Raw genomic sequence first — 48,461 nt, forward strand, 5'->3', positions numbered from 1 at the left:
AGGTGACGACCAAGATGGCCGTGACTGTGCCCGCCGCCCGGTTTTGAAGGATGAGCCTTGCCGCCTGTGGCGTGAACTCGACCGGGGAGCTGTGTCCCGCGGTGAACGTCAGGGCGGGTGGGCGGCAGACGCGGTGGCAGATCTGTGTCTCGAAGCTGAAGTATTCGGTGCCGTCCCGGTGCGTGCCGCCCGTAACGTCGACCGACAGGGACAGGGGAGTCCGCGCTGTTATGGGCATATGACATGACGCGCATTCAGTGGCGGCGGCCGCGGCGGCGGCCGCGTACGTCGTCGTGGACCGCCCCTTGAAGGACTCCAGACCCGGGTCCCATTCGACGTTGCTTGTGCCTACCATCTCCCCAACCTAATAGTAAGCAAGCTGATAATCAATGAAGTCCCCAGTCGAATTGGGCTGACTATCCAATTGCTTTCGGCTGCTGCCTGAACGTCTCGGCAGCCAACGAGGCGTCCACGCCGTGATGAACACCTCACGGAGGTTGTCCGCCGGGCCCGTTGTGCAAGGGGGGAATGCGTTCCGGGCCCGGCGATCTGAAGCTGCGGTTCGCGGCTACCTGTGCTTCAGCGACAAGACCAGAATGCTGTCCGCACGTTGTGAAATGCGGGGTCCACCTGAGAGGCGAAGTTCGTTCTTACCCCCTGTTTGAGGGGTGGCCTCAAGGTGTTCCCAAGTTCGTCATTCGCCTGAGGGTCAGGACGCGATGGCGGTCTGGAGTGTCCTCGGCCACAGGGGGCGAAATGCGACGTCAGGGGCGCCCGTGAGGGCTTTCTGCAGGCGCGGAAGGTGGACTTCAATGTCCCGCGCAACCGCTTTGGCAGTCGCCCAGTCAGCCAGTGCCAGGGCCAGGGCCAGCTCAAGTTCACTGCAGAGCTGGTTCATTCTCAGCGCTCCCACCGGCCAGGACTTCGTCTTCAAGTTCAGGGAGGCATCCAGCGCCAGATCCCCGTCCCGGGCGCCCACCGCGCGCACGATCGGTTCAACGAACCGGGGGAGGAGGGCCATGTAATCAGCGGCGAATGATTCCGCCACCTCCAGTGAGGCTTGGCTCACGAGTTTCTGGAGGTGCTGCAAATCCAGCGTCGGCTTCGCTCCCTCACCCACTTGATTCCCCCTCCGCACAGTACAACTCCCTCCCCCACCGGGTTGCACCACGCCCCCGCGTGGTCCGTGACATGCCGACTGCTGTAAATCCGATGGCCTGCTTCCTTGCAGGCTATGGCCAGAATGCATGCCCGGCATCAAGGATGGCGCAACAAACGCGCAGGACGGCATCAGGAAAATGGCGCGCCCGTGTCGTCGGGGCCCACGTCTTCCCGAGCAGCCTCTCTGAAGCTGGCAATGCCGTCGAATAGCTTCAGGGGCCGGATGATCATCGCGCTGCTCCCTTGGGAATTGCAGGTGCTGTCCGCACCGCGGCCGTTTCACCCCCCTAACTGCGGGGTTGGTAGTGGTCAGGGGGCGTCAGCAGCGCATTGAGGTCATCAGTGTGAGACTGGGGCCTAGCTTTGTCGATGAAGTCAGTTCGCATGGCTGGGTGCTTGAACCAGGCCCGCACCCACGTCCGAGGGGTCTGTGCCATTCCTGAGAGGCTTGAATGTTCCGGAAGCGATGAGTTTGGCCTGCAGGAGTACCGGACTCAGTGGTCCCTGCGCTAGAAGGCGTTCCGCCCACAGCGCGGCCACGCCGGCCACATGCGGGGTCGCCATGCTGGTTCCGCTGATCGTTTTGGTGCCGCCGTTGAGCCAGGCACTGAAAACGCCAACGCCGGGACCGGCCACAGTCGCCATCGTATTGGAGAACGGTGCCACGGTGAGGCCGCCGCCGCCGTCGGCCAAAGCAGCAACGGACGTGATCCCGTAAGCAGCGGCCGGCGGAGCAACGTTTATCTCGTAGGCGGGGTTGCCGGTGCGTTTGCTTTCGTTGCCTGCGGCTGCGATGACGATTGTGGTCTGGGCGACGGAGGCGCGGGCGTTGAGAAGGTTGGCCAGCTGTTCGAAGAGCCTGACGTTGGCGCGGTAGCCTTCCAGTGCGATTGAGGTGGCGGCCGGAATGGAAAGACCATTCACGTTGACCAATTCGTCTACCCAGCCGGGGAAGTCCATGCCCAGTGACATGGAGATGACGTGGGCGCCGTTGTCGGCGGCCCAGAGCATTGCCGTGGCAAGAGTGTCGCTGCTGCCGCCGTTGGGGCCTCCGAGGACCCTGCCGATGAGGGCTTTCTGGACGCCGCGGGCGACGCCGATGCGCTGACCGTTGAGGTCACGGCCGAAGATCGTTCCCGCGCAGTGCGTGCCGTGGCCGTTGTCGTCTTCGGCGCTGCCGGCACCTGTGAAGTCTCTGGTGACGAGGTTGACGCCGGCAAAGGCGGGATGATCGGCGTCGATACCGGTGTCCAGGACCGCAACGGTCACCCCGGCGCCCGTGAAGGGGGAGGTGTCTGCGCCCACTGCTTGGACGCCCCATGTTGCGGCAGCGGCCGGAGCAGCATCGGCGTCAAGTGGTTCTATGAGTTTCATGGGCATGGCAGGGGCGAAGCCGAGGACCGTGGGATCGCTCTGCAGGGCATTGATCGTTGAGCTTGAGGGGTTGCCGTCCGTCTCAACTGTCATTCCCACAGCCCGTTCCGCGATGTTCTCGGGAGAGGTTTCGAGGCCCCGGGCTCCGGGTCCGTCGAAGGGGTCGCGGGTTGCCCGCAGGGCGGGAGCGCGTAAAACGAGGATTTTCTGGTTGATCAGTTCGGGCATCGTGTTTCCTTGGTGATAAGGGCGGCCTGGTTTTGGCGCAGCCGTGGGGTGTCATTTGTTTCCGGGGCCGGCTAAGCAGCCGGACTACGAACGGGAGTACTCGCGGCAGATCATTTGCAATGACCGGCTGAGGTTCCGCACGGCGAGTGTGGCCACCAGCATCCGGCAGCCACACTCGAGGATCCGGTTGCCGGCAGGATTACTTCAGCATCCACTCGTCGGTGGTGTAGTCCTGCCGTCCATCCGCCGGAGTGAAATCGGTATGGACCCAGACGCGGAGGTATGTGCGGCCGTAGTACTGGTAGGGCCTGACCCACACGCTTTTGGTTGCCCAGCTGTACTTGTACGTGGCACTCTCCCACCCGCCCTTCTCGGCGTACGTCCGCCGGTTCCCCCAATCGCAGTCGGTCGGATGGCACTTGCCGAACACCCGGATCGTGCCCGCGGGATAGACGCAATGGCCACTCGTGTCGCACAGGGCCTGATCCGCGCAGCCCCAGTCGAGGACTACCTTGGTGACGGATCTGGTGTTGGGGTCGATGTTCTTCCAGGTTCCGGTCGCGGGACTGGAGCCGCTACACAGGGCGTGGGCTGGCGCCGCCGTGAGCGTGCTCCCGACAAATACGAAAGCGAAAGCAGCAAGCATCACGGCGATCAGGGCGGCTGTGGCAGACCGGCCAGTCCGTTGCCGCAAGGTGTTCATGAACATAGGAAAGTCTCCTGGTACGGGCGGGTGATGTGACCGGCTGATGCACGAACCCGTCGTCCCGGATCGGATGCCCTCAACCGTCACTCCCCATATTCGCCGCGGGCCGGGCCGAGGCGCTTCCGTGCCAGCACGGTTTCTTCTGCGCAGTCATCCACCGGCCGGCACCGGTGTCCAGGACGGGGGCCTGGGGCAGGGCCAAAGGTTGAGCCGTCCGGGTCAGGGAGGTTCCGGGCTTTGTCCGGGGTCGATGGCGCCAGTGATCAGCCTTCAGCCCAGGCGTGCCACACCGAACCGTGATCCTTCCTCTTCGGGGAAGACAACGACGGCGAGTGGACGGGTTGGACTGTCCATCCGGGCTTTGAGGATGTCGACGGCGACCAGGGCGCAGGCGACGCCGAGCGGGGCCGTCGAACGCGCCGCCTCCAGGCACCGAGTCGAGGGGGCTCGCCGTGACCAGTCGGACATCAGACCGGTGACCGTGGCGGTCAATACGGCCCGGGGAGTGGCTTCGGTGCGGGGGTCAGGCGTGCACCCCCACAGCCGCCGGACCTGCCTGGAAAGCGAGCCGGAACTGGTCCGGGACGGTTCCTGCGCCGGTTGCCAGGTCGGCGGCGAGCTGCCCGATCAGGGGTGCGAACTTGGCGCCATGTCCCGAGCAGGGGGAGAGGATGGTGATGCCGTCCAAGCGGTCGAGGATGAAGTCCTCGGTGGGAGTGTTGGTGAAGAGGCAGGTGGTCTCGGCGTACGGTTCCGGGACCAGTCCCGGGAAATACTGTTCGACGTATTCGATGACGCGACGGCGGTTGTCCGGGCTGATGTGTCCGTCCTGGTCCGCTGCTGAGGGCAGGATCTTTCCGCCGTTGTACTGGGCAATCTTCTGGCCCCGGAAGCCGGCGTCGCGGCCGCCGGGCAGGCCATAGGCCTGCCAGCCTTCGCGTTTGTGGATGAACGTCGGCCATGGAGAAGTCCCGGAGTCCGTGCCGTCGGCGTAGGGGAAGTGGTAGGCCTGCTCCTGCCGGACCTCGATCGGGGGGACCGAGGCCAGAAAGGATGAGGGCAGTGCCAGAGATCCCAGCAGCTGGGGAAGCCAGCCGCCGACGGCAACGATGACGTTGGCCGCCTGCAGCGACCGGCCGTCCTCCGAGGTCAGCAGGTAGCCGCCGTTGGAGGCTGTAATGGACGCGACGGCCCAGTTGGTGTGAAGCGCTGCGCTGTGGGTTACGGCCTGGTCGACCATGGCGGCGACGGATTCGTGGGCGTCGATCACGCCGGCGTCCGGGTGCCACAGCACCTGGGTGTCGAAGGCGATCTGCGGCCACCGGCCGTGGGCTTCCTCGGCGCTGAGGAGTTCGTGATCAATGCCGCGGGCCTGCAGGACGGCGGCGAGGCGTTCAGGCTGGCGGATGGCGCCGTAGTCCACGGCGCCGGCCGGGGTAATGAGCCGTTTGCCGCTGAGGCGGGCCAGTTCGTCCCATCCGGTTTTCGCTTCCTGGACGAGGCCGGTGTAGAACTCGTCGGGGTAGGCGTACCGGAAGATCCGCGCGGAGCCGTGGGAGCTGCCCGCATCGTTTGCGGGGGTTGAACGCTCGAGCAGGGCAACGTCGTGGCCGCGTGCGGCGAGATGCCAGGCGGTGGCAGCCCCTGACAGCCCTGCGCCGACGATGGCGTATTCGGCCGATTCCATGGATGGCTCCTAAGACGGGATGGTAGGGACAACATCTGCTGCTTTGTTAGGTCCAGTTAGTCATTTCCCGTCACCGCTCGTCCAATATTATTTGAGTAGTAAATATTAGCCTCAACCGAAAGAATCTGGATGGAACTTCGACAGCTCAGGTACTTCCTCGTGGTGGCGGACGAGCTCCACTTCGGCCGTGCCGCGGAACGCCTGCACATCACCCAGCCGCCGCTGACCGTTGCCGTGAAGAGGCTGGAGCACGAGCTGGGCGTCCCGCTGTTCGACCGGACAACGCGCCGGGTGACGCTGACACCCGCCGGGACGGCCTTTCGGGAAAAAGTCGGGGCGGCCCTTGGCGAACTTGATGAGGCGGCCGGCGATGTTGCCGATGTTGCCGCGGGCAAGAGCGGAAAGATCAGGGTGGGGTTCGTCAGTTCGGCCAGCTACACCACGGTTCCCGAAGCCATCCGGTCCTTCCGCGGGCAGCGCCCACGGGTGGACCTGGTGCTGGCTCCGCTCACGAGCGGCGAGCAGATTGAGCAGCTGCTGGATGGTGAGCTCGATCTGGGTCTCGTGCGGGATCCAGGCCCGGTTCCCGGGCTCAGGCTCGAGCTGCTCAGCACGGAGGACCTGGTGGTCGTGCTCCCTGAGACACACCCCCTGGCTGCCATGGACGAAGTTGAGCCGGAACTGCTGGAGGGGGAGCCCATGATCCTGTTTCCGTACCGCCTGATGCCGGGGTTCGTCTCCCGCGTCCTTCGGCTGTTTGACCAGCTGCCCACTCCGCCCATCGTTGCTCAGCAGGCCATTCACCAGGAAACCGTGCTTGGCCTCGTGGCGGCCGGCCTCGGAGTCTCGGTCCTGCCACAATCAGTGGAGCGCTTCCACATGCCGGGAATCACCACCCGGCCATTTGCCGGACGGCCGCAAACCGAACTCCACGTTGCCCGCGGCCCGGGCAGTTCTCCCGCCGTGGAGGATTTCATCTCATGTCTCAGAGGAGAGAATCCGGGATGACTCTTGTGTGATCGGAGATCTGCACGTTCGTCTCGGTCAAGCACTGAACCAGGAGCAACTGCTTGAAGCAGCTGCTGCCAATGGCTTGAAGGCGCTTCACGGGATGATTGATCAATCACTCTTAGGCGCTGTCGACTGCATTAGGGGACGGCTCACCAACAATGAGGTGTAGAAATCGTCCCAAATGAGGCGTTTATCCTCGGACCGGATTCTGAAGCGAGTGCGCAAATTGCGGGAATCGGACCTTATTAAAGTATCCGCCATGCCGGGATGGCTTGGTCCCGTTTTTTGCTTTTGAGTTATCAAGCTCATCTCGAAGCAGTTTACTGAGTCCCGCGGGTTGTTACTCAGGGGTTTTACTATTTAATCCTTTTGCTCCCAGGGAGGGCCAGTGAAAAAACGCTTAACACCCGGCGCTATTGCGTTCACATCGCGCATCTCCCTGCGCGCCGATACCCGGACGTTCACAGCTCCGATAAAAGCTTTCGGAAGTTTGATCATGATGTAACGATAAATCAATGCCCGTTGCCAAAAGTTCGGGTTTGACCAGTTCGTTATTCCTTGATGCAGCCGATTCTCTGTGCCAGAATGAGCATGGTTTCGCTTGTCCCAAACACGGCGGTCTTCGTGGAATTGAGGCTATTCGTCTGGCCGCGACCGATCCATCACCGGCACAGCCAGTACGCCCCCGGAAGCCGGGGGCGGCAGGGTTGTAGGGAGGCAGCTCGGCACTCACCGGCAGCAACGCCGCTGCTGGTGAACCTTGAATAGGCGCATCAGAAATCGGTACCGGCAATGTAGCCTCTACCGATATCGATGGGGGCTGAGGATATGACCGGTTGGCTTGTCCGCTGGAGTCTTAAGTTTCGTTTGATCGTTTTGGCCGTTGCGGCCGGCATTCTGGGGTTCGGGCTAACCAGCCTGCCCTCCATGCCAATGGATAATCTTCCTGAATTTTCTCCACCACATGTGGAAATTCAAACCGAGGCGTTGGGCCTGTCTGCCGTTGAAGTCGAGCAGCTCATCACCTCTCCTATGGAGGCAGACCTGCTGAACGGGGTGGCCTGGCTCGATGAAATCCGTTCTGTCTCCGTTCCTGGCCTGTCATCCATTGAGATGGTTTTTGAGCCTGGAACGGACGTTTTGCGTGCACGGCAACTGGTGGCCGAGCGCCTGACGCAGGCGTTCGCCCTCCCGCAGGTCTCATCACCGCCGGTGCTCATGCAGCCGCTCTCCTCGACTAGCCGGGTCATGATGGTCGAAATGACCTCCGAGGAGGTTTCGCCAATTGACATGTCGGTGCTTGCCCGCTGGGACATCAAGCCCGCACTCATGGGCGTTCCCGGGGTAGCCAACGTCTCGATCTTCGGCCAGCGCGAACAGCAGCTGCAGGTCCAGGTCGACCCGGCAAAGCTCCGGGCGCAGGACGTGACACTGAACCAGGTGGTGGAGACGGCCGGCAACGCTGTCTGGGTGTCACCGCTGAGCTTCCTCGAGGCGTCCACCCCGGGCACCGGTGGGTTCCTGGAGTCAGCGAACCAGCGGATCGGCATCCAACACGTTCTCCCCATCCGTACTCCCGAGGATCTTGGCAAGGTCAGCATTGAGGGGAGCACGAACAAGTCCCTGACGTTGTCCGATGTCACGACCTTGGTGGAGGACCACCAGCCGCTGATCGGTGATGCGGTGACCGGAAAGCATCCCGGCCTGCTTCTGGTGATCGAGAAGTTCCCCGACGCCAACGTCGCTGCGGTAACAGCAGGCGTTGAAGAAATTCTGGATGGCCTGCGTCCGGGCTTGTTTGGGATCACGCTCGACTCGACTGTCTTCCGTCCGGCGTCGTTCCTCGAGACTGCCGCGAATGGTCTTGGTGTGGCGTTGCTCGTGAGCCTGCTGGTCGTGACGGCGGCTGTCGGGTTGGCCTTCCGGTCCTGGCGGTATGCGCTGCTGGCACTTGTCGCCCTGTCCGTGGCCGCAATGGGTGCGGCCCTGGTCCTGCAGTTTCAGGGAGCGGTGCTGAACACGATGGCATTCGCCGGGCTCACGTTGGCGCTCATCGTTGTGGTCGGCGACATCATCCTGGACCTGCACAGCTTCCGGAAGGACGCCGCGAATGAAGGGCTGTCCCGGGAGGCTCTGCTTGCCCACGGGCTACAGCGTTCGCGTGTTCCCGTCCTGTTCGCAGGCCTCGTGGCGCTGCTTGCGCTTGCTCCTGCGCTGTTTGTGCCAGGTGTGGACGGGGCATTCCTGAAGCCGCTGGTGCTGAGCTATCTGCTGGCCACCGCGGTGGCGATGCTGGTGGCCCTGACCGTGACGCCTGCTTTGGGAAGCCTGCTGCTGCGCGGCCGGCAGCGGCCGCAAGCGAAGCCGTCCTTCTTCCACAAGCTGGGAGAGCGCTACCGCAGGTCAACCTCATCCTTCACCAAGGGCGCCGCCGTACTGGTCGCATCCGTCGCAGCTGCGCTGGCGATAGTGGCCGTGGCGCTGGTGCCGGGGCTGACGAGGGAACTGCCGATCGTGAGCGCCGTTCCTGACCGCACCCTCCTCGTTGAGTTGGAGTCGTCCGGCGGAACAGGGTCGGACGTCATGAACCGGCTCATGACCAAAGCGGGGGAGGAGCTGACACAAGTTGAAGGTGTAGCACGCGTCGGCGGCCACGTAGGGCGGGCCATTACCTCCGACCTGTCCTCGGATGTGAACTCCGGGGAACTCTGGATCACGATGGAAGACAGCGCCAATATTGCGGCGGTCCGGGCCGAGGCCCAGTCGATCGTGCAGGGTTACCCGGGAGTGACGGCCAAGGTCACTACCTATCCTGAACAGCAGGTCGCTGCGGCCATCGCCATCGATGACCAGCAGTTCAGGGTGCGCGTGTACGGCATCGAACTGCCGATCCTGCAGGAGAAGGCCAACGAGATCCGTGACATCCTGTCGCACACGGCTGGCGTAGTTAACCCAGCGGTGGAGGCCACGCCTTCCCAGCCGGTTGCCGAAATTGAAGTGGACCTCGCTAAGGCACAGCAGGAAGGCGTCAAACCTGGTGACGTGCGGCGTGCCGCCGCCACTGTCCTTCAGGGCATCGAAGTCGGATACCTGTTCGAGCAGCAGAAAGTGTTCCAGGTCGTCGTCAAGGGCACGCCCGAGACGCGTCACAGCATGACATATGTCCAGAACCTGCTGATTGACAAGCCGGGAGGCGGACAGATCCGGCTCAGCGATGTTGCGGATGTCAGGTTGAGCCCAAACCAGACGGTGATCACCCACGACGACACCTCCAGGAGGATCGACGTTGTCGCTGACATCGAAGGCCGGAGCCTCGGTGACGTGACCGCAGATATACAAAAAGCGATCCAGAGCATGCAGTTCCCGGTTGAATATCACGCCGAGATCCCGAAGAAGTTCGGCGAGCAACAGGCGGCCGGGGACCTGATGATCTGGCTGGCGGCTGCGGCGGCGGCAGGCATCCTGGTGCTGCTGCTGACTGTCCTCGGCAGCTGGCGGCTTGCCGCGCTGGTATTTGTTCTGTTGCCTGTGGCGTTGCTGGGCGGTGTTATTGCAGCCTGGCTGTGCGGCGGCTTCGGTTCCCTGTATGTGCTTGTAGCACTGGCAGCGGTGCTCGCCGTCGCAGTCCGTGACGCAGTCATGCTGATGGGTACCTATCAGTCCCTGCAGGCCCAGGATCCGACGGCGGCGCCGGCGGAGCTGATGAAGGGGGCGGTAACGGAGCGGCTGCGGCCGACGGTGCTGACCGCCATCATCACCGCCCTGGCGCTTGTGCCGCTGGTGCTGCTGGGTGGGCCCGTCGCGACGGCCATGCTGCTGCCGTTGGCGCTCATTCTATGGGGCGGCCTGGTTACGTCCGCCCTGCTGACCCTATTTATCCTGCCGATCCTCTTCCTGCGTTTTGGTCCCGCTGCCAACACGGACTGGGGGAGCTCATTGGTGATCAACAACGGACCGGTTCTGGCAGAGAGGTCGGAATTGTCATGAAAAACAATCGAGGGTTTGGGGGCCGGCGTTCTGTTCTCGTGCTGGCCTGCGCAGTGTCAATGGGGCTCGGTGGCTGTGCGGCAGTGAAATCTGCGTCTGCGCCTGTCGGCGATGCTCCGGCCAGCATCGAGAAGGCGGGCTCCGATTTGAACAGGATCACGCTGACAGACAAAGCCGTGGAAAGGCTGGCGCTTACCACCGAGAAAGTGGCCAATGGCAAAGACGGTCTGGAAATTCCATACGCCTCTTTGGTTTACGACGGTGCCGGCAAGACCTGGGTCTACACCGCTCCGGAGCCACGGACCTTTATCCGGGCCGCGGTGACGGTGGACAAGATCACCAGCGATAAGGTGCAGCTCAGCTCCGGTCCGAAAGCCGGAACCGAGGTAGTCACCGTGGGTGCTGCGGAACTCTTCGGCACGGAATTCGGCACGAAGGGTCACTGACATGCGCCGAATTGTCGGATTCAGCCTGAAATTCCGCGCTTTGGTGGTGGCCCTTGCGGTGGCAATGATGGCGTTCGGCGGCGTCCAGCTCAGCACAGCCTCAGTAGACGTCTTTCCCGAGTTCGCGCCGCCGAAGGTAGAGATCCAGACCATCGCCATTGGCCTCACCGCAGCCGAGGTGGAGCAGTTGGTAAGCGTTCCGCTTGAAGACGCCCTCAACGGCGTCGAGGGGCTGGCCGAGATCCGCTCCAAATCGGTGGAGCAGTTGTCCTCGATCGTGCTGATTTTTGCCCCGGGGGCAGACCTGCTCAAGGCCCGCCAGCTGGTCTCGGAGCGCATCGCCAACGTCACTCCGTCACTGCCCACCTGGGCGTCACCACCAATGATGCTGCAACCGCTGTCCTCCACCAGCCGGGTTATGAAAATTGGCCTGACATCGGAAGAACGTTCGCTCATCGAAATGTCGATGATCTCCTACTGGAAGATCCGGCAGCACCTGCTGCGGGTTCCCGGTGTGGCCAACATCGCCATTTGGGGTGAGCGCCTGCAGATGCTTCAGGTGCAGGCAGTCCCGGAGAAGCTGAAGGCCCAGAACGTCAGCCTGAACCAGGTCATGGATGTCACCGCCAACGCTCTGGACGCGGGCCTGCTGCAGTATACTCCCGGCGCCGTTATTGGCACCGGCGGCCACATCGAGACGCCTAACCAGCGTCTGAGCATCCAGCATGTGCTGCCAATCGCCACTCCGAAGGATCTTGCGGAGGTAGTCATCGAGGAACGGAACGGGAAACCGCTCCGGCTGGGCGATGTTGCGAATGTGGTCGAAGACCACCAGCCGCTCATTGGTGACGCCGTTATCAATCAGGGCCCTGGGCTGATGCTCATTGTGGAGAAACTTCCGTGGGGCAACACCCTTGAAGTCACCAGGGGCGTGGAGGCAGCGCTGGAGCAGATGAAGCCGGGACTCAGCGGCATCACCATTGATACGGAGATCTTCCGGCCGGCGACCTTTATTGAGGAGTCCCTCGATAATCTCAGCCGGGCGCTGCTACTTGGCTGCATCCTGGTGGTGCTGGTGCTGGGCGCGTTCCTCTTCCAGTGGCGCACGGCGCTGATCAGCCTCATTGCCATCCCGCTCTCGCTGGTGACGGCGGCGTCCGTCCTGTATCTGACCGGCACGGCGGTGAACACCATGGTCCTGGCCGGGCTGGTTATTGCCGTCGGGGTGGTTGTGGATGATGCGATTATCGATATTGAAAACATCATCCGAAGACTCCGGCAGCACCGGGCGGAGGGCGGTACCCGTTCCACCGCCTCGGTGGTGCTGGAGGCCTCCCTGGAGGTCCGCGGCCCGATCGTCTACGCCACGTTGATCATCATCACCGCGGCCGTGCCGATCTTCTTCCTCCAAGGACTGACGGGTGCTTTCTTCAGACCGCTGGCCATCTCCTACACCCTCGCGGTGCTGGCATCGATGGTCGTGGCCCTGACAGTGACCCCGGCCCTGGCGCTGATTTTCATGCGCAAGGTTCCGCTCAAGGAACAGGAGCCGCCACTGGTACGGGTGCTCAAGCGCGGCTACCACAAGGTCCTGAGCAAGATCATCCGTCGTCCTGCGGCAGGGTATGCGACCTTCGGGGCCATGGCAGCCATCGGTGCCATCACGGCACCGCTGCTGGGGCAGTCACTGCTGCCGGACTTCAAGGAACGCGATTTCCTGATGCACTGGCTGACCCAGCCGGGAACCTCGGTCCAGGAGGAATACCGAATCAGCCAGAGAGCCTGCACGGAGCTCATGACCATTCCCGGGGTCCGGAACTGCGGTGCCCACATCGGGCAGGCATTCAACGCCGACGAAGTGGTGGGTGTGTATTTCGGTGAGAACTGGATCAGCATCGACCCGGCCGTGGACTATGACAAGACACTGGCCAAAGTCCATGAAGTGGTCGAGGGCTATCCCGGCATCGTCCGCGACGTGCAGACGTACCTGAAGGAAAGAATCCGCGAGGTTCTGACCGGCGCCAGCAACGCCGTCGTCGTCCGGCTGTACGGAGATGACCTGGCGCTTCTGCGCTCAAAGGCCGCCGAAATCCAGGCTATCTTTGACGGGACCGAGGGGGCCATCGACGTCCACACGGAGCTGCAAAAGGACATCCCGCAGCTCAACATCGAGGTCGATCTGGAAAAGGCCCAACAATACGGGCTCAAGCCGGGTGATGTGCGGCGGGCTGCGGCCTGGCTGGTCGCCGGTGAGGAAGCCGGAGACGTCTACCGGGGCGGCAAGGCCTACGATGTCCAGGTCTGGAGCCCGGTAGGAATCCGGTCCGACGTGACCAGCATCAGGAACCTGCCCATTGATACGCCCAGTGGCGAGAAAATCCCGCTGTCCGCCGTCGCAAGCGTCGAGGTGAAACCCACACCGAACGTCATTGAACGTGACGCACACTCGCGGCGGATCGACATCGAGGCCAACGTGACAGAAGGATCCCTGGCGACAGTGGTCGCGGCCATGGAGGAAGGCCTGAAGAACGTGGAGATGCCGGCGGGGTTCCGTACCGAGATTCTGGGTGAATTCAAGGAACGCCAAGAGGCAACCAGCACGCTGCTGACCCTGTCGGTAGTGGCGCTAGCGGTGATTTACCTGCTCCTGCAGGTGGCCTTCGCGAGCTGGCGGCTGGCCACGCTGGTCATCCTCACCCTGCCAATCGCCCTCGTCGGCGGCGTGTTTGCCGCCTGGCTCGGAGGCGGTGTGCTGTCATTGGGCTCGATCGTTGGCTTCCTGACAGTCATGGGCATCGCAGCAAGGAACGGCATTCTGCTCATCAACCACTGCCAGCACCTGGAGAAATATGAGGGCATGAAGTTCGGCCCCGAACTGGTGCTGCGAGGGGCTGGCGAGCGGCTTTCACCGATCCTGATGACCACCCTCGCCACCGGGCTTGCCCTGGTTCCGCTCGTGGTCCTGGGCGAAATCCCCGGCCACGAGATCGAGCATCCCATGGCGACCGTCATTCTCGGCGGGCTGGTGACATCCACGCTGCTCAACCTCTTCGTGGTGCCATCCCTCTACCTGAGGTTTGCCAAGACGCGCAAGCAGCGGGATGAGGCGCCGCCCCGGGAACCGGAGCTCGCGAACGCCTGAGTGAACTAACTCCATTCAGAGCTGGACCATCCGCCGCCCACACCCTGTTCGGGGAACGTGGGCGGCGGTGTGTTCCCGGGACTGCAGCAGGGGGAAACGGTGGGACTTACCGTTGCCCCTGCTGCTCTTCGCCGTGCTCACCCTGGAAGGCCCTAACGGCTGCGCTCACCGTGGGGTAGAAATGGTCCGGAGAAAAGCGGGCCCCCATGCCGTACCGGAGCAGCCGGTCTTTGACCGGCCCCTTGAGTTCGGCAAACACCAGGTCCACGCCATGCCGGTCGAGCCACTCATCCAACTGCACCAACTCGTCCAGCGCGGTCGTGTCGATTCCCGTCACGGGTTCTGCCGCAAGCACCACGCGTTTGGTGCCGTCCGCGGCCTGGTCAAGTTCGTCGCGCACAAAGGACCCAAGCAAGGCTCCGTTACCGAAGAACAGCGGTGCGTCGAAGCGCAGGATCAGCAGGCCGGGGATCCGTTCACCCTCCGGATGGCGGCTCACATCGTGGTACCCCGGTATACCCGGCACATCCACCAGTTCGGCACGGTACGGGTCCCAGGCCCGCCGCAGGAAGTCCAGGATGGCCAGGCCAATGGCGACGGCGATGCCGGGAAGGACCCCCAGTACGGTGACTCCCAGGAACGCTGCGAGCATCACCAGCGATTCGCTGCGGCTCATGCCGATGAGCCGCAGCACGCCGGCCGGATCGGCGATTACTGCAGCCGCGGCGATGACAATGGCTGCAAGGGTCGTGGCCGGGAGGAACTCCGTGACGCCGGGCGGAAGGAGCATGAAACCGAGCACCAGCAGTGCGCCTACTCCTCCCGTGAGCTGGGTTCTCGCACCGGACTGTACTGCCACGGGAGTCCGGGACGTGCTGGCCGAGACGGGGAAGCCACCCAGCAGCCCGGTCGCAGCGTTAGCCGCACCGAGGGCTGCCATTTCATGGTTTCCGGAAACCCTTCCGTCCTCGGCCGCCGCCAGGGACTGCGACAGGGTTCCAGTGTCAACGAACACGATGAGGGCAATCGCGGCGGCGGCAGGCAGCAGTGCCACAACGTCCGCCCAGCCGATCCCAGCCAGGGCCGGTGCGGGGAGCCCCTGCGGCAGGGCGCCTGTGACCTTCAATCGCTCGTGGAGCCCCAGCAGGGCCACCGCGATGCAGGCCACCACGACCGCGACCAGCACGCCGGGAACCTTCCATTTCAGCCAGCGGGGAACCAGGATGAGCACCAGCGACAGCAGGCCGAGCAGCAGGGCCGTCATGTTGGTCTCGCCGGCAAGCACCTTTGGTGCGGCGGCAAAGAGTTTTTCCCAGGGCGTGCCGTCCTCCACGGAGATTCCCAACAGGGTGGGAATCTGGGACACGGCCACCAGCAGCGCAATGCCGTTGAGATATCCGAGCCTGATGGGCTTCGACAACAGCCCGGTGACGATGCCCAGACGCAGCACTGCCCCAAGGAGCAGAATGCCGCCAATCAGTACGGCCAGCAGCCCTGCCAGGGCTACGGATTTTCGGTCGTCATCCGCGGCCAGGGGAACCAGGGCCGCCACGATCATGGGTGCGAGAGCGGAGTCCGGCCCCAGCACCAGCACGCGCGACGGCCCGACTGCTGCATAGACAAGCAGGGGCACCACCGTTGCATAGAGTCCCGTGACCGGCGGGAGGCCGGCGGCCTGGGCATATGCCATCCCCGCGGGAACAAGGATCGCGAACAGCGCAACGCCTGCCACCAAGTCGTGGCGCAGCCACTCGGTCCTGTAGCCGCGCAGGGCCGGCGGGACCCACCAGGCGGGAGCCATACCGGAGCGGCGCATAGTCAGATCATGGCCGATTCTCCCACTTCACGCCATGGGCCTCCGCGGCAGAACGAGGTGCGTCCTCGGCGCATTGGGCAGGACCGCTTTCCCCTCTGGTCGGCTCTGCCTGGAGGAGGCTGACCGCCACCTTCCCCGCAACGAGTGTGCCCAGCCGCGCGGCGGTGTTCAGGTCCAGGCTGCCCGTGCCATTGAAGGTGAGGTTGTCGCCGCCGATCACCAGCAGCGAGCCGTTCCGGGCGACGTCCAGCCAGGTTGCATCCTCCCGATCGGCCAGGTCGAGCTGTTCGCGGTACATTGTTGCCTCGCCAGCATGAAGAGTCAGCAGTCCCTCGGCGGTCACCACGCCGTGGAAATCGTCAGCGGTCTGGCCGGAGTCGCGCAGTATTTCGCCGACGTCCGCGCTCATGGCCAACTGAAAGCCCTGGGAAAGGAGGGCAGTAACCAGTGCGGAGGTCAGGTCCCCGCCGGGTTCCCGGAAGGAAAGCATGGGCAGGTAAGTGAAGACAAGAGCGGCTGTGGGGGTGCGGACCGCCCGGTCCTCGAGGACGAGCCGGGCCGCGCGGGGCGTGAATTCGACAGGTGCGGTGTGTCCCGGAGTGAAGGTCAGGGAGGGCTCCCGGCACGCGCGGTGGCAGATCTCCGCGTCGAAGGCGAAGTATTCAATGCCGTCCTCATCTGTGCCGCCGGTAACGTCGACCGCCAAGGACAGTGGGGCCTGTGCTGAAACGGGCTTTCGGCAGGACGCACATGCCGTGGCGGCCGCCGCTGCGGCGGACACGTAGGCCGTGGTGTCCGGCCCCTTGTAGGCCGCCAGTCCCGGGTCCCATTCAACGTTGCTGGTCGTCGGCATGCACTCAACCTATTAGTAAGCAAACTGATAATCAATGAAGTCCGGAGCCGAATTGAGTTGACTTTGCGGGTGCTTTCTGCCGGTACGGCCGCACGTGGGGAGCGGCGCGGCAGGAAAGCGGACGACGGCGGGAGGTCCCGCCGTCGTCCGTTTCCGTTTGGTAAACCTTCCGCCCTAAGCCCCGGAAGCGACGCGCGGCAGGCCGTCCAAGGACGGCAGCGCCGTTCCGGTGACCGGCTGCAGGGCGGTCACCGTGGCGTATCCTGCCGCCAATAGGGCGGCGTCGCTATCAGGGTCAGGCTTCTCGGCCGTATCAGCGATGGCCAGCCGCACGTGCTGCTGCCCCCGTTCCGCCAGGGTGGTCTGCACGATGCCGAACCGTGTCAGCGTGGCCGTCCGGTACTCGGGCAGTCCGGCGCTGTTCGGGACATTCAGGTTCAGCACGCATCCCGGCTCCTGTTCCATCAGGAACGGCAGTAGCCCGGTGGCCAGCTGCGCGGCGGTGTCCCAATGGATCGTGTCCGGGTTGAGGCCGGTGTCCAGGGAGACCGCCATACCGCGGCCGTCGTTGACGCCGGCTGTCAGCGCCGCGCCGACTGTGCCGGAGTGCAGGATTGCCCGGCCCACGTTCGCCCCGCGGTTCACGCCGGACAGGACCAGGTCCGGCGGGGTGCCGAAGGCGCCGTGGGTGGCGATCATCGTGATGAACGCCGGTGCGCCGTGGACGGCGAAGGCCTTCACCCCGTCCAGTTCCTCCAGCTCGCGCTCTTCCACCGAAATCCTGCCGTCCTCTTCCACCGCGGTGATCGACGAGCTGCTGCCGCTGGCTTCCGAGGCCGGGGCCGCCACCACAACATCCAGTCCCGCCCTGACGGCGGCGGCGGCCAAAGCGTGCAGGCCTGGGGAGGCGATGCCGTCGTCGTTGGTAATGAGGACGCGAATACGTTGGTTCATGGTGTCCTGACCTTCCGTGCCAGCTCGTCCGGGCTCACCTGCTGCGCCGGTTCCGCTGAACGGGTGTCCAGTGGAACAATCTTGACCAGCTTGGCCACCTCGTGGATGACCGAGGACTCACCCGAACCCAGCCCGTGGCGCGTGACGTTGTGGGCCCCGGCTGCCGTGCCCAGGACAACGGCGTCGTGAAGGGTGCCGCCATCAGCCAGAACTGCGGCCACCCCGGCGGTGAGGGAGTCACCGGCGCCGCTGGTTTCCACCGTTTCGAACTGGGGGACGTGGATTTCGCTGATTTCCCCGTCGCTCAGGAGGAGGGATGGTTCGTGCGCCCGGGTGACGATGACGGCTTCCGCACCCTCCTTGTTGAGGGTATGCATGGCCTCAACAAGGAGGCCCGTTTCCGACGCTTCGGCGCGGCCGCTGTCCACGACTTCAGAGTCGGACATCTTGACCAGCGACGGTTTGCCCTCCAGGACGCCGTTCAGCCGCTCGCCGGCCAGATCCACGACAACAGTGCACCCGGCGGTGCGCAGGTCGGCGGTCAGCCTGCGGTACATGTCCGGCGGCACTGAATCCTCCCGGCCGGTGCCGCTGAGGATCACCGTCCCCGCTTTCATCCCGGCCTGCAGCGTCAGCCCGTACAGTTCGTCCAGTTCATGGCGTGTGAGCCGGTGGCCGGGCGACTCCGCCACCACGTCGCGTTCACCGCGGCGGCGGTCGTGCAGGTAGGCGCCGCTGCTGCCTTCGCCGGACACCGGCAACAGCTTTACGCCTTCGTCATCGATCAGGTGCTGCAGGACGCTTCCGGTTTCGCCGGAAAAGACCGCGCACATCGTCACCTCGGCTCCGAGCACCTTCAGCATGCGGGCCTGCCAAACGCCCTGGCCCCCGGCGTGGAGGTGGATGTCTGCGGTGCCTGCAACGTCCTCAACGGTGACGGTCAGGACGGGTGACGGGGCGAAAATCACTACGGAACCCATGCTTCCCCCGCCCTCTTCGGCTTTACAACTGGAATCGTGGCCATGGTTACCTCTTCCCACCGGAATCCTCCGGCCGTCGTTTCGGACAGGTCACCCCAATATACTAAGCACACTTAGCATGCGCCTCGTTGACGGGAAAGGGTGGAGTGCCCGACGGCGGCGCGCTGCGGGCGGCGCAGACCCTAAAGCCGTGCTCGCTGCTGCCTCGCTCGCTCTGGCGGCAGTTCCTGTCACCGTGGCCGGCCCTGCCCAAGCCGCCGTCCCGTCGATTTTTGCTTGCAGCGTCACGCCGTTGAAACCCACCTTCGCCGGCTTCAGCTCGAGTGGCCAGAAGCTTACGGATTACCCCGTGAGGGTCTATTGCACGAAGGCTCGGTCCCTGACAGTCCAGCACAGGATCTGGGAGGTGGACGTACCCGGACCTAATCAGCTCATCCGGGATTCCTATAAAAGCTTCTTCTTAGGCGCAGGCCAAGCCGTGACCCTTCACAATGTCCGCCCTCCCATTAACACAGAATGGGGCTCTGAAGAGGTCTTTCACCAGGCCCGCCACCTGGAAGGTCCCTCATCGATACTTCCGCTTTGGAGCGGCTGGAAATCCACGTCAATCTTCATAATGCCTTGAGGGCCCGGCTCTGAAGCCGCAAGGCGGAGCCCACGCATAACCTGGTCCTACTCGGCGATGTCCTCCGCCCACAAGTCCGGGTTGTTGTCCTGGAAGGTGCGCATCATGTCCACGCACCGCTGGTCATCCAGGACCACCACCTCAACGCCGCGTGATCGCAGAAGTTCGAACTCGCCGTCGAACGTGCGTGCTTCACCGACCACCACGCGGGGAATCTTGAACTGGATGATGGTTCCGGTGCACATGGCACACGGGGCGAGGGTGGTGTAGAGCGTGGTGTCCCGGTAGGTCTTTTGCCGGCCGGCCGCGCGAAGTGCGGACATTTCCCCGTGCGCAATGGGGTCGCCGTTTTGAACTCGTTCGTTGTGTCCGCTCGCCATGACCTCGCCGCCACGGGCTAGAGCGGCTCCGATAGGGATACCGCCTTCGTTGAAGCTCTTCTGGGCGGCTTTGAAGGCGGCTTCGAAAGCGAGGTCATGCGCTGCATGTAGCGCCGGGTTGGCGGTGGACGGCGGTTCGTAGGTCATGCGGTATTCTCGCATGCCACAAACCTCGGGGACGTGCGTTTCCATGCTGTGCCCGGCGATTAGCGCAAAGGTCCGGTCACGCCTTGCCGCGCGGCAGTACCAGCATGTAGCCGGCCGGCATATTGCTGCTCCAGCGCCGCGGCTCACGGACGACGAGCTGCGTGGCCAACTGCTCGGGGGTGAGCAGGGCGTTGGGCGCGGGCGACGGTCCCCAGCGCTGATCGCCGTAGGGATAGAGCGGATCCTGCACGCGGATGCCGGTGACCGAGAACTTCGGGAACTTGGCGGGATCGCCGAGCGACTGGAAGCCGCTCATCACCCACACGTGGCGGCCACGCCACATGACCAGCCCCACCGGCCGGCCGGTGTCGGCGATGGCACGCGCAGCAGTCCGCAGCGCTTCCTCATAGTCGGCGATGCTGACCACGGTATACGGCCCCATTCCGACCTCGTTCAGCACCTTCGCCCATCCCAGGGGGTTGGCACCGTTGAACGAGTTGAACGACCGTGCCCGTGCCATCTCCCACAGCTCGCCCTGCTGAACACGATCGGCCCACTTCCCGGTCCCCGTATCGTCGATGAGGTTGTGCATGATTTGGATGCTCGCCGCCACGCACCACTCAAACGTGTACTGCGGAACGAAGTCCCCCTCCTGGTACAGGTTCAGGGCGAACGCCTTGGGCGCCGGGGCCGGCTTTGGCGCCGGGGGCGGCTTTGGCGCCGGGGGCGGCGTTGCAGCCGATGTCGGAGTGGGGGAGGCTGTCCGGTGCGGAGCGGGGACATTGTCGCGTGCAGCTGCCGGGGCGGAGGAGCTCTGGGCCGGTCGATCGGTGGCGACCTCATCCAGTCTCGTGGCGGGTACGCAACCCGAGATGAGGGTCGCCAGGCTGACGAACCAGGCCAGAAGACGGAGCTGGACACCCATCATGACCGGTCCAGTTTATCGTGATGTGCTGGGAATGCGTCGAGCAGGGGAGTGCCCGCACGAGCTTCGTCTGCAGGGCGGTATTGTGTCGCTGACGACAGTGGAAGAGAAGAGTGTGACCGTATGAAAGAACGCCGGGAAACAGGGACAGCAGGGCTCGACGACTTCTCCCAGGGAGTGGCTGCCTTAAGCTCATGGATCGATCAGGGAAACGTTGGCAGGCATCCCGAAGCCGCGACCTGGGCGCGGCTTTCGAAAATTACGGAAGAGGCGGGCGAAGTTGTCGCTGCCTATATCGGCGCGACGGGGCAGAACCCCCGGAAAGGCGTCACGCATACGGCCAGCGATGTTGAGGAGGAGCTGCTGGATGTTGCGCTCACGGCGCTGGCGGCGCTCGAACATCTTCGTGGTCACGACGCACGCTCCGGAGCGATGCTGGCCGACAAGCTCTCCAGAACCCTGGAACGCGCAGGTCTCCGTTTATGACGGACTGGGCCGGTTGGGCCTATCTGTTCAGCCCGAAGAGTGATCCTGCTGGCAGGTGGATCCAGCCCTCCTCACGGGCTGCAAGATCCTGATCGGGGCCAGGAAACAGGGTTGCCCGACGGGCCGCAGCGCGGGCTGTCAGGGATGCGATAACCGAGTCGAGCAGATCATCCGAGCCGGTCAGCTGGTCGCGGTAGGCCTCAAAGTCCAGCCAGGGCGCCGCGGCGGCGAGCTGGCCAAGAATGCCTGCCCGGACTACGGATTCCGGCGTACCGCGCCCCTTGTACCTCCGGGCAGAAATGCCCCAAATCCGGAGCGACGCTGCGGGGTAGACCTCGACAAGACGCCCCGCCCCGTCCCGGCGTTGAACGCCCCAGACGCGGGCGATCTTGGCCTGAATGACTGCGCAGCGCATGGCCGGATGCGCCAGCCGGTCGGCCGAGACGCTCAGCGGGATCATGCCCGTTTGCTGCGTGACAAACCGGTCGGTGGCCCGGTAGGCAAGCTCCCGGCGTCCGGCCAACCCGTCATGACGAAGCACCGCATCCGGATCCTCCCGGAAATGACCCAGCAGGAATGAAAGGAAGGGCCGGGGCCAGCCAAGAGGGCAGTCGATCCCGGTAACGTCTGATGCTCCGAAAAGCTCGACGACGGGTTCGTCACCTACGCCGAGCGCCAAGTGGACAAGCCGGGCCTGCCCGTCACGCCATTCAATGACGGCAGCAGCAGTTCTCTTTGGATCAGCAGCCAGGTCAATGCCCAGGGTCTTCACGCTGCTACTCTAACCACGCCTGAAAAGGACGGGGCTGGGCGCGGCCCAGTCATAGGCGGCGAGGACCCGGCTGCGGTTAGGTCAGAATGCTGCTACGAGGGCGTCAAAGCGGGCAGCAACGAGCTCTTCGCTGTTGCGCGGCGTGAAGAGCGCGGGTTCGCTGCTCTCTTTCGCCTCGGCGTCGGTCATCCGCTTCCCGTCCGGCGTCTCGTACGGTTCCTTATCCAGGTACACCAGACGGTGCAGGCCGGTCATGTTGAACTCTTCAATGCAGGAAGAGCAGATGGGCAAGTCCCGGATGTGGGCGTGGTTAGGATTCGTCCAGCAGACGTCGCAGTAGAGTGTTTCTTTAAGCATTTCGGTTCCTAACTGACGATTGATGACCGGATCTCACGTTCACCACACTGGTCAAGGGAAGCGCCTGGACATCCGGGCGCCGCGACGGAATCCGTACTGAACTGCAGGTTGTGACCTCAGGTACCGGGTGACAGGTGCGCCGCGGCCGTTCAGTATGGCCATCGCTGGGTTGAACTCCTCTCTTCAATTTTGCCAGCCGTCCATGCTAAAGACGGCATGGGGGACCTGTGAGATTCGCCATGAGGCGATCACCCCGGGAACGAGTATGAGCCCCGTCCTTTGGGGGACGGGGCTCATACTCGTTTATGCGTTGGTGGTGCCGCTGACTAACTGATTGGTGTGGGCGGCTGCTCGCCACGGAGCACGGCGAGTGTGTTGTCGGCGGCGAGCACAGCCATAGCCGTGCGCGTCTCGACGGTGGCCGAACCGAGGTGCGGCACCAGTGTCACGTTCTCAAGGTCCAGCAGGTCAGGGTGGACCTGCGGTTCCTTTTCGAAGACGTCGAGCCCGGCACCGGCAATAACGCCGTCGCGCAGCGCGGCAGCGAGTGCCGCTTCGTCGACGATCGGTCCTCGTGCGGTGTTGACGAGGTAGGTCGAGCTCTTCATCGCAGCGAGCTGCTCCGCGCCGATCAGGTGGTGCGTGTTCGGGCCGTAGGGGCAGTGCAGCGAAACGACGTCGGAGACGGTCAGCAGCTCGTCAAGGTCGACCCGGCGGGCGCCCAGTTCCGCGGCGATCGCGGGGTCGATCTCGCTGCGGGACTGGTAGACAATCTCCATGCCGAAGGCCTTGGCGCGGCGTGCCGTGGCCTGGCCGATGCCGCCCATGCCGACGACGCCGAGGGTCTTGCCCTGCAGGCTGGAGCCGAGCAGGAAGAACATGCCCCACTTCCAGGGCTGGCCGGCGCGGATGAGCCGTTCGCCCTCACCCAGCCGGCGGGTTGCCATGAGGATGAGCCCGAACGCGATGTCGGCGGTGGCCTCGGTGAGCACGCCGGGGGTGTTGGTGGCGACGACGCCACGGGAGGTGCATGCCGGTACGTCGATGTTGTCGTAGCCGACGGCGACGTTGGAGACAACCTTGAGCTGGGGGCCCGCGGCGTCCAGCAGTTCGCCGTCGATGCGCTCGGTGAGCAGGCTCACGATGGCGTCGGCGCCGGCGACGCGGCGCAGGAGCTCCTCGCGGCTGATGGACTCCGGGCCGGCCCAGGCATCGACCTCGTGCTCAGCGCGGATCTTTTCGAGGGCGGCGTCAGGAATCCGTCCTGTGACGACTACGCGGCTCATGCGGTCTCGATCCATTCGCGCAGGCGTCCCAGACCCTCGCGGATATCTGCCGCTTCGATGCCCGAGTAGGCGAGCCGGATGTACTGCCGGTCCTCGCCGGGCAGGCGACGTCCGAAGTGCTCGCGGGTGCAGAAGGAGACTCCGGTCTTGTACAGGGCATCGCTGGCGAAGTCGCCCACTGCCGTGTAGCCCAGGCGCTCCATGACCTCGGTGACGTCCGGGAACAGGTAGAACGTGGACTGCGGCACGGCGACGTGCATGCCGGGGATGGAGTTCACGAGCTCGCACGCGGTATCGCGGCGCGTCTGGAGGATGTCGAGCATCTGCTGCACGGAATCCTGGGGGCCGCGGAGTGCTTCGATGCCGGCCCACTGCACGTAGTGCGTGGTGCAGGACTCGTCGTTGGTGTTGAGCGTGCTGAGCACCTGGGCGATCTCGCGCGGGGCGACGGCGCAGCCGAGGCGTGAGCCGGTCATGGCGAACTTCTTGCTGAAGGTGTAGAGGATCACGGTGCGCTCGGCCATGCCGGGAATCGAGGTGATCGAGCTCGAGACTCCCTCATAGCGGGTTTCGAAGTAGGCCTCGTCGGAGAGGACCCAGAGGTCGTGTTCGATGGCGAGCTGCGCAATGGCCTCACGCTCGGCCGCCGTTGACTCTGCCGAGATGGGGTTCTGCAGGTCGTTGTAGATGATGGCGACCGTGTTCGGGGTGATCGAGGCGCGGATCTGCTCCAGGTCGATCGCGAAGCCCGTGCTGGTGGGCACGTAGCGGTACGGTACGGCCGTGCCGCCGAGGTACTCGATCTGCGATTCATAGATCGGGAAGCCGGGGTTGGGGTAGAGCACTTCCTGGCCGGGGTTCATGACCGCCTGCAGGAACTTCGTGATGACGGGCTTGCCGCCGGTCATGACCACCACATTCTCGGGGGAGAATTCGATACCGCGTCGCGAGCCGATGTCGTCAGCCAGGGCTTCACGCAGCTGCGGGATGCCGGGGCCGGGGCAGTAGCCCGTGTAGCCATCTGCGATCGCCCGGTTCATCGCTTCCACGATGTTCGGCGCGGTGGGGATGTTGATGTCGCCCAGGTGGAAGGGGTACACCAGGTTCCCCTTCGCCTTCCAGGCCGCGGCGGCTTGCGCGACGCTGAAGGCGGTTTCGGTGCCTAGGCGTTCGAGCCGGTGCGCGAGTTGCTGCATGCTGTTCCACTCCTCATCGAGTTGACGATTGATCCTCCGAGAACTTCAGATCCCATGTGGAACTAATATATATCAGAGGACGAAACTAATATATCAGACACGCCCTGTTTTGGGGCGGAAAATTTTTGCCGGACCTGCCGGCACCTGCCGGGACGAACTATCTACCACCGCGGGTGCAGGCGAGCCTAGCTGTCCGCTGGCCGCATGGCAGCCAGCGCCGTATACTTCAGCGCATTGCCGCGGGCGAGTTCGACGGGGTACTTCTGCGCGTTGATACCGATTTTGGCCCGGAGGGATGATTCGAGGTCGATGTCCAGGACGTCGGCGAGCCGCAGGAGGTAACCAAAGATATCGGCCATCTCATGCTCCACGGCGGTCCTGTTGGCCGGGTCCTCGAACCATTCACTGACCTGCTCGTCCCGTAGCCACTGGAAGAGCGCCAGCAGCTCGCCGGCCTCGCCGCTCAGGGCCATGGCCAGGTTCTTGGGCGTGTGGAACTGTTCCCAATCGCGGTCCTGGGCAAAGTGGCGCAACTGGGCGGTCAAGGACTCGATACTCATGGAGCCAGCCTAGGCGAATCTCCTCAGCGGGGCAGGTGCCGGGACCAGGTCCAAAGCCTGCAGAAAAATTAGCGCCACGGAGAGTATCTCCGCGGCGCTGTTTGCCAAGGAATTGCCTGACTTAGGAACTGCTCGTCTGCATTCGGCTGCGTTCCGAAATGTGCTCCACCAGTTCGCCCACGCGCTGCTCTGTGTAGTTGCGCGCGATGTCACCCTGGCTGATGATGCCTACCAATTTGTGGTCAGCAATGACGGGGAGCCTACGGACCTGATACTTCTCCATCATTTCGATGGCGGCGTCAACGTTGGCATCGGCTTCAATCCAGTGGGGCCTGCCCATGGCGAGGTCACGGGCCAGCATCTCACGTGGATCGCGGCCAGTGGCCACACACTTCAGCGTGATGTCACGGTCAGTGATCATGCCCTTCAACTTGCCGTCGTCACCACAGATCGGCAACGATCCGCAGTCCAGATCCAGCATCATCCGTGCAGCATCTACGAGGGACTGGTTCTCCTTAATACACTGCGCATCCGTAGTCATGAATTCACGTACAGCACTCATTGGTCCTCCTTCATCGATTGAGGTATCGACGCAGGGTCACCGGCCACATGCGCCGATGCTGTCAGCCTACGCCGGGGCCAGCGCTGATGTCGACGGCGGTTTTGAACCTTCTAATCCGGCCGGCCGACGACGACGTGGGACGGGCTGTGCGTAACGTAGCCGGTAACCCAGGAGGAGAGCGCGCGGATTTTCTGCTGGGTGCCGGGGAGCAAGGCGAGGTGGACACCGAGCCATGAGAGGAACGCCAGCGGCCCTTGCAGTTGGATCCGCTTGCGGCCCAGTTCGGCGACGGCGGCCCCGCGGCCGACCATGGCCATGTAGCCTTTGTCCCAGTAGGCGAAGGGCTGCCGTGTGCCGCCGGTCAGGTCGGCGTGAATGTTGCGGGCGGCCCATTTGCCGGACTGCTCGGCAACCGAGCCGAGCTGGGGGAGTTTGGCGCCGCTGGCATCGGTGATGTTGGCTGCGTCGCCGAGCACGTAGACGCCTTCGGCGCCGGGCGCGGTCAGGTCCGGCAGCACGTCGATGCGTCCGCCCTTCCCCTGCGGCAGTCCCGATTCGGCGACAACTTTCCCGGCCTTCAGGCCGCCGGCCCACACCACGATCTGCGCGGGAATGACCGTCCCGTCCGCCAGTGTCACGCCGTCGTCGCGGACCTCGGTAACACCCTGGCCCATGTGCAGCTGGACCCCGAGCTTCACCAGCCGGTCGCGCGTGTACTCCTGTGATTTCTCAGAGAACGCCATCAGCACGTTCGGCACCATATCCACGAGATGGACTCGGCACCGGGCCGCAAGGTCCGGCGAAAAGTACTTCGGCACGAGGTACTTGATGTTCTCGGCGAGTGCGCCCGCGGTCTCAACGCCAGTCGGGCCACCGCCGACAACCACCACGTCGGCATTGCCTGAATGTGCGCGGTCTGTCTCATCCAGGACAGCAGTGAGGGCAGCGCTCAGCCGCGTGGCGTCGGCCACGGAATACAGCGGGTAGGCATGTTCTTCGGCGCCCGGAGTGTTGAAGAAGTTCGGCACCGCGCCTGCGGCAATGACGAGGATCTGCGCCTGGTAGCGGGTCCCGTCGACCGTGGTGACAGTGCGGGTGGCGGAATCGATCGCCGTCACTTCTGCCGTGAGCACACGGACGCCTTTCGAGCCGCGGAAAACCGAGCGCAAGGGCCGGGCCACGGCTGACACCCCGATCTGCGACGCCGCCACCTGGTAGAGGAGGGGCTGGAACTGGTGATAGTTGTTAGCGTCGATGAGGAGTACACGGATGCCCTTGCGGCCCAGGTGCTCGGCCGCGGTCATGCCGGCAAACCCTCCGCCGACCACGATGACCTGATATGTATCGTCCATTCGTGCAACATACCCTGCCTGGCACCGGTGCAACAGGGCACGGATGTCTTCAGTGCTCGGGTCTTGCCACTTCATGGCCACCCAAGGGGCCCGGCAGAGGCCGGACAGACGCCGGAGCGCATCCCTTCGCCGGTTGCTACTGGCAAAGGGATGCGCTCCGGGGCTGCGGCTGCGGTTACACCGTGCCCATTATTTTGGCTGGCTCCTGCGTGGTGGACTGAGCTGCCGCCTCGACAGCCTCGACAGAGTCCGGCGAGGGATCTGTTGCGGCTGCCGCTGCGTGCTCGGCGAGGACGCCGGTCTGGTGCCTGATCTTCAGGCGGTACAGCAGGGCCCCGCCTGCGGTGACGGCGGCGACGAAGATGACTCCGCCCCACTGCAGGTACCACTCGAACGGCGGCACGGAGTTGTAGATTTCCTGGCGCGGCCAGATCAGGTTCACCGTCATGGCGCCGCCCCACAGGACCGCGAGGATGTTCACGGGCAGGCCCCACCGGCCGAGGCTGAACCCGGCCTTTCCGTGGGTTTCGTCGGACAGCGGCCATTTCTTCAGGAAGCGCCGCCGCAGCAGGGGCACGGTAACCAGCAGGTAGGACAGGTAGATGAGCACGATGCTGATGCTGGACAGGATCGTGAAGATCGCAGGCTGGGAGACGTTGACGATCAGCGGAACAATGGCGATGACTCCAATGGTGATGGCCGCCACGGTCGGCGTCTTACGCTCGGGATGGACTTTGCTGAGCTGCCGGCTGAAGGGCAGGTTGTTGTCCCGGGCCATGGCGAACATCATCCGGATAGCGGCGGCGTGGACTGCGAGGGTGCAGACGAACACGGCAACAACGATGCAGGCCAGGAAGGCCTTGCCAAACGGCCCGCCCAGGACCGACAGCACGATGTACTGCAGGCCGCCGTCTGCAGAGCCGAGCTTGGGGTCGCTAAGGTCCGGGGCCGCAAGGATGCCGAACAGCAGGATCAGGCCGCCGAGGATGAAGGACGCCGTGATTGCCCGCAGGATCGCCTTGGGAGCGGTCTTCTTCGGGTCCTTGGTCTCCTCACCGAGGGAACTGGCGGTGTCGAAGCCGTACATGACGTAGCCGGAAGCCATCGCGCCGATAAGGAAGACTCCGAAGAACCCGAGGTCGTGCCCCTCACCGAAGCCGGCCGTGTCGAAGAGGACCTCGGGGCCACGGACCACATGCCAGCCGAGGGCAAGGATCAGCAGCACGGCCGCGGCAAGCTCCACGAAGACGCCGATGCTGTTGATTTTGGTCATCAGCTTCACGCCGAAAGCATTGATGAGGGTGGAGATGGTGATCATGATGCTCGCCAGCAGGACGCCGTTGAGGGCGAAGTCGTAGGTGCCGGTGCCGTCGCCGATGATCTGGAAACCGGACCAGATCTGGGGCAGGGTGAGCTGCAGCGCCAGGGCGACGGCGCCGAGCGCCACCATGGAGGAGATCAGCAGCAGCCAGCCGGCCAGCCATGCGAACGTCCCTGACGAAAGTTGCTTGGCCCAGTTGTAGACCGAACCGGCCACCGGGTAGCGGCCTGCCAGTTCGGCGAAGCACAGCGCCACCATCAGCTGGCCGACGAAAACGATGGGCCAGGACCAGGCGTACGCCGGGCCGGCCATGGAGAAACCAAAGTAGAACAGTTGAAAAACACCGGTGAGGATGGAGATGTAGCTGACCCCGGCGGCGAAGCTGGCGAACTTGCCGATGCTCCGGTCCAGGGTCTGGGCATAGCCGAATTCGTCCATACCGCTTGAATCAGTACTCTTGCTGGGTTCCAACATCTGAACTCCTAAGTCAGAAAAGCACGTTGGTGATTACCCGCGGCCTCCATTGGACGCAGATTAAATCACACTGCTGAAATCGACGGCCGGGCACCGCGCTGCAGCGCCCGGCCGTCTTCCCCCAATTGCTGGTGACTAGCTGCTGAAAGTTATGGACACACGCCGCCGGACTCCATTGTGTGTGGCGTGGATCATACTGAGCAGGTTAGTCGATGCTGAACATGTGTTCAAGAGCTGTTATGAACACGTGTTCAGTGCTCGTTACGCCTGCTGCCGGCGCATGAAGCTCCCGGTCAGGCGAGGGCTGCGCTGAGCTCCGCCTCCGCCGCCGCTGATTCGCCGCTCCGGCTCGCGCGGATGAGGTCCGCGCAGCGTTCGCCGATCATCATGACGGTGATATTGGGGTTGACCGTGACGTGCTCCGGCATGACGGAGGCGTCGGCAACGCGCAGGCCGGTGACGCCCTTGACCTGCAGTTCGGCGTCGAGCGGCGACATGACGTCGTCGTCCGGCCCCATCCGCACGGTACCGACGGGGTGGTACACCGTGTTGTGCGTCTTGCGGATGTAGTCCTGCAGTTCCTCGTCGGTCTGCGCCTCGATGCCGGGGGAGAGTTCGCGGCCGGTCCATTCAGCCATGGCGGGCTGGGCGGCGATCTCCCGTGCCTTGCGGATGCCGGCGACCATGACGCGCATGTCGTGGCCCTCGGGATCGGTGAAGTACCGCGGGTCAACCATGGGCTTGTCGCGGAAGTCGCGGCTGCGCAGCCGGACGGTGCCGCGGGAACGCGCGTGCGTGACGTTGGGGGTGAGGCTGAAGCCGTTCTCCGTGGTGGGGTAGCCATGCCGCAGAGTGTTCATGTCGAACGGGACGGACCCGTAGTGCATCATCAGGTCGGGGCGGTCCAGGCCGTCCTCGGTGGGGGTGAAGATGCCGATCTCCCACCACTGCGTCGACGTCTCCACCATCGGCTGCCTGGCCTCGAACTGCACCACGCCTTCGGGGTGGTCCTGCAGGTGCTCGCCGACGCCGGGGGAGTCGACCAGGACCTCGATGCCATGCTCCGCCAGGTGCGCGGCCGGGCCGATGCCGGAGAGCATGAGCAGCTTGGGCGAATCGATGGCGCCGGTGGACAGGACAACTTCGCAGCGCGCGGAGAGCCGGTGGGTCCTGCCGAATGCCGAGTCCACAACATCGGCGCCGGTGCACCGCTTGTCTGCGTCGAACACCAGCTGCCGGGCGCGGAGGCCGGTCAGCAGAGTGAAGTTAGGGCGCTCCATGATCGGGTGGATGTACGAGACTGAGCTGGAGGAGCGGGTGCCATCCGCGCGTCGGTTGATTTGGAAAAAGTTGGCGCCGTTGATCACGGTGGTGCCGTCGTTGAACTTCGCGCGCGGAATGCCTGCCTGTTCACAGGCGTCCAGGAGTGCGACGCCGGCGGGGTCCAGCGGGGGCACGTTCATCAGGTGCACGGGGCCCGAGTCGCCGTGGTGTGGCGCGTCCGGCCCGGCGTCCTCATTGGTCTCCAGGCGCTGGTACAGCGGCCACGCGGCCTCAGCGTTCCAGCCGGTGGCGCCGTACTTGGATTCCCACTCATCCAGGTCCTCGCGCGGGGCCCAGAAGGCGATGCAGGAGTTGTGGCTCGAGCAGCCGCCCATGACTTTTGCGCGGGCGTGCCGCATGAAGGAGTTGCCGTTCTCCTGCGGTTCGATCGGGTAGTCCCAGTCGTAGCCGGATTCCAGCAGTTCCATCCAGCGGTCGAGCTGGAGGATCTCGGGCAGGTTGCGGTCGTCCGGGCCGGCTTCCACGAGGGCGACAGTAACGGCCGGATCCTCGCTTAGCCTCGCGGCGACTGCTGCGCCGGCGGATCCGCCGCCGATGACGATGTAGTCGAATTCCCGGTCGTTGAGGTTCTCGATGTTGTCGGTATGCATCTAGTTCTCCTTGCTGTGGTCAGCGAACCAGCCGGTCACCTGGGGGCTGGTGTTCTGGTAGATGTGCTTGGCTTCCTGGTACTCGGCCAAGCCGCTGGGGCCGAGTTCGCGGCCGACGCCGGACTGGCCGAAGCCGCCCCACTCGGCCTGGGGGAGGTAAGGGTGGTAGTCGTTGATCCAGACGGTGCCGTGCCGCAGCCGGCCTGCAACGCGCTGCGCCTTTCCGGCGTCCTGGGTCCAGACGGCGCCGGCCAGCCCGTAGATCGTGTCGTTGGCGGTGGCCACGGCCTCATCCTCGGTGCGGAACGTCTCAACCGTTACCACCGGCCCGAACGCTTCGTCCACGACGACGGACATTCCCTTGCGCACGCGGTCCAGGACGGTGGGCTGGTAGTAAAAACCGGCGTCGTACTTCTTTTCAGTGGGTGCGGCGCCGCCGCACCGCAGCCGCGCGCCCTCCTCCACGCCGCGCTGCACGTAGGCGTGGACCTTCTCGCGGTGGGCCGCGGAGATCAGCGGCCCGGTTTCGGCGCCCTCGTCGAACGGACCGCCAAGGCGGATGTCCTGCGCGCGGCGGACCAGCTCGCCAACAAAGCGTTCGGCGATCGATTCCTCAACCACCAGCCGCGCCCCGGCAGAGCAGACCTGCCCGGAATGGACGAACGCACCGTTCAGCGCATTGTCGACGGCGGCGTCGAAGTCGGCGTCGGCGAACACGACGTTGGGGTTCTTGCCGCCCAGTTCCAGCGCCACCTTTTTCACGGTCCCGGCAGCGGCAGCGGCGATGCGCTTGCCGGTCTCCAGCCCGCCGGTGAAAGAGACAAGGTCGACGGCGGGGTGCTCCGAGAGCGGTGCGCCCGCCTCCGCGCCGGGACCGGTCACCAGGTTGGCTACGCCGTCCGGCAGGCCCAGGTCCTGCAGCAGCTGCATGGTCAGGATGGCGGTGGACGGGGTCAGCTCGGATGGCTTGAGGACGAATGTGCAGCCGGCGGCCAGCGCCGGTGCGATCTTCCACGCTGCCTGGAGCAGCGGATAGTTCCACGGCGTAATCAGGCCGCAGACGCCCACCGGTTCGTAGGCGATCCTGCTGACGACGGCGGGATCCCCGGCGTCGACTATGCGGCCCGCCTGCTGGCCGGCGAGCCTTCCGAAATATTCGAAGCAGGCGGCGACGTCGTCCATGTCGATCCGGCTTTCGATGATCCGCTTTCCGGTGTCCAGCGACTCGGCGCGGGCGAACTTCTCGCGGCGTTCGCGCAGTTCCGCGGCGACCTTGAGCAGGAAGGCGCCGCGCTCCGGTGCCGGGACCGCGGCCCAGACACCGGAGTCGAAGGCCGCGCGGGCCGCAGCGATGGCGCGTTCGGCGTCTTCCCGCCCCGCCTCGGACACTGTGGCGACGAGTTCGCCGTCGGCCGGGTTGCGTATCTGGCGCACCGCGCGGGACCTGGCCGGCTCCCACGAGCCGTTGATGAACAGGGTGGATGCGGAATCGGTCATAGTGTCTCCTCTGGTAGTACGGCGACGGGCTTGCTGGTCGGGTTCCCGCTCGGCATTGGGCGGGACGCCTGCGACGGATGGAACGGCCACACTGCACCGGGCTGGTGTGGCGTAGGTCATAAATGCAGACTAGTAGAAGTTGAACAACTGTTCAAGGGTTCGCATGAACAAATGTTCAAGATTGCATTTAAGACTGCTGCGGCAGAGGGCTCCGAAGGGATTGGAACGGGCTGACACAGGGGTGGCCGCTGCCCCGGGCGGGGCGGGCTTAATGCGCCGGTGACGTACTGGCGGTGGTAAATGACCTACTCACTCGGCAGGGGCGAAGGCGATCTGCTCCGTGCGGGCGATACTTCTCTGGATGGCTGCGTTGTCTATGCCAAGGAGCGCAGTCAGCCACATGCCGTTTTGTATGACGACGATATCGTCTGCGCGCCGCCTGCATTCATCCCAGGGCAGCTCAGGCTTTGCGTTCCCAATCAGCGCCGCAAGCCCGTCGAGGTACCGGTCGAACGCGGCCGCGTTGATCTGCCCGAAATCCTCGTCGGCTTGCGCGAGCGCCCAAAGATGGAGGCGCAGCGACAGGTAGCGCGTGGTCAGGAGGTCGGCGGCGGCTACCCGTTTCAGGGCCTTGCGGAGCTGTTCGTCCGGGGGTGAGCTGGGGTCGGGCGCGACGAGCATGAGGTCGTGCTCGTCCATCCGGTGCAGCGCGGCGCGGATCAGGCTGGACTTGTCTTCGTAGTAGTAGTTCACCAGCCCCAGGGCGACGCCGGCCTCCCGCGCCACGGCGCGCATGTTGACACCGGAAATGCCGTGGCGCGACAGCAGGTCCAGCACGGCCTCAAGGATGCGCGATTGCCTGCCAAGCTGTTCGCCGGAGTTCACGGTGCTTGTATCCACCCCGCCAGACTATTGGGAAACCCGACCGAGTGCATCTCGCTGACCAGCGAAGTCACAGACCCGGGACGATTTCCCGTGCAGTCTGACGCGAAGAAGCCAGTTGTGCTTTAGTAAATCCATGGCCGCTCCCATTGAGGACTACGCACTGCTGTCGGATCTCCAATCCGGGCCCCTCATCTCCCGATCCGGCAGCATCGACTGGCTCTGCTTCCCGCGGTTCGACTCGCCGTCGTTGTTCAGTTCCCTGCTCGGGATAGAGAACCACGGCCGCTGGCTGCTGGCGCCGCGGCAATCCGAGGCGGAGGTGGTGGGGTGGCGCTACGTCGAGTCAACCTTTGTGCTGGAAACAGTCTGGAAGACGCCGACGGGGCAGGTCCAGGTAACGGACTTCATGCCGGTGGCGCACACGGGTTCGTCAATTCTGCGCCGGGTCACCGGACTCGAGGGGCGCGTCGAGATGTACCAGGAGCTCATTATCCGCCTGGGGTATGGCACGGTTGTGCCTTGGAGCAGGCGGATCCAGTATGGCGCCCCTCCGGGTGGAACAGTGCTTCTGGCCATGGCGGGACCGGACGCTGTTGCACTGCGTGGACCGCACTTGCCGGAGGCCCACGCGCACGGGCACTCAGGGGAATTTGCCGTGGAGCGGGGACAGGTTTTCGACTTTGAGCTGACGTGGTTCCCTTCGCACCGGCCCGTCCCTCCGGCGGTGGACATCGACGCCGCACTCGAACAGGCGATCGATTATTGGACGCGCTGGGGCAGCCACTGCCGTTCGGATGGTCCCTACGGAGGAGCGGTGAAGCGTTCACTGCTGGTGCTCAGGGCGCTGACCAACTATGAAACCGGTGGCATCGTTGCAGCGCCAACCACGTCTTTGCCGGAGGAATTCGGCGGCCCCCGGAACTGGGACTACCGGTTCTGCTGGCTGCGCGACGCGGCTTTGACCCTGGAATCCATGCTTACCCACGGCTACGAAACTGAGGCGCTGCAGTGGCGCAACTGGCTCCTCCGGGCCCTCGCCGGCGACCCCGAGGATCTGCAGATCATGTACGGCATCGGCGGGGAACGTGAGTTGCCGGAGCGCGTCCTCGACCATCTTCCCGGTTATCTGGACTCACGGCCCGTCCGCATCGGAAATGCTGCCGTGGCACAGTTCCAGGCCGACGTCGTGGGCGAAGTGATGGTGGCGCTGGAAAGACTCCGCATGGCAGGAGGCAAGGAGGACCACTTCTCCTGGACGCTTCAGCAGATCCTGCTCGGTTTTGTTGAAAAACACATCGAGGACAAGGACTTTGGACTCTGGGAGATGCGCGGGGACCCGCAGTTCTTCACCCACTCGCGGGTGATGATGTGGGCTGCCTTCGACTGCGGCATCCGAGCGGTCCGGAACCATGGCCTGGACGGACCCGCTGACCACTGGGAACAGCTGCGCGAGAGGCTGCGCGGGGAAATCATCCGTGAGGGATTCGACCAGAACCTTAATTCCTTCACGCAGACCTATGGCGGGCAGCAAACCGATGCGGCCTTGCTGGTCATGCCCCAGGTGGGGTTTCTTCCGTATAACGATGAGCGCATGCTGGGAACCGTTGCCCGGCTGGAGGAGGAACTCCTCACCGAAGACGGACTGTTGCTGCGGTACCGCACCGAGACCGGCGTTGACGGACTGGACCCCGGCGAACACCCCTTTCTCGCATGTTCCTTTTGGCTTGTTGAGCAGTATGCGCGCACCGGCCGCATGTCCGAGGCGAAGGACCTCATGGACAAACTCGTGGGCTTCGCCAATGAACTGGGGCTGCTCAGTGAGGAGTACGCCACGAAGGCGATGAGGATGGCGGGCAACTTCCCGCAGGCGTTCTCACATCTGGCACTCGTCCGGGCCGCCGACGCCATGCACGGAGTGGATCTGCTCAGCATGGCCGCTGAAGCGAAAGTCTGACGCTGGGTACCTTACCGACCCAAAAGGGTAGTTAAAACTGTCCCGAATGAGTGTTTTGCGCTGCCGGGAAAAACAGGACGATGGATGTCAGGCCCACCCTTTGGGGGAGGGAAGTGCATTCCAATAGCGGCGAGTAGCAGTAGAAAGGTACATCCAATGAGCAAAACCTTCCAGCCCACAGAACTCTTCAAGGGGAAACTGGACGAGGCCCCGCTCGGCCCTCCGCTGGCCGAGGTGCTTGGTGACGAGATTCCCACGCGCATTGGCATTCCCTTTACCAGCGAGGACTCCCGCATCCTCTCCGGAGTCTGGGAAGCGGAACCGGGCCTGTCGCGGTGGGAATTCCTGGAGCGCGGAGAGGTGATTCACGTCCTCGAGGGACGCATGGTGGTCACCGAAGACGGAGGCGAACCGGTCACCCTGGAAGCTGGCACTGCCGGCTTCTTCCCGATCGGCTGGCAGGGAACCTGGGACATCCAGGAGCGGATCCGCAAGTTCTTCGTCATCTTCAACGCCTGACCGTGCCTGGTCAGGCACTGCGCACGCCGCGGGTCTGACTAGGTTGCACGTGGTGAGTTTCCCGCCACGGCAGCGGGGACCGGATTTTCGGTATTTTCTGGGGGTATACCGAAAAGTTCGGCCCCCGCTGACATCCACCAGCGCCCCGTGGTTGTCAGCCCCGCGAGGCCGCCAGGCGCGGCTTCTTCGACCGAGTGTGGACGGGCTGGGGGCGGGTGACGGCCAGGATCACGCCGATGCCGGCCAGCGATGAGACCATCGCAGAGCCACCGTAGGAGATGAACGGCAGGGGCACGCCAATGACGGGGAGCAGGCTGTGGTGACCATGGCGATGTTCACCACAGCCTGGCCGGTGATCCAGGTGATCACGCTCGAGGAGACGATGCGGGCGAACGTGTCCTCGGTTCGCGCAATAACCTTGAAAACAGCGACTGCCAGGACCGTGAACAGCCCCAGCACCATGAGCGTTCCGGCCAGGCCGAGTTCTTCACCGAGGATCGTGAAGATGAAGTCGTTGTGGGCCTCGGGGATCCAGTTCCATTTCTGCCGGCTCTGCCCCAGCCCCACTCCGAACCAGCCGCCCGAAGCCAGGGCGTACTGGCCGTGCAGCGCTTGGTAGCCCACTCCCTGGGAATCGTCCGCCGAGCTAGCGCCGAGCCACGACGAAATGCGGGACACCCGGTTACCGCTGGTGGCTGCCAGGATCAGGGCTCCCACTGCGGCAAGAATGCCGGCGACGCCGAAAACCTTCATCCGCACACCGCCGTAGAACATGACGGCGGCAAGGATCATCATGATGATCATGCTGGTGCCAAGGTCATGGCCAAGCACCACAAACCCGATGATGATCAAGCCGCCGGGCACGAGCAGCGGGACCACAGCGTGCTTCGACTCGTGCAGCAAACCCTGCTTGCGGGACAGGACGGCCGCCGCCCAAACAATGAGGGCGAGCTTGGCGAACTCGGACGGCTGGACCGTGAACCCGCCAAAGCTTAGCCAGTTCCGGTTGCCGTTCACCGTCATGCCCAGGGGCGTGAACACCAGGCCGAGGGCTACGACGGCGGCCCCCAGGAGCGGCCAGGCAAGCCACCGGATGTGCCGCGTCCTGAGGCGGGCCAGGCCAAACATGATGCCCACCCCGGCTGCCGTCCACATCGCCTGCTTCAGCGGGAGGTCGTACGGATTCTTTCCGGCCGCCACTGACTCCACCGACGAGGCCGAAGCAACCTCGATCAGGCCGAGCGCTGCAAGAACCAGCACGACCGCCAGGATGACCGGCCGGGTACGGTCCCCGGACTCATCTCCCAGCCAGCGCCCGATGCGAAGCAGGACATCGTCGCGCCGCACCGCGCCGCCCAGAGGAAGCTTTGCGGTCATTTGCTCATCACTGTTTCCTTCCCTCGGGTCAGCCCTGCTCCGGGCCGTTCCGGGAAGGAGAAACCCACCGGGGAAGAATCATACGTGCTGCCTGGCGGGATTTGATGCTTTGCCGGCTGAGGGGGTCATCCCCAATAGAGATGCCGGAGCCGCGGCTGCCTGACCGGGGGAGTGGAGCAGAACTGCTGAAGATCGGCCACCAGCCGGAAGTACCGCTCGGACTCGAGGGCCGTCAGCGCCGTATCGTATGCCGCTTCATACGCGCGCTCATTGGATTGCGGCTGTCCGCGGACAGGGGCGGAGTGGCTGAGCGGACCCAGGGCTTCGGTGAGCCACGTCAGCTCCAGGCGGAGCTGGTCCACCGCACTCCTGTCGAACAGCCTGCGGTCACCGAGGACTGACCAGACCCGGCCCGCGGCGGCGCTCATGGCGCTCGAGGCGTTCTGTTCGCCGGAGCGCACGCTGGGGTCGTAACACAGCAGCGCCGCCACCTGGTCGATCAGGAACGGTGGCGCGGGCGAATCGGCTTGGTGGGTGGCTTTCTCCAGAGCTTTCAGCATTTTCTTGTCCCGACTGTCCCGATGCCCGGGCCTGGGGAAGGCCCGGATGACTTCATCGCCTTCGACACCTCCATGGTGACTGGGGCACCTGAGACAGCCATGAGAACCCTGTGAGGGTCTTCTCATGCGCAGGTACGATCGCTGCGAGGAGGAGAGAGCAATGACAGAACGTATGGGCAGGGTCGTCTGTGACATCACGGTCACGGCCGACGGGTACTCTGCCGGGCTCAACCAGACTGAGCAGCGCCCGTTCGGCGATGACGGCGGCGACGGCACCGGTGACGCGCTGCACGCCTGGATGTTCAAGACGCCCGACGAGAACCGGGCCGAGATCGAGAAAATTGTTGCCGCCAAAGCTTTCATCATGGGGCGCAACATGTTTGGTCCTATGCGCGGCCAATGGGACCGTCAGTGGAACGGCTGGTGGGGCGACGATCCGCCGTTCCACGCGCCGGTCTTCGTGCTGACGCACCACGCGCGCGAGCCACAGCCGATGGCTGGCGGCACCACGTTCTACTTCGTCACCGACGGCATCGAGGCGGCACTGGCCCAGGCACGCGCAGCGGCCGGTGACGGTGATGTCGCAATCAGCGGTGGCGCCGCCACCATCAACCAGTACCTCGCCGCCGGGCTGATCGACGAGCTGCGCGTGCATATAGCGCCGCTCACGTTCGGCGCAGGCACGCGGCTGTTCGACGGCGTCCCGCCGCTGAAACTCGAGCAGATCAGCTCACGGGCAGCGAGCCTGGTCACGCACGTGACCTACCGCGTGTTGTCCTGAACCGGCCGCGGCCGGCGAACTGAATGCATACAGGTCAGCTCAGGTATGCGTCGGACACGGACAATGCCTCGTCCAGGATTGCCAGCCCCGCTGCCGCATCTGAGTCAGTCACGTTGAGGGGCGGAGCGACATTGACGCGGTTGCCCTGGACCAGCGGCAACAGCCCCCTGTCCAGGCACGCCCTGGCGACTGCGGCCACCGGCGCGTTATCGGCGCCCTTGGCCCCGGCGGGCACCAGCGGCTCCTTCGTCAGCCGGTTGCGGACCAGTTCCAGGCACCAGAGGCCGCCGATGCCCCGCACATCCCCGACGGACTCGTGCTTTCCTGCGAGCTTCCTGAGTCCTGGCTCAAGGACATCGGTGCCGAGGCGGGCAGCAGCCGCCGCGGTGCCTTCCTCGTGCATTGCATTGATGGCGCCAACGGCTGCTGCGCAGGCGAGAGGGTGGCCGCTGTAGGTCAGGCCCGCCGGATAGGGGCGTTTGGTGAACATTTCGTAAATCGGGTCGCTGATCAGCACGCCGCCGAGCGGAACGTACCCGGAGTTAACGCCCTTGGCGAAAGCCATCAGGTCGGGTGACACACCATCGTGGTCCACGCCGAACCAGGCACCCGTGCGGCAGAAGCCGACCATCACCTCATCGGCGATGTAGACGATGCCGTGGCGGCTGCACAACTCGCGGACTCCTCGCAGGTAGCCGGGTGGCGGCACGATGACCCCCGAACTCCCGACGACGGATTCCAGGACCAGGCCGGCGATCGTCGACGGGCCCTCCAGGAGGATCACCTGCTCGAGATGGGCCAGCGCCCGCTCGGACTCTTCCTCGGCGGTTGCAGAGCCGAAGGCAGAGCGGTACAGGAATGGACCAAAGAAGTGGACGGCGCCTGCCGTTCCCGTGTCCGAGGCCCAGCGGCGCGGATCGCCCGTCAGGTGGATCGAGGTGGTCGTTGATCCGTGATAGGAGCGGTAGGCGGCGAGCACCTTGTGCCGTCCCGTATACAGACGTGCCATCCGCACCGCATGCTCGATGGCCTCGGTCCCGCCGGTGGTGAACAGCACGTGCCCGAGGTGCTCCGGCGCGACCTCCACAATCAGGCGGGCTGCTTCGCCCCGCACATCGGACGCATGGCCGGGTGCGAGTGTGCACAGGCGGTCAGCCTGCTCCTTGATCGCAGCGACAATACGCGGATGCTGGTGGCCGAGGTTGGTGAACACCAGCTGCGAGCTGAAGTCCAGGTAGCGCCGCCCGTCGACGTCGACGACGTGGCTCCCTGAGCCGCCGATCAACGTCGGCACATCGCGCGGCCCCTGCACGGTCCAGGGGTGGAAGACCAGATCGTCGGGATTCATGACATCCTCCGTTGCTTGAGTGCCGGACGGTTCACTCCACGGCTTCACCTTGGCACCTTCCGGCGGCAGATTCCAGAGCGCTTTCCGCAGGGCCGGGCACGATGTGCGGGCCCTTGAACCGGCCGTCGCCGCACGGATAGCATTGCGCGCACCGCCGTCGAAGGCGCAGTGTCCCGGCGGCCACCAGCGTCGATCAGAACGAGGAGACGGTCATGACTAAAACAACTTCCGGGAATTCAGCTGACCTGATGGTGGACCTCATCATCTCCCTGGACGGGTACGCCTCGGCGGAAGGGTGGCCCGGCTGGTGGGGCCTGGAAGGGCCCGAATACCTGGCCTGGCTCGAACAGGAAGGGCAGAAGGGCTACACGTTCCTCCTCGGGGCGAACACCTACCGGCTGATGTCCAGCATGTCAGGGGAAGCCGCGGCCGGGGACTCGGGGTTCTCCAAGGATGAGGGAGCCGCCCTGACCGGACTCGATGCCGTTCCGAAGGTGGTCTTCTCGTCCACCCTGCAGGCACCCCTCACCTGGCCGAACTCGGAACTGGTCACCGGGGACGCCGTCGAAGCCGTGAGGGAGATGAAGCGGACCGGTACCCGGCCCTTGAGCACCCTGGGCAGCCTCAGCCTTTGCCGGTCACTGCTGACCGCCGGCCTCGTGGACCGGTTCCGGCTGGTCGTCTTCCCGGTGATCACCGGCCGCACGGGCCGGGAACGGATCTATGACGGCTATCCCGACGTCTCTCTCGACATGGTGGACAGCCGGACCTTCGATGGCCGGCTCCAGCTGCTCGAGTACATCCCCACCGTGCTCAACGGCCCGCCGGGCGCAGGTCCCGGCCAAATCGATCGGCAGTAATCCCTGCCACCTGTCCCGCCTGCAGGTTTGGGATACGTTTGGCCGCTCGCCTACGATGTTTACCGTTATGGCGCCTTTCACAAGTACCTCCAAGCGGTCCGCGGTGCCTGCACCCGGCCCGGTTTTCCTTGACACTTCGGGGCGGAGACTGCGCCATGCGCGCGCTGCCGGACTCGTGGCTCTCGCTCTCGTGGCCGGATATGTCGTTCTTTTCTTCGTGGCCTTTTTCGGCGGCCCCGACATCGTGGCGCCGTATCTTCCAAAGCCTCCGGCGGCGGCGCCTCACGCCGAGAAGCCCGCACCAACTGATCCGCCGGCCTCCACCCAGCCCCCTGCGGAAGGCGCCGCCAAGCCCGGCAACGTCCCCGGTGCAGGGGCAATTCCGGCCGAACCAGCGGTACCGGGCAATCCCCCAGTGCCTGCAGAACCAGCGGCTGCGGTAGCGCCTGCAACTCCCGCCGCACCCGGCTCCAGTGCCCAGACCCCCACAACGGCCGGCAACACAGTCCAGGGCAACGCCGCCGCGGCGCCGGCACCCGCGGCTCAGGGCCAGGGCCAACAGACTTCGACCGAGCCCGGGAAATCCGACGCAGCTCCGGGGCAGACAGCCCGTCCGACTCCGCCCGCGCACCCGTGAGCCGGCACCGTCAATTAAGGGACGCCGCCGCGGTACGCGCGCACTGGCTGGTTCTTTCCGCCGTTCTCTTCGCCATTTCATTCGCTTTGGTGGTGCAGGGGTATATGCATCACCTCGGCGGCATCGGTGATGACTCCGTTCCGGTGTCCGGTTCAGCTGCCGGAGTGCCCGCCTCCGTTTCCAACGGGGGACCGGTCATAGACGCCCGCGGCGGGAACGTCCGTACCGTGGCTCCGCAGGACCGCACGCTGGCGCTGACGTTCGACGACGGCCCGGACCCGGTTTGGACCCCGCAGATCCTCGATGTCCTGAAGAAGCACAAGGTGCAGGCCACATTCTTCATGGTCGGTTCGGCAGCGGTCGAGAACCCGGACCTTGCCCGGCGCATTGTCGATGAGGGCCACGAGATCGGGGTCCATACCCTCACGCACGCTGACCTTGGCCGTTCACCGGACTGGCGCCGCCAACTGGAACTGCAGGGGGCCCAGCAGGTGATCATGGGCGTGACCGGGCAGGCAGCGTCTCTGCTGCGCCCCCCGTTCAGTTCCGGAAACACCGCCGTCAATGACTCGACCTGGTCCTCTATCCGTGCTGCTGCTGACGAGGGATATCTCACCGTCCTGAGCACGAAGGACAGTCAGGACTGGAAGCAGCCAGGGGCTGCGTCCATTGAGCGGAACCTTGCCCTCTCGGGAAACCGGGGCCAGGTGCTGCTCATGCACGACAGCGGCGGCGATCGCAGCCAGACTGTCACGGCACTGGATTCATTTCTCTCCCGGATGGACGCGCAGGGCTACCGGGTGACCACGGTCGGCAAAGCCATTGGCGTGTCCAGCACCCGGGAGGCCACACCCGTCGAACAAGCCAGCGGAACTGCCTTCGTCTGGGGCATCCGGCTCAGTGATTGGCTGGTGACCGCAATTTCGTGGGCGCTGGTGGCAAGCGGGGTTGTGACCTTCATCCGGGCCGTCCTCGTCATGGGCGCCGCAGTGCGGCACCGGCGCCAGGCACGGGGCAAGCAGGCGGCCAGCCGCGCCCCTGGTGGCACGGCAATCACGGAGCCCGTGACGGTCATCGTCCCGGCCTACAACGAAGCGGCAGGGATCGGGGCCGCCGTGCGGTCCATCGCCGCCTCGACCCATCCCGTGGAGATCATTGTCGTGGACGATGGCTCTACGGACGGCACCGCGGACATCGTTGAGGCCCTTGGACTCCCAGGCGTGACGCTCATCCGCAAGGAGAACGGAGGCAAGCCGTCGGCGCTTAACGCCGGACTGAAGGCCGCTACCCACGACCTCGTTGTCATGGTGGACGGCGATACTGTTTTTGAGCCCGACACCGTCCGGGCGCTCATTCAGCCGTTTGCCGATCCCAGGGTGGGCGCAATCTCGGGGAACACGAAAGTGGCCAACCGCGGCGGGATTCTCGGGGCATGGCAGCACATTGAATATGTGGTGGGCTTCAACCTAGACCGCCGCCTCTTCGACGTCGCCGAATGCATGCCTACCGTGCCGGGGGCCATCGGCGGCTTCCGCCGCGACGCGCTGCTCCGCGTCGGTGGCGTAAGCGATGACACCCTCGCCGAGGATACGGACCTGACCATGGCGCTCTGCCGCGACGGCTGGCGCGTCGTGTACCAGGACGACGCCCGGGCCTGGACCGAGGCTCCGGCGACGCTCGGCGCACTGTGGAAGCAGCGGTACCGCTGGTGCTACGGGACACTGCAGGCCATGTGGAAGCACCGCGGCGCGATCGTGCAGGGAGGACAGGCCGGGAAGCTCGGGCGCCGGGGACTTGGCTACCTGCTCGTGCTCCAGGTGCTTCTTCCGCTGTTCGCGCCGGTCGTGGACGTCTTCGCCCTCTACGGGCTGATCTTCCTCGACCCGGTGCGCATCGCCCTCCTGTGGCTGGTTTTCCTGGTGGTTCAGGTGCTGATGGCCGCCTACGCGTTCCGGCTCGACAAGGAACGCCTGGGCCCGCTGTGGACGCTCCCGCTCCAGCAGTTCGTCTACCGCCAGCTGATGTACCTTGTGGTCATCCAGTCGGTCGTCACAGCACTGGCAGGCGTGCACCTCCGCTGGCACCGCATGGAACGGTACGGGAGCCTCCGCGTCCCGCCGGCGGCCCGGAACAGCTGAGCGCGGCACCCCGCCACTACTGTGGAGCCCCTTCGGCGAACGAATTTTTCGACCCTTGACGGCCTGACCCGGGCTTGGCATCGTGGATTTTGGATGGAGGAGGCGACCAAAATGCAAGAGAAAAGCTGGTCGGTGAACATCGCCCTCGACGAACATGATGGCCAGACGCGGGCCACCGCGCGGCTGCAGGCCGGAGGCCGGCCCGCACTGGAAGGCGTCGGGATGGCCAGGCTGAATCCGGCAGATTCCGACGTCCCCGAGATTGGGGACGAACTGGCGACCGCCCGCGCGCTGGCTGACCTGGCGCATCAGCTGATCGAGGTCACTGCGGGCGACATAGAGAAGGCCACCCAGGCACCGGCGCACCTGCGTGCCTAGCCCCCGCCAGCGGCTGGGGGCAGGTTGGCGGCACAGCACCGCTACGGCTGGAGGCAGGACTTTTTTGTGCCCGGCGCGGGACGGCTTACTCGCGCTCCAAGTCAGCCCGCCCAGCCGCGGACCAGCCGGCCGGTTCCCGTTAGCCCGGCCCGTTCGCCACGCTGACGGTGCGGGGTGCCTGGAAGGACAGGAACCGGATCCAGTCCGGCTCACGGTCCTGCAGTTGGACGGTGGGCAGCGCCGTTGCGACCTCTTGGAGCATGACGGCGGCCTCCAGTTCGGAGAGCTTTGCGCCGAGGCAGCGGTGGATGCCCGAACCGAAGACGAGGCCGGTTGATGCGCCGCGCGCAGAGTCCCGGAGCGGCGGCGTATCAGGTCCCGCGCCCGCGGTGATCCGGTTGCCGGACAGCTCAAGGAGTATCTCGGTTCCGGCCGGGATGAGGTGACCGCCGAGTCGCGCATCGTGCGCCGCGACGCGCCGCCAGGTGGGAACGGACGATTCAGTGGCGAGCACATGCCGCACCGCTGCCCGGGCGCCCTCATCCGTGCCGGCTTCCTTCCAGCCCACCGGCCCGGTTCGCTCCAGCAGCCTGAACATGATACTGCTGATCAGTTGCGTGGTGGTCTCCTGTCCGGCGATCAGCAGGAAGTAGCCAAGCGAACACATCTCTGTCCTGGACAGGCCATGGGCGGACAATGATTTGAACAGATTGCGCCCGGGCGCCGCCATGGACTCGCCGACTAGCCGGCGCAGCCATACGTAGAACTCAGCCGCGCTCCGGGCCAGCTCCAGCTGCCGGTCCGCGTCGGGCCAGCCCCAGAACAGCTCCATGGAGTCCAACCCCCACCGCTTGAGGTCCTCAAGGTCCCGCACGGGCAGCCCGAGGAGTTCAAGCATCACGACGGCGGGCGGAAACGCCGCCACCGTCTGCACCAGGTCCGTCCGGCCGGACTCAGCGAGCTGCTCCCCGGCTTTCGCCGCAGCCTCCCGGGCCAGTTCCCGGATGCGGGGTTCTGTGGCGGCGACGGTGGCAGGAGTGAAGAAGCCCGCCACCACCTTGCGGATGCCGCCGTGCGTGCCGGTGTCGTTGCTGGCCAGTACCGGAGGCAACGCAAAGCCCACGCGCTGCAGCACGCGTAACGCCGGCCCCTCCAGCGGCGTCACCGCCACCAGCGCGTTGGCCGGGCTGAAGTCGGCAGGCCGGTGCAGGACATCCCGGACAGACTCCGGATCACGGACCACGAGGTACGGGCACGCGGACGCGTCGGGAGCTTCAGCCCCGGCCATTGGCGCCAGAGCTCCGCCGGGCAGCGGCATCATGCCGGCACTCCGTTGAGCCAGGCTACTGCGCCTGCACCGAAATCAGCGGGTGACAGCGCGGCGGCCTGCTCCGGAAGGGCACCAAGCAGCGGAACCCGCAGGGAACCGAGGGCCCGCCGGTTGCTGTGGTGGACGGCGCCGGGGCTGAGGGGCCAGCTTCCCAGTACGACGCCGAGCACGTCCAGTCCGCGGGTGGACAGCGCCTCGAGCGTGAGGGCCGTGTGGTTCAACGTGCCGAGGCCGGGCCGGGCGACAATCACAAAGACTGCGCGCAGCAGCGATCCGAGGTCCGCCAGCGTGCCGCCGTCGGAGTCCAGCTCCACAAGGAGACCGCCGGCGCCCTCCACCAGGACGTGGTCATGCCTTGCCGCGAGATCACGGATCCGCTCTGCATGCGCAGTCACCGCGGGCAGCCGTGTCCCGTCGATGGCGGCAGCCGCGACTGGCGCCATTGGCTCCTGGAGCACGACCCCGGCCTCAGCGGTTATGGCGCCGGCGAGCCGGACAACCTCCGCGGCGTCGGAGTCGCCGTCGGCGGCGCCCGACTGGCATGGCTTGTAAACCGCCACGCTGCGGCCCATGCCGCTGAGGACGGCGGCGAGTGCCGCCGTCGTGATGGTTTTTCCGACGCCGGTGTCCGTTCCGGTGACCAGAACGACGGGGGACAGGCTCATTGAAGTTCCTCCAGGATGCCGCGCAGCACTGCGCAGCTGTCTTCGATTTCTTCGGACGTGAGGGTGGCACGGGCGGTGAGCCGCAGCCGCGGGATCCCGTCCGGAACCGACGGCGGCCGGAAGCAGCCCACCCGGACGCCCTGCCTGCGCGCCGACTCGGCGGCGGCCAGGGCAGCTTCCGCGGAGGGCATCGGAAGCGACTGCACCGCGCCGGCGGTCCGGTCAGGGGTGGCGCCGAGCCTCGCAAGGGCCGGGGCAAGCCCGGCGGCCAGCGCCGCCGCGTTGCCCCGGACGGAGCCCGCCCGCCACGGTTCATCCCTGATGATCCGCACCGCCGCGAGGGCTGCCGCGCCGGCGGCCGGTGCCAGGCCTGTGTCGAAGATGAAACTGCGGGCCCTGTTGAGGAGGTGCTCGCGCAGCAACGGTGACCCCAGGACGGCACCGCCCTGGCTGCCGAGCGCCTTGGACAGCGTGGCGGTCACGATCACATTCGGATGCCCGGCAAGGGCGGTTCCGGCCACCGAGCCCCGGCCCTGGAAGACGCCGCTGCCGGTGACGCCGAGGCTGTGGGCCTCGTCGATGAGGAGCATGGCGTCATGCTGCCCGGCCAGGGCGAGCAGGCCGGCGAGGGGTGCCTCGTCGCCGAGGACGCTGTAGACGGATTCGACGGCGATCAGCGCCCGCGGTTCGCTACGGCCGGCGAGCAGGCGGCCGGCTTCCTCGACGCTGTTGTGGGTGAACGATTCGGTGCGGGACCGGCTGAGCCGGAAGCCGTCGATCATCGAGGCGTGGCAGTGTTCGTCCGCCACGATCAGGGTCCCGGGGCCGCCCAGTGCCGTGATCACGCCGATGTTGGCCAGATAGCCGGAGGAGAAGACCAGCGCCGTCTCCATCCCCGCCAGCGCGGCCAGCTCCTGCTCGAGGTCCAGGTGCAGCTGCGTGGTTCCGGCGACCAGGCGCGAGGAGGTGGCCCCCGCGCCCCACTGTGAAGCCGCCTCAGCCGCTGCCCCGGCAACCCGCGGGTCCGTTGCAAGGCCCAGATAGTCATTGCTGGCCAGGTCGATGAACTGTTCATGCGCGGCGCGCGCGAGCGGGCGGCGGACCTGGCCGCGGCGTTCCCTGACGGCGGCCTGGCGCTCAAGCCACTGGGTCATCGAGGCGCTCATGAGCTGCTTCCGGAGCGGGCCGGAACCCGTTCGTGGACCTGCGTTTCGTGGACCCGCATTTTGAGGACCCGGGCTTCATGAACCTCGGCCACCGCCGCCACCATCCCGGCGGTGACTTGTGCAATATCGGCCCGGGTGCTGATGTACGGCGGCATCGTGTAGACGAGGTTCCGGAACGGGCGTACCCAGACGCCGTGCCGGATGGCTGCGGCGGTGACAGCGGTGACGTCGACGGCGTCGTGCAGCTCGATGACCCCGACGGCGCCGAGGGTGCGGACATCCCGCACAGCTTCCAATTCCAGGGCGGGAGCGAGCCCGGACGCCAGCCCGGCGCCGATCCGGGCCACATCGTCCCGCCACCGGCCGGCCTCAAGAATGCCGAGGCTGGCATTGGCCAGGGCACACGCCAGCGGATTGCCCATGAACGTGGGGCCATGCAGGAGGGCACCGGCCTGGCCGCCGGACACGGCTGCGGCCACCTCAGCCGTGCAGAGCATGGCGGCGAGGGTCAGGTACCCGCCGGTCAGGGCCTTGCCCACGCACATGATGTCAGGCACGACGCCGGCATGATCGGCCGCGAACAGCTCGCCGGTGCGGCCAAAGCCCGTCGCGATCTCATCGAATATGAGCAGCAGCCCGTGCCGGTCCGCCACTTCGCGGAGCAGGGCCAGGCATTCGGCCGGGTAGGCGTGCATGCCGCCCGCGCCCTGCAGCACTGGTTCGACGACGATCGCGGCCAGTTCCGCGGAGTGCTTGGCCGCGAGGTCCGCCACGCCCGCTGCCCACGCCTGTACCGTTTCCGGTGTTGCCGACGCCGCCGCCGGCGGGCGCGGCGCAAAGACGTTGCCGGCCAGCAGTCCCGGGAAGGCCGAATGCATGCCGTCCACGGGATCGCAGACCCCCATGGCTGCAAAGGTGTCGCCGTGGTACCCGCCGCGGAGGCTGAGGAACCGCTGCCGCCGCGGCCGCCCGCCCGCGGTCTGGTACTGCACCGCCAGCTTGAGCGCCACCTCGACGGAGACCGAGCCCGAGTCCGCCAGGAAGACCCGCTCCAACCCTGGCCGGCCGGGGGCGGCAGGGGCCATGGCCGCCAGCCTCTCGGCCAGTTCCACGGCCGGGGCATGGGTGAGGCCACCGAACATCACGTGGCTGAACTTCGCCAGCTGCGCGGCGGCAGCGGCGTCCAGGGCCGGGTGGCGGTAACCGTGGATCACCGACCACCACGAGGACATTGCGTCGATCACCTCATGGCGGCTGCCGTCTTCACCCCGGAGCCGCAGCCGCACGCCGTCGGCCGCCTCCACCTCCCACAGCGGAAGGTCCGGGGACGCCGGAGCGTAGGGGTGCCACAACCGTGCACGGTCCCGCCGGATGAGGTCCCTCTCCTGCCTCACGGGACCAGCACCCCGTGGCGGGAACATTCGGCGGACCAGCCCAGCGGCGTGATCTGGACCTTCATCCGGCGCCTGCAGCCGGTGCAGTAGCGGGGTGGTTCCATGGCGAGCCGTTCGCCGCACTTGAAGTGGGCGTGCCCCCGCGGCCCCCCCCCCGCCGCCCGCACCCCCCAGTGGCCCCCCAAAAACGGGCCGGCGGAACCCGGGGGCCCCCCCGCCCGGGTGCCGGGGCCGGGGGCCCCCCCCCCCG

General features: G+C 65.3%; 41 protein-coding genes and 1 pseudogene (1 of these 42 running past the window's edge). 11 read left to right on the forward strand and 31 right to left on the reverse strand.

Annotation, left to right across the window (positions count from 1 at the left end):
* The 6 genes and pseudogenes from ACFTR6_RS16775 to ACFTR6_RS16800 form a co-directional block, all read right to left on the reverse strand.
* Positions 1 to 355, reverse strand: partial view of a hypothetical protein gene (locus ACFTR6_RS16775; RefSeq protein WP_377958697.1) — the start only. Its footprint begins 452 nt before the window's first position; only the first 355 of its 807 coding nucleotides appear in the window; the start codon lies at positions 353 to 355; its stop codon lies beyond the left edge, outside the window.
* 354 nt (positions 356 to 709) lie between these two features.
* Positions 710 to 1,120 (reverse strand): hypothetical protein, encoded by a 411-nt coding sequence (locus tag ACFTR6_RS16780; RefSeq protein WP_377958698.1) that lies wholly within the window; start codon positions 1,118 to 1,120, stop codon positions 710 to 712.
* Between the two features lie 416 nt (positions 1,121 to 1,536).
* Entirely contained in the window at positions 1,537 to 2,763 is a 1,227-nt protein-coding gene (locus ACFTR6_RS16785; RefSeq protein ID WP_377958699.1) for a S8 family serine peptidase, read from the reverse strand.
* 199 nt (positions 2,764 to 2,962) lie between these two features.
* Positions 2,963 to 3,472, reverse strand: a complete 510-nt coding sequence (locus ACFTR6_RS16790; protein WP_377958700.1) for a hypothetical protein — start codon at positions 3,470 to 3,472, stop codon at positions 2,963 to 2,965.
* Between the two features lie 197 nt (positions 3,473 to 3,669).
* Positions 3,670 to 3,929: pseudogene (locus tag ACFTR6_RS16795) on the reverse strand (allantoate amidohydrolase); the annotation flags it as partial.
* Between the two features lie 63 nt (positions 3,930 to 3,992).
* Entirely contained in the window at positions 3,993 to 5,156 is a 1,164-nt protein-coding gene (locus tag ACFTR6_RS16800; protein ID WP_377958701.1) for an FAD-dependent oxidoreductase, read from the reverse strand.
* Positions 5,157 to 5,285: 129 nt separating this feature from the next.
* On the opposite strand from ACFTR6_RS16800, the gene ACFTR6_RS16805 reads away from it, so the two are divergent.
* From ACFTR6_RS16805 to ACFTR6_RS16820, 4 genes are all read left to right on the forward strand, one after another.
* Positions 5,286 to 6,164 (forward strand): LysR substrate-binding domain-containing protein, encoded by an 879-nt coding sequence (locus tag ACFTR6_RS16805; protein WP_377958702.1) that lies wholly within the window; start codon positions 5,286 to 5,288, stop codon positions 6,162 to 6,164.
* A gap of 831 nt (positions 6,165 to 6,995) precedes the next feature.
* Positions 6,996 to 10,154, forward strand: coding sequence for an efflux RND transporter permease subunit (locus ACFTR6_RS16810; protein WP_377958703.1), 3,159 nt, complete (start codon positions 6,996 to 6,998; stop codon positions 10,152 to 10,154).
* Positions 10,151 to 10,600: a hypothetical protein gene (locus ACFTR6_RS16815; RefSeq protein WP_377958704.1), complete on the forward strand. Its 450-nt coding sequence runs from the start codon at positions 10,151 to 10,153 to the stop codon at positions 10,598 to 10,600. Before ACFTR6_RS16810 ends, ACFTR6_RS16815 begins: the two co-directional genes overlap by 4 nt.
* Position 10,601: 1 nt before the next feature.
* Positions 10,602 to 13,742, forward strand: a complete 3,141-nt coding sequence (locus ACFTR6_RS16820; RefSeq protein ID WP_377958705.1) for an efflux RND transporter permease subunit — start codon at positions 10,602 to 10,604, stop codon at positions 13,740 to 13,742.
* A 106-nt stretch (positions 13,743 to 13,848) separates the two neighbouring features.
* On the opposite strand, the gene ACFTR6_RS16825 is transcribed toward ACFTR6_RS16820, so the two are convergent.
* From ACFTR6_RS16825 to ACFTR6_RS16850, 6 genes are all read right to left on the reverse strand, one after another.
* Positions 13,849 to 15,558 carry a SulP family inorganic anion transporter gene (locus ACFTR6_RS16825; protein ID WP_377958706.1) on the reverse strand — a complete coding sequence of 570 codons (1,710 nt, stop codon included), beginning with the start codon at positions 15,556 to 15,558 and terminating at the stop codon, positions 13,849 to 13,851.
* A gap of 7 nt (positions 15,559 to 15,565) precedes the next feature.
* On the reverse strand, positions 15,566 to 16,411 hold the full coding sequence (locus tag ACFTR6_RS16830; RefSeq protein WP_377958707.1) for a hypothetical protein: 846 nt from the start codon (positions 16,409 to 16,411) through the stop codon (positions 15,566 to 15,568).
* Positions 16,412 to 16,585: 174 nt separating this feature from the next.
* Positions 16,586 to 17,365 carry a 5'/3'-nucleotidase SurE gene (gene surE / locus ACFTR6_RS16835; RefSeq protein ID WP_377958708.1) on the reverse strand — a complete coding sequence of 260 codons (780 nt, stop codon included), beginning with the start codon at positions 17,363 to 17,365 and terminating at the stop codon, positions 16,586 to 16,588.
* Positions 17,362 to 18,345: a 1-phosphofructokinase family hexose kinase gene (locus tag ACFTR6_RS16840; RefSeq protein WP_377958709.1), complete on the reverse strand. Its 984-nt coding sequence runs from the start codon at positions 18,343 to 18,345 to the stop codon at positions 17,362 to 17,364. The genes surE and ACFTR6_RS16840 overlap by 4 nt, the downstream gene beginning before the upstream one ends.
* A gap of 672 nt (positions 18,346 to 19,017) precedes the next feature.
* A complete protein-coding gene (locus ACFTR6_RS16845) occupies positions 19,018 to 19,497 on the reverse strand; it encodes a nucleoside deaminase (RefSeq protein WP_087872487.1) in 480 nt (159 codons plus the stop codon).
* A 76-nt stretch (positions 19,498 to 19,573) separates the two neighbouring features.
* Positions 19,574 to 20,425, reverse strand: a complete 852-nt coding sequence (locus ACFTR6_RS16850) for a hypothetical protein (RefSeq protein ID WP_377958710.1) — start codon at positions 20,423 to 20,425, stop codon at positions 19,574 to 19,576.
* 120 nt (positions 20,426 to 20,545) lie between these two features.
* Here ACFTR6_RS16850 and ACFTR6_RS16855 point away from each other — a divergent pair, with 120 nt between their 5' ends.
* Positions 20,546 to 20,908 carry a MazG-like family protein gene (locus ACFTR6_RS16855; protein ID WP_377958711.1) on the forward strand — a complete coding sequence of 121 codons (363 nt, stop codon included), beginning with the start codon at positions 20,546 to 20,548 and terminating at the stop codon, positions 20,906 to 20,908.
* Positions 20,909 to 20,927: 19 nt separating this feature from the next.
* Here the strand turns inward: ACFTR6_RS16855 and ACFTR6_RS16860 are convergent, their stop codons facing one another.
* The 11 genes from ACFTR6_RS16860 to ACFTR6_RS16910 all read right to left on the reverse strand — a co-directional run bounded on the left by ACFTR6_RS16860 (position 20,928) and on the right by ACFTR6_RS16910 (position 33,119).
* Positions 20,928 to 21,680: a DUF429 domain-containing protein gene (locus tag ACFTR6_RS16860; RefSeq protein WP_377958712.1), complete on the reverse strand. Its 753-nt coding sequence runs from the start codon at positions 21,678 to 21,680 to the stop codon at positions 20,928 to 20,930.
* Between the two features lie 81 nt (positions 21,681 to 21,761).
* Positions 21,762 to 22,037: a hypothetical protein gene (locus tag ACFTR6_RS16865; protein WP_377958714.1), complete on the reverse strand. Its 276-nt coding sequence runs from the start codon at positions 22,035 to 22,037 to the stop codon at positions 21,762 to 21,764.
* Between the two features lie 326 nt (positions 22,038 to 22,363).
* Entirely contained in the window at positions 22,364 to 23,323 is a 960-nt protein-coding gene (locus ACFTR6_RS16870) for a D-glycerate dehydrogenase (RefSeq protein ID WP_087872477.1), read from the reverse strand.
* Positions 23,320 to 24,519 (reverse strand): pyridoxal phosphate-dependent aminotransferase, encoded by a 1,200-nt coding sequence (locus tag ACFTR6_RS16875; protein ID WP_076803332.1) that lies wholly within the window; start codon positions 24,517 to 24,519, stop codon positions 23,320 to 23,322. Before ACFTR6_RS16875 ends, ACFTR6_RS16870 begins: the two co-directional genes overlap by 4 nt.
* Before the next feature lie 185 nt (positions 24,520 to 24,704).
* Positions 24,705 to 25,079 carry a nucleotide pyrophosphohydrolase gene (locus tag ACFTR6_RS16880; RefSeq protein WP_377958715.1) on the reverse strand — a complete coding sequence of 125 codons (375 nt, stop codon included), beginning with the start codon at positions 25,077 to 25,079 and terminating at the stop codon, positions 24,705 to 24,707.
* A 121-nt stretch (positions 25,080 to 25,200) separates the two neighbouring features.
* Positions 25,201 to 25,641, reverse strand: coding sequence for a CBS domain-containing protein (locus ACFTR6_RS16885; protein ID WP_076803330.1), 441 nt, complete (start codon positions 25,639 to 25,641; stop codon positions 25,201 to 25,203).
* Between the two features lie 110 nt (positions 25,642 to 25,751).
* On the reverse strand, positions 25,752 to 26,993 hold the full coding sequence (locus ACFTR6_RS16890) for an NAD(P)/FAD-dependent oxidoreductase (RefSeq protein ID WP_076803329.1): 1,242 nt from the start codon (positions 26,991 to 26,993) through the stop codon (positions 25,752 to 25,754).
* Between the two features lie 175 nt (positions 26,994 to 27,168).
* Positions 27,169 to 28,788 (reverse strand): APC family permease, encoded by a 1,620-nt coding sequence (locus ACFTR6_RS16895; protein ID WP_377958716.1) that lies wholly within the window; start codon positions 28,786 to 28,788, stop codon positions 27,169 to 27,171.
* Between the two features lie 293 nt (positions 28,789 to 29,081).
* On the reverse strand, positions 29,082 to 30,722 hold the full coding sequence (locus tag ACFTR6_RS16900) for a GMC family oxidoreductase (RefSeq protein ID WP_377958717.1): 1,641 nt from the start codon (positions 30,720 to 30,722) through the stop codon (positions 29,082 to 29,084).
* Complete coding sequence (locus ACFTR6_RS16905) at positions 30,723 to 32,219, reverse strand: aldehyde dehydrogenase family protein (protein WP_377958719.1); 1,497 nt, start codon at positions 32,217 to 32,219, stop codon at positions 30,723 to 30,725.
* A 309-nt stretch (positions 32,220 to 32,528) separates the two neighbouring features.
* Positions 32,529 to 33,119: a TetR/AcrR family transcriptional regulator gene (locus ACFTR6_RS16910; protein ID WP_377958720.1), complete on the reverse strand. Its 591-nt coding sequence runs from the start codon at positions 33,117 to 33,119 to the stop codon at positions 32,529 to 32,531.
* 118 nt (positions 33,120 to 33,237) lie between these two features.
* On the opposite strand from ACFTR6_RS16910, the gene ACFTR6_RS16915 reads away from it, so the two are divergent.
* Complete coding sequence (locus ACFTR6_RS16915) at positions 33,238 to 35,058, forward strand: glycoside hydrolase family 15 protein (protein ID WP_377958721.1); 1,821 nt, start codon at positions 33,238 to 33,240, stop codon at positions 35,056 to 35,058.
* Positions 35,059 to 35,214: 156 nt separating this feature from the next.
* The gene (locus ACFTR6_RS16920; protein ID WP_087872470.1) at positions 35,215 to 35,577 is read left to right on the forward strand and encodes a cupin domain-containing protein; all 363 of its coding nucleotides are present in this window, start codon (positions 35,215 to 35,217) and stop codon (positions 35,575 to 35,577) included.
* Between the two features lie 154 nt (positions 35,578 to 35,731).
* Here the strand turns inward: ACFTR6_RS16920 and ACFTR6_RS16925 are convergent, their stop codons facing one another.
* From ACFTR6_RS16925 to ACFTR6_RS16935, 3 genes are all read right to left on the reverse strand, one after another.
* Positions 35,732 to 35,872 (reverse strand): hypothetical protein, encoded by a 141-nt coding sequence (locus ACFTR6_RS16925; RefSeq protein WP_377958722.1) that lies wholly within the window; start codon positions 35,870 to 35,872, stop codon positions 35,732 to 35,734.
* Entirely contained in the window at positions 35,806 to 36,954 is a 1,149-nt protein-coding gene (locus ACFTR6_RS16930; RefSeq protein WP_377958723.1) for an FtsW/RodA/SpoVE family cell cycle protein, read from the reverse strand. Before ACFTR6_RS16930 ends, ACFTR6_RS16925 begins: the two co-directional genes overlap by 67 nt.
* A 125-nt stretch (positions 36,955 to 37,079) precedes the next feature.
* Positions 37,080 to 37,514, reverse strand: coding sequence for a CHAD domain-containing protein (locus ACFTR6_RS16935; RefSeq protein ID WP_076803321.1), 435 nt, complete (start codon positions 37,512 to 37,514; stop codon positions 37,080 to 37,082).
* Positions 37,515 to 37,674: 160 nt separating this feature from the next.
* On the opposite strand from ACFTR6_RS16935, the gene ACFTR6_RS16940 reads away from it, so the two are divergent.
* Positions 37,675 to 38,295: a dihydrofolate reductase family protein gene (locus tag ACFTR6_RS16940; protein ID WP_377958724.1), complete on the forward strand. Its 621-nt coding sequence runs from the start codon at positions 37,675 to 37,677 to the stop codon at positions 38,293 to 38,295.
* Positions 38,296 to 38,329: 34 nt separating this feature from the next.
* On the opposite strand, the gene ACFTR6_RS16945 is transcribed toward ACFTR6_RS16940, so the two are convergent.
* Positions 38,330 to 39,643, reverse strand: coding sequence for an aspartate aminotransferase family protein (locus ACFTR6_RS16945; protein ID WP_377958725.1), 1,314 nt, complete (start codon positions 39,641 to 39,643; stop codon positions 38,330 to 38,332).
* A gap of 212 nt (positions 39,644 to 39,855) precedes the next feature.
* Between ACFTR6_RS16945 and ACFTR6_RS16950 the strand changes: the two genes are divergently transcribed.
* The 3 genes from ACFTR6_RS16950 (at position 39,856) to ACFTR6_RS16960 (ending at position 43,656) form a co-directional block, all read left to right on the forward strand.
* Positions 39,856 to 40,503, forward strand: a complete 648-nt coding sequence (locus ACFTR6_RS16950; protein ID WP_377958726.1) for a dihydrofolate reductase family protein — start codon at positions 39,856 to 39,858, stop codon at positions 40,501 to 40,503.
* A 633-nt stretch (positions 40,504 to 41,136) separates the two neighbouring features.
* Positions 41,137 to 43,278 carry a bifunctional polysaccharide deacetylase/glycosyltransferase family 2 protein gene (locus tag ACFTR6_RS16955; RefSeq protein ID WP_377958727.1) on the forward strand — a complete coding sequence of 714 codons (2,142 nt, stop codon included), beginning with the start codon at positions 41,137 to 41,139 and terminating at the stop codon, positions 43,276 to 43,278.
* Between the two features lie 111 nt (positions 43,279 to 43,389).
* A complete protein-coding gene (locus ACFTR6_RS16960) occupies positions 43,390 to 43,656 on the forward strand; it encodes a DUF1876 domain-containing protein (RefSeq protein WP_076803895.1) in 267 nt (88 codons plus the stop codon).
* A 139-nt stretch (positions 43,657 to 43,795) separates the two neighbouring features.
* Here the strand turns inward: ACFTR6_RS16960 and ACFTR6_RS16965 are convergent, their stop codons facing one another.
* From ACFTR6_RS16965 to ACFTR6_RS16980, 4 genes are read right to left on the reverse strand one after another with little or no spacing between them, the layout of a single operon-like run.
* Positions 43,796 to 44,977 (reverse strand): cytochrome P450, encoded by a 1,182-nt coding sequence (locus tag ACFTR6_RS16965; RefSeq protein WP_377958728.1) that lies wholly within the window; start codon positions 44,975 to 44,977, stop codon positions 43,796 to 43,798.
* On the reverse strand, positions 44,974 to 45,651 hold the full coding sequence (bioD, locus tag ACFTR6_RS16970; protein ID WP_377958729.1) for a dethiobiotin synthase: 678 nt from the start codon (positions 45,649 to 45,651) through the stop codon (positions 44,974 to 44,976). Before bioD ends, ACFTR6_RS16965 begins: the two co-directional genes overlap by 4 nt.
* Complete coding sequence (locus tag ACFTR6_RS16975) at positions 45,648 to 46,805, reverse strand: 8-amino-7-oxononanoate synthase (protein ID WP_377958738.1); 1,158 nt, start codon at positions 46,803 to 46,805, stop codon at positions 45,648 to 45,650. Before ACFTR6_RS16975 ends, bioD begins: the two co-directional genes overlap by 4 nt.
* A gap of 8 nt (positions 46,806 to 46,813) precedes the next feature.
* On the reverse strand, positions 46,814 to 48,238 hold the full coding sequence (locus tag ACFTR6_RS16980) for an adenosylmethionine--8-amino-7-oxononanoate transaminase (RefSeq protein ID WP_377958730.1): 1,425 nt from the start codon (positions 48,236 to 48,238) through the stop codon (positions 46,814 to 46,816).
* Positions 48,239 to 48,461 lie beyond the last annotated feature (223 nt).

Source organism: Arthrobacter sp. NPDC057009 (assembly GCF_042673905.1).
In the GTDB taxonomy this organism is placed as follows: domain Bacteria; phylum Actinomycetota; class Actinomycetes; order Actinomycetales; family Micrococcaceae; genus Arthrobacter.

What these genes read in the sequence shown, in the direction of transcription:
- ACFTR6_RS16785 (WP_377958699.1), bottom strand. Translation starts at nt 2,763, where the DNA reads ATGCCCGAACTGATCAACCAGAAAATCCTCGTTTTACGCGCTCCCGCC.
- ACFTR6_RS16790 (WP_377958700.1), bottom strand. Translation starts at nt 3,472, where the DNA reads ATGTTCATGAACACCTTGCGGCAACGGACTGGCCGGTCTGCCACAGCC.
- ACFTR6_RS16800 (WP_377958701.1), bottom strand. Translation starts at nt 5,156, where the DNA reads ATGGAATCGGCCGAATACGCCATCGTCGGCGCAGGGCTGTCAGGGGCT.
- ACFTR6_RS16805 (WP_377958702.1), top strand. Translation starts at nt 5,286, where the DNA reads ATGGAACTTCGACAGCTCAGGTACTTCCTCGTGGTGGCGGACGAGCTC.
- ACFTR6_RS16810 (WP_377958703.1), top strand. Translation starts at nt 6,996, where the DNA reads ATGACCGGTTGGCTTGTCCGCTGGAGTCTTAAGTTTCGTTTGATCGTT.
- ACFTR6_RS16815 (WP_377958704.1), top strand. Translation starts at nt 10,151, where the DNA reads ATGAAAAACAATCGAGGGTTTGGGGGCCGGCGTTCTGTTCTCGTGCTG.
- ACFTR6_RS16820 (WP_377958705.1), top strand. Translation starts at nt 10,602, where the DNA reads ATGCGCCGAATTGTCGGATTCAGCCTGAAATTCCGCGCTTTGGTGGTG.
- ACFTR6_RS16825 (WP_377958706.1), bottom strand. Translation starts at nt 15,558, where the DNA reads ATGCGCCGCTCCGGTATGGCTCCCGCCTGGTGGGTCCCGCCGGCCCTG.
- ACFTR6_RS16830 (WP_377958707.1), bottom strand. Translation starts at nt 16,411, where the DNA reads ATGCCGACGACCAGCAACGTTGAATGGGACCCGGGACTGGCGGCCTAC.
- surE (WP_377958708.1), bottom strand. Translation starts at nt 17,365, where the DNA reads ATGAACCAACGTATTCGCGTCCTCATTACCAACGACGACGGCATCGCC.
- ACFTR6_RS16840 (WP_377958709.1), bottom strand. Translation starts at nt 18,345, where the DNA reads ATGGGTTCCGTAGTGATTTTCGCCCCGTCACCCGTCCTGACCGTCACC.
- ACFTR6_RS16845 (WP_087872487.1), bottom strand. Translation starts at nt 19,497, where the DNA reads ATGACCTACGAACCGCCGTCCACCGCCAACCCGGCGCTACATGCAGCG.
- ACFTR6_RS16850 (WP_377958710.1), bottom strand. Translation starts at nt 20,425, where the DNA reads ATGATGGGTGTCCAGCTCCGTCTTCTGGCCTGGTTCGTCAGCCTGGCG.
- ACFTR6_RS16855 (WP_377958711.1), top strand. Translation starts at nt 20,546, where the DNA reads ATGAAAGAACGCCGGGAAACAGGGACAGCAGGGCTCGACGACTTCTCC.
- ACFTR6_RS16865 (WP_377958714.1), bottom strand. Translation starts at nt 22,037, where the DNA reads ATGCTTAAAGAAACACTCTACTGCGACGTCTGCTGGACGAATCCTAAC.
- ACFTR6_RS16870 (WP_087872477.1), bottom strand. Translation starts at nt 23,323, where the DNA reads ATGAGCCGCGTAGTCGTCACAGGACGGATTCCTGACGCCGCCCTCGAA.
- ACFTR6_RS16875 (WP_076803332.1), bottom strand. Translation starts at nt 24,519, where the DNA reads ATGCAGCAACTCGCGCACCGGCTCGAACGCCTAGGCACCGAAACCGCC.
- ACFTR6_RS16880 (WP_377958715.1), bottom strand. Translation starts at nt 25,079, where the DNA reads ATGAGTATCGAGTCCTTGACCGCCCAGTTGCGCCACTTTGCCCAGGAC.
- ACFTR6_RS16885 (WP_076803330.1), bottom strand. Translation starts at nt 25,641, where the DNA reads ATGAGTGCTGTACGTGAATTCATGACTACGGATGCGCAGTGTATTAAG.
- ACFTR6_RS16890 (WP_076803329.1), bottom strand. Translation starts at nt 26,993, where the DNA reads ATGGACGATACATATCAGGTCATCGTGGTCGGCGGAGGGTTTGCCGGC.
- ACFTR6_RS16895 (WP_377958716.1), bottom strand. Translation starts at nt 28,788, where the DNA reads ATGTTGGAACCCAGCAAGAGTACTGATTCAAGCGGTATGGACGAATTC.
- ACFTR6_RS16900 (WP_377958717.1), bottom strand. Translation starts at nt 30,722, where the DNA reads ATGCATACCGACAACATCGAGAACCTCAACGACCGGGAATTCGACTAC.
- ACFTR6_RS16905 (WP_377958719.1), bottom strand. Translation starts at nt 32,219, where the DNA reads ATGACCGATTCCGCATCCACCCTGTTCATCAACGGCTCGTGGGAGCCG.
- ACFTR6_RS16915 (WP_377958721.1), top strand. Translation starts at nt 33,238, where the DNA reads ATGGCCGCTCCCATTGAGGACTACGCACTGCTGTCGGATCTCCAATCC.
- ACFTR6_RS16920 (WP_087872470.1), top strand. Translation starts at nt 35,215, where the DNA reads ATGAGCAAAACCTTCCAGCCCACAGAACTCTTCAAGGGGAAACTGGAC.
- ACFTR6_RS16930 (WP_377958723.1), bottom strand. Translation starts at nt 36,954, where the DNA reads ATGACCGCAAAGCTTCCTCTGGGCGGCGCGGTGCGGCGCGACGATGTC.
- ACFTR6_RS16935 (WP_076803321.1), bottom strand. Translation starts at nt 37,514, where the DNA reads ATGCTGAAAGCTCTGGAGAAAGCCACCCACCAAGCCGATTCGCCCGCG.
- ACFTR6_RS16940 (WP_377958724.1), top strand. Translation starts at nt 37,675, where the DNA reads ATGACAGAACGTATGGGCAGGGTCGTCTGTGACATCACGGTCACGGCC.
- ACFTR6_RS16945 (WP_377958725.1), bottom strand. Translation starts at nt 39,643, where the DNA reads ATGAATCCCGACGATCTGGTCTTCCACCCCTGGACCGTGCAGGGGCCG.
- ACFTR6_RS16950 (WP_377958726.1), top strand. Translation starts at nt 39,856, where the DNA reads ATGACTAAAACAACTTCCGGGAATTCAGCTGACCTGATGGTGGACCTC.
- ACFTR6_RS16960 (WP_076803895.1), top strand. Translation starts at nt 43,390, where the DNA reads ATGCAAGAGAAAAGCTGGTCGGTGAACATCGCCCTCGACGAACATGAT.
- ACFTR6_RS16965 (WP_377958728.1), bottom strand. Translation starts at nt 44,977, where the DNA reads ATGATGCCGCTGCCCGGCGGAGCTCTGGCGCCAATGGCCGGGGCTGAA.
- bioD (WP_377958729.1), bottom strand. Translation starts at nt 45,651, where the DNA reads ATGAGCCTGTCCCCCGTCGTTCTGGTCACCGGAACGGACACCGGCGTC.
- ACFTR6_RS16975 (WP_377958738.1), bottom strand. Translation starts at nt 46,805, where the DNA reads ATGACCCAGTGGCTTGAGCGCCAGGCCGCCGTCAGGGAACGCCGCGGC.
- ACFTR6_RS16980 (WP_377958730.1), bottom strand. Translation starts at nt 48,238, where the DNA reads ATGTTCCCGCCACGGGGTGCTGGTCCCGTGAGGCAGGAGAGGGACCTC.